This window comes from Raineyella sp. (genome assembly GCF_034933565.1).
In the GTDB taxonomy this organism is placed as follows: domain Bacteria; phylum Actinomycetota; class Actinomycetes; order Propionibacteriales; family Propionibacteriaceae; genus Raineyella.
The window spans coordinates 1-57,671 of the sequence record NZ_JAYFNG010000024.1 but is presented as its reverse complement, the minus strand read 5'-3'; the positions used below and the strand labels follow the sequence as shown (position 1 = coordinate 57,671).

The 57,671-nt window shown below is 72.5% G+C and carries 43 protein-coding genes, 1 tRNA gene and 1 pseudogene (1 of these 45 running past the window's edge); 25 read left to right on the top strand and 20 right to left on the bottom strand.

What is annotated here, in order from left to right; translation table 11 throughout:
* Positions 1-627, top strand: partial view of a ribosome hibernation-promoting factor, HPF/YfiA family gene (hpf, locus tag VB059_RS08090; protein WP_323421508.1) — the 3' portion only. 12 nt of this gene lie to the left of the window's left edge; the window shows 627 of its 639 coding nt (coding positions 13-639); its start codon lies off the left edge, out of view; it ends in the stop codon at positions 625-627.
* Between the two features lie 145 nt (positions 628-772).
* On the opposite strand, the gene gndA is transcribed toward hpf, so the two are convergent.
* The gene (gene gndA, locus VB059_RS08085) at positions 773-2,203 is read right to left on the bottom strand and encodes an NADP-dependent phosphogluconate dehydrogenase (protein ID WP_323421507.1); all 1,431 of its coding nucleotides are present in this window, start codon (positions 2,201-2,203) and stop codon (positions 773-775) included.
* Positions 2,204-2,492: 289 nt separating this feature from the next.
* Between gndA and VB059_RS08080 the strand changes: the two genes are divergently transcribed.
* Entirely contained in the window at positions 2,493-2,891 is a 399-nt protein-coding gene (locus VB059_RS08080; protein WP_323421506.1) for a pyridoxamine 5'-phosphate oxidase family protein, read from the top strand.
* 123 nt (positions 2,892-3,014) lie between these two features.
* Positions 3,015-5,825 carry a preprotein translocase subunit SecA gene (gene secA, locus VB059_RS08075; RefSeq protein ID WP_416339525.1) on the top strand — a complete coding sequence of 937 codons (2,811 nt, stop codon included), beginning with the start codon at positions 3,015-3,017 and terminating at the stop codon, positions 5,823-5,825.
* On the opposite strand, the gene VB059_RS08070 is transcribed toward secA, so the two are convergent.
* A complete protein-coding gene (locus VB059_RS08070) occupies positions 5,786-6,316 on the bottom strand; it encodes an Rv3235 family protein (RefSeq protein WP_323421504.1) in 531 nt (176 codons plus the stop codon). The genes secA and VB059_RS08070 overlap by 40 nt on opposite strands.
* Positions 6,317-6,465: 149 nt before the next feature.
* Between VB059_RS08070 and VB059_RS08065 the strand changes: the two genes are divergently transcribed.
* Positions 6,466-6,957: a DUF6912 family protein gene (locus VB059_RS08065; RefSeq protein WP_323421503.1), complete on the top strand. Its 492-nt coding sequence runs from the start codon at positions 6,466-6,468 to the stop codon at positions 6,955-6,957.
* Positions 6,958-6,966: 9 nt separating this feature from the next.
* Here VB059_RS08065 and VB059_RS08060 read toward each other — a convergent pair whose 3' ends face one another.
* Positions 6,967-7,434 carry a DUF2505 domain-containing protein gene (locus VB059_RS08060; protein ID WP_323421502.1) on the bottom strand — a complete coding sequence of 156 codons (468 nt, stop codon included), beginning with the start codon at positions 7,432-7,434 and terminating at the stop codon, positions 6,967-6,969.
* Positions 7,435-7,460: 26 nt separating this feature from the next.
* Here VB059_RS08060 and VB059_RS08055 point away from each other — a divergent pair, with 26 nt between their 5' ends.
* The gene (locus tag VB059_RS08055) at positions 7,461-8,315 is read left to right on the top strand and encodes a PHP domain-containing protein (protein WP_323421501.1); all 855 of its coding nucleotides are present in this window, start codon (positions 7,461-7,463) and stop codon (positions 8,313-8,315) included.
* Between the two features lie 43 nt (positions 8,316-8,358).
* On the opposite strand, the gene VB059_RS08050 is transcribed toward VB059_RS08055, so the two are convergent.
* From VB059_RS08050 to VB059_RS08040, 3 genes are all read right to left on the bottom strand, one after another.
* The gene (locus VB059_RS08050; RefSeq protein WP_323421500.1) at positions 8,359-9,177 is read right to left on the bottom strand and encodes an alpha/beta hydrolase; all 819 of its coding nucleotides are present in this window, start codon (positions 9,175-9,177) and stop codon (positions 8,359-8,361) included.
* Positions 9,178-9,184: 7 nt separating this feature from the next.
* A complete protein-coding gene (locus tag VB059_RS08045) occupies positions 9,185-10,687 on the bottom strand; it encodes a DEAD/DEAH box helicase (RefSeq protein ID WP_416339524.1) in 1,503 nt (500 codons plus the stop codon).
* 166 nt (positions 10,688-10,853) lie between these two features.
* Positions 10,854-11,078 carry a DUF3107 domain-containing protein gene (locus tag VB059_RS08040; protein ID WP_323421499.1) on the bottom strand — a complete coding sequence of 75 codons (225 nt, stop codon included), beginning with the start codon at positions 11,076-11,078 and terminating at the stop codon, positions 10,854-10,856.
* A 250-nt stretch (positions 11,079-11,328) separates the two neighbouring features.
* On the opposite strand from VB059_RS08040, the gene VB059_RS08035 reads away from it, so the two are divergent.
* The 3 genes from VB059_RS08035 to nudC are packed head-to-tail and all read left to right on the top strand — an operon-like array spanning position 11,329 to position 18,458.
* The gene (locus VB059_RS08035; protein WP_323421498.1) at positions 11,329-14,433 is read left to right on the top strand and encodes an ATP-dependent DNA helicase; all 3,105 of its coding nucleotides are present in this window, start codon (positions 11,329-11,331) and stop codon (positions 14,431-14,433) included.
* Positions 14,430-17,561: an ATP-dependent DNA helicase gene (locus VB059_RS08030; protein WP_323421497.1), complete on the top strand. Its 3,132-nt coding sequence runs from the start codon at positions 14,430-14,432 to the stop codon at positions 17,559-17,561. The genes VB059_RS08035 and VB059_RS08030 overlap by 4 nt, the downstream gene beginning before the upstream one ends.
* A 12-nt stretch (positions 17,562-17,573) precedes the next feature.
* Positions 17,574-18,458, top strand: coding sequence for an NAD(+) diphosphatase (gene nudC / locus VB059_RS08025; protein WP_323421520.1), 885 nt, complete (start codon positions 17,574-17,576; stop codon positions 18,456-18,458).
* A 7-nt stretch (positions 18,459-18,465) separates the two neighbouring features.
* Here the strand turns inward: nudC and recD are convergent, their stop codons facing one another.
* From recD to VB059_RS08010, 3 genes are read right to left on the bottom strand one after another with little or no spacing between them, the layout of a single operon-like run.
* Positions 18,466-20,436: an exodeoxyribonuclease V subunit alpha gene (gene recD, locus VB059_RS08020; RefSeq protein WP_323421496.1), complete on the bottom strand. Its 1,971-nt coding sequence runs from the start codon at positions 20,434-20,436 to the stop codon at positions 18,466-18,468.
* On the bottom strand, positions 20,433-23,795 hold the full coding sequence (locus VB059_RS08015) for a UvrD-helicase domain-containing protein (RefSeq protein ID WP_323421495.1): 3,363 nt from the start codon (positions 23,793-23,795) through the stop codon (positions 20,433-20,435). Before VB059_RS08015 ends, recD begins: the two co-directional genes overlap by 4 nt.
* Positions 23,792-27,076, bottom strand: coding sequence for an exodeoxyribonuclease V subunit gamma (locus tag VB059_RS08010; RefSeq protein ID WP_323421519.1), 3,285 nt, complete (start codon positions 27,074-27,076; stop codon positions 23,792-23,794). The genes VB059_RS08015 and VB059_RS08010 overlap by 4 nt, the downstream gene beginning before the upstream one ends.
* Before the next feature lie 101 nt (positions 27,077-27,177).
* On the opposite strand from VB059_RS08010, the gene VB059_RS08005 reads away from it, so the two are divergent.
* Positions 27,178-29,307, top strand: coding sequence for an ATP-dependent DNA helicase UvrD2 (locus VB059_RS08005; RefSeq protein WP_323421494.1), 2,130 nt, complete (start codon positions 27,178-27,180; stop codon positions 29,305-29,307).
* Here the strand turns inward: VB059_RS08005 and VB059_RS08000 are convergent.
* Positions 29,220-30,248 (bottom strand): TOMM precursor leader peptide-binding protein, encoded by a 1,029-nt coding sequence (locus tag VB059_RS08000; RefSeq protein ID WP_323421493.1) that lies wholly within the window; start codon positions 30,246-30,248, stop codon positions 29,220-29,222. The two genes, VB059_RS08005 and VB059_RS08000, sit on opposite strands and share 88 nt — an antisense overlap.
* A 677-nt stretch (positions 30,249-30,925) precedes the next feature.
* Positions 30,926-32,419: a zinc-dependent metalloprotease gene (locus VB059_RS07995; RefSeq protein ID WP_323421492.1), complete on the bottom strand. Its 1,494-nt coding sequence runs from the start codon at positions 32,417-32,419 to the stop codon at positions 30,926-30,928.
* 161 nt (positions 32,420-32,580) lie between these two features.
* On the opposite strand from VB059_RS07995, the gene VB059_RS07990 reads away from it, so the two are divergent.
* The 4 genes from VB059_RS07990 (at position 32,581) to VB059_RS07975 (ending at position 37,854) form a co-directional block, all read left to right on the top strand.
* A complete protein-coding gene (locus VB059_RS07990; RefSeq protein WP_323421491.1) occupies positions 32,581-33,006 on the top strand; it encodes a molybdenum cofactor biosynthesis protein MoaE in 426 nt (141 codons plus the stop codon).
* Positions 33,003-34,127 carry a PDZ domain-containing protein gene (locus tag VB059_RS07985; protein ID WP_323421490.1) on the top strand — a complete coding sequence of 375 codons (1,125 nt, stop codon included), beginning with the start codon at positions 33,003-33,005 and terminating at the stop codon, positions 34,125-34,127. The genes VB059_RS07990 and VB059_RS07985 overlap by 4 nt, the downstream gene beginning before the upstream one ends.
* Before the next feature lie 84 nt (positions 34,128-34,211).
* Complete coding sequence (locus VB059_RS07980; RefSeq protein ID WP_323421489.1) at positions 34,212-34,859, top strand: PPA1309 family protein; 648 nt, start codon at positions 34,212-34,214, stop codon at positions 34,857-34,859.
* A 118-nt stretch (positions 34,860-34,977) separates the two neighbouring features.
* Positions 34,978-37,854 carry a UPF0182 family protein gene (locus tag VB059_RS07975; RefSeq protein ID WP_323421488.1) on the top strand — a complete coding sequence of 959 codons (2,877 nt, stop codon included), beginning with the start codon at positions 34,978-34,980 and terminating at the stop codon, positions 37,852-37,854.
* Between the two features lie 40 nt (positions 37,855-37,894).
* Here the strand turns inward: VB059_RS07975 and VB059_RS07970 are convergent, their stop codons facing one another.
* From VB059_RS07970 to VB059_RS07960, 3 genes are all read right to left on the bottom strand, one after another.
* Positions 37,895-39,274 carry a pitrilysin family protein gene (locus VB059_RS07970; RefSeq protein WP_323421487.1) on the bottom strand — a complete coding sequence of 460 codons (1,380 nt, stop codon included), beginning with the start codon at positions 39,272-39,274 and terminating at the stop codon, positions 37,895-37,897.
* A complete protein-coding gene (locus VB059_RS07965; protein WP_323421486.1) occupies positions 39,271-40,566 on the bottom strand; it encodes a pitrilysin family protein in 1,296 nt (431 codons plus the stop codon). Before VB059_RS07965 ends, VB059_RS07970 begins: the two co-directional genes overlap by 4 nt.
* Before the next feature lie 112 nt (positions 40,567-40,678).
* A tRNA-Met gene (locus tag VB059_RS07960) sits at positions 40,679-40,755 on the bottom strand.
* 143 nt (positions 40,756-40,898) lie between these two features.
* On the opposite strand from VB059_RS07960, the gene VB059_RS07955 reads away from it, so the two are divergent.
* The 7 genes and pseudogenes from VB059_RS07955 to serA all read left to right on the top strand — a co-directional run bounded on the left by VB059_RS07955 (position 40,899) and on the right by serA (position 48,501).
* Positions 40,899-41,906: a P1 family peptidase gene (locus VB059_RS07955; protein ID WP_323421485.1), complete on the top strand. Its 1,008-nt coding sequence runs from the start codon at positions 40,899-40,901 to the stop codon at positions 41,904-41,906.
* Positions 41,907-42,081: 175 nt separating this feature from the next.
* Positions 42,082-43,593 carry an ABC transporter substrate-binding protein gene (locus VB059_RS07950; protein WP_323421484.1) on the top strand — a complete coding sequence of 504 codons (1,512 nt, stop codon included), beginning with the start codon at positions 42,082-42,084 and terminating at the stop codon, positions 43,591-43,593.
* A gap of 39 nt (positions 43,594-43,632) precedes the next feature.
* Positions 43,633-44,580 (top strand): ABC transporter permease, encoded by a 948-nt coding sequence (locus tag VB059_RS07945; RefSeq protein ID WP_323421483.1) that lies wholly within the window; start codon positions 43,633-43,635, stop codon positions 44,578-44,580.
* Positions 44,577-45,416: an ABC transporter permease gene (locus tag VB059_RS07940; protein ID WP_323421482.1), complete on the top strand. Its 840-nt coding sequence runs from the start codon at positions 44,577-44,579 to the stop codon at positions 45,414-45,416. The genes VB059_RS07945 and VB059_RS07940 overlap by 4 nt, the downstream gene beginning before the upstream one ends.
* A pseudogene (locus VB059_RS07935) lies at positions 45,413-46,228 on the top strand (ABC transporter ATP-binding protein); the annotation flags it as partial. The gene VB059_RS07940 and the pseudogene VB059_RS07935, both read left to right, overlap by 4 nt.
* 119 nt (positions 46,229-46,347) lie before the next feature.
* A complete protein-coding gene (locus VB059_RS07930) occupies positions 46,348-47,142 on the top strand; it encodes an ATP-binding cassette domain-containing protein (protein WP_323421481.1) in 795 nt (264 codons plus the stop codon).
* Positions 47,143-47,304: 162 nt separating this feature from the next.
* Complete coding sequence (serA, locus tag VB059_RS07925) at positions 47,305-48,501, top strand: phosphoglycerate dehydrogenase (protein WP_323421480.1); 1,197 nt, start codon at positions 47,305-47,307, stop codon at positions 48,499-48,501.
* 29 nt (positions 48,502-48,530) lie between these two features.
* On the opposite strand, the gene VB059_RS07920 is transcribed toward serA, so the two are convergent.
* The 4 genes from VB059_RS07920 to VB059_RS07905 form a co-directional block, all read right to left on the bottom strand.
* Positions 48,531-49,331: an inositol monophosphatase family protein gene (locus VB059_RS07920; RefSeq protein WP_323421479.1), complete on the bottom strand. Its 801-nt coding sequence runs from the start codon at positions 49,329-49,331 to the stop codon at positions 48,531-48,533.
* A 167-nt stretch (positions 49,332-49,498) separates the two neighbouring features.
* A complete protein-coding gene (gene rsgA, locus VB059_RS07915; protein WP_323421478.1) occupies positions 49,499-50,560 on the bottom strand; it encodes a ribosome small subunit-dependent GTPase A in 1,062 nt (353 codons plus the stop codon).
* Entirely contained in the window at positions 50,557-51,948 is a 1,392-nt protein-coding gene (gene aroA / locus VB059_RS07910; RefSeq protein ID WP_323421477.1) for a 3-phosphoshikimate 1-carboxyvinyltransferase, read from the bottom strand. The genes rsgA and aroA overlap by 4 nt, the downstream gene beginning before the upstream one ends.
* A 4-nt stretch (positions 51,949-51,952) precedes the next feature.
* Positions 51,953-52,510, bottom strand: a complete 558-nt coding sequence (locus VB059_RS07905) for a DoxX family protein (protein ID WP_323421476.1) — start codon at positions 52,508-52,510, stop codon at positions 51,953-51,955.
* 62 nt (positions 52,511-52,572) lie between these two features.
* Between VB059_RS07905 and VB059_RS07900 the strand changes: the two genes are divergently transcribed.
* The 3 genes from VB059_RS07900 to VB059_RS07890 all read left to right on the top strand — a co-directional run bounded on the left by VB059_RS07900 (position 52,573) and on the right by VB059_RS07890 (position 54,680).
* Entirely contained in the window at positions 52,573-53,277 is a 705-nt protein-coding gene (locus tag VB059_RS07900) for an SOS response-associated peptidase (RefSeq protein ID WP_323421475.1), read from the top strand.
* A 246-nt stretch (positions 53,278-53,523) separates the two neighbouring features.
* On the top strand, positions 53,524-54,240 hold the full coding sequence (locus VB059_RS07895; RefSeq protein ID WP_323421474.1) for a sigma-70 family RNA polymerase sigma factor: 717 nt from the start codon (positions 53,524-53,526) through the stop codon (positions 54,238-54,240).
* On the top strand, positions 54,237-54,680 hold the full coding sequence (locus VB059_RS07890) for an anti-sigma factor family protein (protein WP_323421473.1): 444 nt from the start codon (positions 54,237-54,239) through the stop codon (positions 54,678-54,680). The genes VB059_RS07895 and VB059_RS07890 overlap by 4 nt, the downstream gene beginning before the upstream one ends.
* A gap of 207 nt (positions 54,681-54,887) precedes the next feature.
* Here VB059_RS07890 and VB059_RS14545 read toward each other — a convergent pair whose 3' ends face one another.
* A complete protein-coding gene (locus VB059_RS14545; protein WP_369797015.1) occupies positions 54,888-54,962 on the bottom strand; it encodes a 50S ribosomal protein bL37 in 75 nt (24 codons plus the stop codon).
* Positions 54,963-55,094: 132 nt separating this feature from the next.
* Here VB059_RS14545 and VB059_RS07885 point away from each other — a divergent pair, with 132 nt between their 5' ends.
* A complete protein-coding gene (locus VB059_RS07885) occupies positions 55,095-56,558 on the top strand; it encodes a sensor histidine kinase (protein WP_323421472.1) in 1,464 nt (487 codons plus the stop codon).
* 37 nt (positions 56,559-56,595) lie between these two features.
* Here the strand turns inward: VB059_RS07885 and VB059_RS07880 are convergent, their stop codons facing one another.
* Complete coding sequence (locus tag VB059_RS07880) at positions 56,596-56,847, bottom strand: WhiB family transcriptional regulator (RefSeq protein ID WP_153572968.1); 252 nt, start codon at positions 56,845-56,847, stop codon at positions 56,596-56,598.
* 233 nt (positions 56,848-57,080) lie between these two features.
* On the opposite strand from VB059_RS07880, the gene VB059_RS07875 reads away from it, so the two are divergent.
* Positions 57,081-57,497, top strand: coding sequence for a hypothetical protein (locus VB059_RS07875; RefSeq protein ID WP_323421471.1), 417 nt, complete (start codon positions 57,081-57,083; stop codon positions 57,495-57,497).
* Positions 57,498-57,671: the final 174 nt, after the last annotated feature.

The window sequence follows — 57,671 nt, the reverse complement described above, 5'->3', positions numbered from 1 at the left end:
GTCACTGGCCGGCACACCAAGGTGCCCGAGGACTACAGGCTGCACGTGCTGGACAAGATCGGGAAGATCGAGCGCCTCAGGGATCGCGTGATCCGTGTGGACGTGCAGCTCTCGTCCTACGGGACCGAGAAGCAGCCCAACCAGACCTACCGCACTGAGATCACCCTGCTCTCGAAAGGCCCGGTCGTCCGCGCGGAGGCCGCGGACCCGGACAAGTTCGCCTCTTTCGAGCTGGCGATGGACCGGCTGCGGGCCCAGCTGCGGCGGGCGTCCGACCGACGCAAGGTGCACCACGGCCGGCGTCGTCCGACCGCCCTCTACGAGGCGGCCGCGGATCTGCCCGAGCTGGCGCTGGCGCCGTCGGAGGAATCCTCGGAGGGGGAGACCCGTACGGTCGCCGGGATCGAGGTGACCGGGGAGGGACCGCTCGTCGTGCGCGAGAAGTCGCACCCGAAGACACCGATGACCCTGGCCCAGGCGCTGGATCAGATGGAGCTGGTCGGGCACGACTTCTTCCTCTTCCAGGACGCCGACGCGGGCGTGCCGAGCGTGGTGTACCGCCGCAAGGGCTACAGCTACGGCGTGCTGCGGCTCGACGGTGAGGTGACCGAGGAGAAGGTCGGCTGACCCGGCCCGACGATGACCCCTGCCAACACACGAGGGGCCGGTCCATCGGACCGGCCCCTCGTGGTGTCCTGACTCGTGGTGTCCTGACTCGTGGTGTCCCGGACTGTTCCCGGTCATCGCAGGGCGGTGACCGGGAACGGTCGGGTCAGCTCAGCTTCGTCTCCGAGCGGTCGCCCGACCACTCGGTGTGGAAGGTACCCTCCTCGTCGACACGCCGGTAGGTGTGGGCGCCGAAGAAGTCCCGCTGCCCCTGGATCAGGAAGGCGGGCAGCCGCGGCGACCGGGCGCTGTCGTAGTAGGCGAGCGCGGCCGAGAAGACCGGAGTCGCCACGCCGGAGGCGATCGCACGCCCGAGCGTACGGCGCCAGCCGTCCTGCGCGGCGGCCATGTCCGCGATCAGCGAGGGGGCCTCGAGCAGGTTGGTGAGGTTGCCGGCCGCGTACTCGTTGGAGATCCGGTCGAGCAGCTTGGCGCGGATGATGCAGCCGGCCCGCCAGATCCTGGCGACGGCGGCCACGTCGATGTCCCAGCCGTACTCCTGGGCGCCGATCCGGATCAGGTCCAGGCCCTGGGAGTAGGCGACCACCTTGGAGGCCCACAGTGCTTGGCGGACGTCCTCGACGAAGGCGTCCCGGTCCTCGACGGCGATGGTGCGGTCCGGGCCCTGGAGCAGTGGTTGCAGGGCGGCGCGCAGCTCGGGGGAGGACGAGATCGAGCGGGCGAAGACGGACTCGGCGATGGCGTTCACGTCCACGCCGAGCTCGAGGGAGACCTGGGCGGTCCAGGAGCCGGTGCCCTTCTGGCCGGCCGCGTCGACGATCTCGTCGACCAGCGGCTTGCCGGTCTTCGCGTCGACCTGGTCGAGCACCCGGGAGGTGATCTCGATCAGGTACGAGTCGAGCTCGCCCTTGTTCCATTCGCGGAAGATGTCGGAGATCTCCGGCACTGTCAGGCCTGCCGCGCGCAGCAGGCTGAAGGCCTCGCCGATGCCCTGCATGTCGGAGTACTCGATGCCGTTGTGCACCATCTTGACGAAGTGGCCGGCGCCGTCGGTGCCGATGTAGGTGCAGCACGGTTCACCGTGGAACTTGGCCGAGATGTCCTCCAGTAGCGGGCCGAGGAACTCGTAGGAGTGGGCGGAGCCGCCGGGCATGATCGAGGGACCGTGCAGTGCCCCCTCCTCGCCGCCGGAAACGCCGACGCCGACGAAGTGGACGCCCTTGTCGCGGAGCGCGATCTCGCGACGCTGGGTGTCCTTGTAGAACGCGTTGCCGCCGTCGATCAGGATGTCGCCGTCCTCCAGCAGCGGGGCGAAGGTGTCGATGGTCGCATCGGTGGCGGCACCGGCCTTGACCATCATCATGATCCGGCGGGGCTTCTCGAGGCCGGCGACGAGCTCTTCCGGGGTCCGCGCGGCGAGGAAGCCGGCCTCCGGATGCTCGGCCATGACCTTCTCGGTCTTCTCGTAGGTACGGTTGAAGATCGCCACCCGGTGGCCGTGGTTGGCGAAGTTCCGGGCCAGGTTCGACCCCATCACCGCCATGCCGACGACGCCGATGCTTGCACGTTCAGTCATGTACTGCCTTTCGTTGCGTTGCGACCAGTCGCGATCCGACACGCCCTCAGTCTGGCACTGACCCGAAAGTCTGGCACCGATCGAGCGTCCGGCACCAGATCGAGCGTCCGGCACCGTCCGGCACCGGATCGAAATCCCGGCACCGATCGGAACCCCCTCCCGCGGTGACGGGGACGACCGCGGGTGGGTACGCTCAGGGAACGAGCCGGACCCGACGGCGTGAGCCACCCGGGCCGGCCCGGCCGCCACACCCGACGGACCTGAAGCCCCACCAGACGAAGGAGTACCGATGGAGCCCGAGCGCATGGAGGAACTGACCCCCGAGGCCTGCTGGGCGGTCCTCACCGAGCAGTCCGTCGGTCGACTGGCGTACGTGCTCGACGGAGAGGTCAACATCGTTCCGATCAGCCACGCCGTCCGCGACCAGCAGATCGTCTTCGAGACCGGCCAGGGGTCGAAGCTGCTGGCCATCGACGAGCAGGGCACCGTCGCCTACGAGGTCGACGCGATCACCGACCAGGAGAGCGTGAGCGTCGTCGTCCGCGGCTTCGCGACCGCGCTGGAGGGCGATGAGGCCGAGGCCGCCGCCAGCGGGATCCACCCATGGATCGAGGGTGACCAGCCCGAGGTGATGGCGATCGTGCCGTCCGCCGTGACCGGACGCCGGTACCGGCACTCCCGCGGGTGACGAGGGGTCGGCGGATTCCCGTCGACCCCCTACGATGGGGAAGGTCCGCCGACCCGGCGGACGCCCCAGCCGTTCCCGTGAGAAAGCACTGATTCCGTGGCAGTCCTGGACAAGATCCTGCACATGGGCGAAGGTCGCATCCTTCGCCGGCTCAAGACCGTCTCGGAGAAGGTCAACCTGATCGAGCCGGACTTCGTCGCGATGGACGATGCCGAGCTGCGGGGCCAGACCAATGACTTCCGACAGCGCCTCGACAACGGTGAGTCGCTCGACTCCATCATGCCCGAGGCGTTCGCGACCGTCCGCGAGGCCGCCAAGCGGGTGATGGACAAGCGTCACTACGACGTGCAGATCCAGGGCGGCGCGGCGCTGCACTGGGGCAGCATCGCCGAGATGAAGACCGGTGAGGGCAAGACGCTGGTCTCGACCCTGCCGGTGTACCTCAACGCGCTGACCGGCAAGGGTGTCCATGTCGTCACCGTGAACGACTACCTCGCCCGGCGCGATGCCGAGTGGATGGGCCGGGTGCACCACTGGCTCGGTCTGTCGGTCGGCACCATTCTGGCGAACATGGATCCGGAGGAGCGCCGCCGCGCCTACCGCTGCGACATCACCTACGGGACCAACAACGAGTTCGGCTTCGACTACCTGCGCGACAACATGGCCCTCTCCCTGGACGCCTGCGTCCAGCGGGGCCACCATTTCGCGATCGTCGACGAGGTCGACTCGATCCTGGTCGACGAGGCGCGGACGCCGCTGATCATCTCCGGTCCGGCCGAGGAGAACCGGCAGTGGTACCCGGTGTTCGCGGCGCTGGCGGCCCGGAAGCTGACCGTCGACCGCGACTACGAGGTCGACGAGAAGAAGCGCACCGTGGCGATCCTCGAGCCCGGTATCGACCGGGTGGAGGACGAGCTCGGCATCGACAACCTCTACGAGTCGGCCAACACGCCGCTGATCTCGTACCTGAACAACGCCATCCGGGCCAAGGAACTGTTCAAGAAGGACAAGGACTACGTCGTGCTGAACGGCGAGGTCCTGATCGTCGACGAGCACACCGGCCGTACGCTCCCGGGCCGGCGTTACAACGAGGGCCTGCACCAGGCGATCGAGGCCAAGGAGCGGGTCGAGGTCCGCGACGAGTACCAGACCCTGGCGACGATCACGCTGCAGAACTATTTCCGGATGTACGACAAGCTGGCGGGGATGACCGGCACGGCCAAGACCGAGGAGTCGGAGTTCCAGAAGATCTACGGCCTGTCGGTGCTGCCGATCGCGACGAACCGGCCGCTGATCCGCAAGGACCAGAAGGACCTGATCTACCGCACCGAGCTGGCGAAGTTCGGGGCGATCGTCACCGACGTGACGGAGCGTCATGAGAAGGGCCAGCCGGTGCTGATCGGCACCGCCTCGGTGGCCAAGTCCGAGGTGCTCTCGGCGCTGCTCAAGCAGGTCGGCGTGCCGCACGAGGTGCTGAACGCGAAGAACCACGAGCGTGAGGCGGCCATCGTTGCGGAGGCGGGCCGCAAGGGCGCCGTCACAGTCGCGACCAACATGGCCGGTCGTGGCACCGACATCATCCTCGGTGGCAACTCCGAGTTCCTGGCCGACAAGGCGCTCCAGGACCGTGGTGTCGACCCGCTGGAGAACTCCGCCGAGTATGAGGCCGACTACCCCGAGGTACTGAAGAAGTACGAGGAGCAGTCGAAGGTGGAGCACGAGGAGGTCGTCGCCCTCGGGGGCCTCTACGTGCTGGGCTCCGAACGGCACGAGTCGCGGCGGATCGACAACCAGCTGCGTGGTCGTTCGGGCCGGCAGGGTGATCCGGGGGAGTCCCGCTTCTATCTGTCCCTCGAGGACGACCTGATGCGGCTGTTCAAGTCCGACATCGTCGACTGGGTGATGCAGGCACTGAAGATCCCCGACGATCAGCCGATCGAGAACAAGCGCGTCTCGAAGTCGATCCGGCAGGCCCAGGAGCAGGTCGAGTCGCAGAACTTCGAGATGCGCAAGAACGTGCTGCGCTACGACGACGTGATGAACCGCCAGCGGCACGCGATCTACGGCGATCGCCGCAAGGTGCTGGAGGGCGCCGACGTCTCCGAGCGGCTGCGCGCCGCCACCGACGAGGTCGTCGAGGGCTACGTCCGCGAGGCCACCGCGACCGGGTTCGCCGAGGACTGGGATCTGGACGCGCTGTGGACGCAGATGCGTACGCTCTACCCGGTCGGTCTCGAACTGGCGGACTACCGCGGGGTCAACCTCACCTCCGCCGAACTGGTGGAGGACTTCCAGGCCGACGCCCGCGAGGCGTACGACGCCCGGGAGGCCCAGCTCGGCGCCGAGACCATGCGTGAGCTCGAGCGTCGGGTGCTGCTGACCGTGCTGGACCGCAAGTGGCGCGAGCACCTCTACGAGATGGACTACCTGCGCGAGGGCATCGGCCTGCGCGCGATGGCGCAGCGCGATCCGTTGGTCGAGTACCAGCGGGAGGGCGCCGAGATGTTCACCGCGATGATGGACGCCTTCATGGAGGAGGTGGTCGGCTACCTGTTCAACCTGGAGGTGCAGGTGCCCGACCAGCCCAAGGTGGGCATCGTCCGCGATGACCGGGGCAATCCGATCGTCGTCGGCGCCGCCGCCGGGCGGCCCATGGCGCGCCCGGCGGTTTCCGCCGGCTCGTCCTCGACCGGCGCGCCGCGCACCACCGGTCTCGACGAGCGTCACGAGGCACCGCTGGCCTACTCCGCGCCCGACGAGGACGGCCGCGCGGCGCAGAGCAATGAGGTGCGGGCCACCGTCCGCGGGCGCAATGCCTCGGTCGAGGATCCGTACGCCGGGGTGGGGCGCAACGAGCCCTGTCCCTGCGGCTCGGGCAAGAAGTTCAAGTACTGTCACGGCCGCAAGGGCGGGGCGGTCGACGCCACCGCCTGAGACGCCACCGCCTGACCGGTCCGCCGGGGCGGGCCGGGGATCCACCCCAGGTGGCAGCAGTGCCAGCGTTCGGCGTACGGCTCGACCCGGGCTGTCAGCACCCGGAGCGGGGCCCAGTCACCGTGCCGGGGAAGGCACGGGACGACGATCTCCGCGGCCCGCTCGCCGACGACCTGGACGTACGGTGACGTCATGCGGACCGGATGGCGGCGCACCGCGCGGGCGAGCATGACCAGATCGGTGAGCACTTCTTCGGTGGTCCAGCGGGCCAGCTGGTGCGGCGCCCGCCGGCCGACGAGAACGTCGACCAGGGCGGCGGTGCAGGCCTCGCCGGCACCGGCCAGCATCCGGGCCTGCCGGGTGCCCGGCGCGGGCCCCGGCACCGGGGCGGGCAGGGCATCGAACAGTTCCGCCTGGCGCGACGGGCGCTCCGGCGGGCCGGACAGGTCGAGGCGGGGCGGTCGGGTCTCGGGCAGCAGTAGGGTGAGCACGTGTCCACCGTGCCGTCTGCGTTCCGGGCCCGGAAGGGGCGGACAACACATCTGTGGACAGATCGCGACCCGGACAACACCCCGGCCCATCCGGACAACACGTCGGGTCATCCGGACAACACCCACCGCGCGGGCAGTAGCCTGAGGACATGGCGAGCGTACGCACCACCCGGACCGTCTACCTGCCGTCCGACCCCCGGACAGCGGCGCAGTTCCGCAGCTCCGGACGGCTCGACCGCGGCGAGGGGATCAGCGCCGACGACGCGTACGCCCGGCGCCGCGACCTCGACCCGGCGGTGCCCGACGACGAGGAGGAGGCCGACTACTGGGCGCTGACCGACGCCGGTCTGGCCGGCCTGGCTGCTGCCGAAGGGCCACGATTCGTGATCGCGGTCCGGGCCCGGCCCGAGCAGATCGTCGCGGCGGGACCGGACGGGAGCGGCCGGGTGAGCGTCGCGGACGTCGCTTGGTCCCAGGTCAGTGCCCTGTTCATCGACGAGGCCGAGGCCCTGCCGGCCGTGGCGGCCGCGCGGGCCGCACTGGCCGATCCGGACGCCTTCGCCGAGCGGACCGCAGCTCTGGTGACCGCGCACGACCTGCTCTGGTACGCCCCCGAGGAGCTCGACGCCCTGCTGGGCTGAGCCGGCCGATCAGGCCAGGTAGCTGCGGGCGACCGTCTCCTGCACCTCGACACCGGCGGTCAGCGCCGGGGCGGCCGCCTGCTCGAGCTTGCGGCCGACCAGCGGCAGCTTGACGACGAGGTCGCCGGACACGACGATCTGGCTGCCGGTGGTGGTGGGGGAGAGGACGGCGGCACCGGTCATCCGGCCGGGGGTACCCGGCACGTCGACGACCAGGTCGGCAGTCCGGGTGCCGTCGGCCGCGGGCTCGCCCCAGACGTACGTCTCGACGACGGTGATCGTCTCGCCGACGAGCTTCCTCGCGAGATCCGGCGAGGGCATGCTGCGCGACATCCGGGTGCGGTTGCCGTCGGCCTCCACCTCGAACGCCACCGCCCCGCCGGTACGGCAGACCTCTTCGAGGAAGGCCCGATCCGTCTGCATCGCGAAGACGCGGGCGGGGTCAGCGGGGAACTGCGCGGTGGCGGAGATCTGCATGGGACCCATCGTGCCACCCCCCTACGATGGGTGCCATGAGCGTCCCGAGCCGCATCGACCTGCATACCCACTCATCCGTGTCGGACGGGACCGACTCCCCGGCCGGCCTGGTGCGGTCCGCCGCAGCGGCCGGACTGACGGTGGTGGCGCTGACCGACCACGACACCTGGGACGGGCTGGCCGAGGCGGCGCGGACCGCGGCCGGTCTCGGACTGGGATTCGTGCCGGGCGTGGAGATGTCGTGCGAGCACCTGGGGCACTCGGTCCACCTGCTCGGGTACGGCGGGGACCGGTCCGATCCCGACTGGGTCGCCGAACTGGCCAGGATCCGGGCGGGACGTGCCGACCGTATCCCGGCGATGCTGCGCCGACTGGCCGAGCTGGGCATGCCGCTGACCGAGGCGGAGGTCGCCGCCCAGGCGCACGACACCCCCTCGATCGGCCGGCCGCACGTCGCCGACGCCCTGGTGGCACGGGGCTACGTGGCGGACCGGGACGAGGCGTTCGCCGGGTATCTGGCCGAGGGCGGGCCCGCTTACGTCGACCGCTACGCCCCTGATGTGTTCGCCGCGGTCCGGCTGGTCCGGGCGGCCGGGGCGGTGCCGGTCATCGCGCATCCCTGGGGCCGCGACTCACGACGGGTGCTGCCGCTGGACGTGCTGGGGGAGTTGCTCGCGGCCGGGGCGGTGGGTTGGGAGGTGGACCACGTCGAGCACCGGCCCGAGGACCGTCGCGACCTACGGGCGTACGCCGTGGCCCACGGGGCGCTGGTCACCGGCTCCAGCGACTACCACGGCACGGGGAAGACCCACAATCCGCTCGGCTGCGAGACCACCGCGCCGGACCAGTACGCCCGGTTGCGGGAGCTGATGGGCGACTGAGCCGGGTCGCCCGGACATAGGCGACTGAGCCGGGCCGCCCGGGTCAGTCGAGCTCGAGGAAATTCTGCACCAGGGCGTGGGCGGTGGCCTCCGGCCGGTCCTCGGCCGGATGGTCCGAACAGCCCTTGAGCACCACCGGGTCGGCGCCCAGCTTCCGCGCCATCGCCACCTGTGCAGCGACCGGCCAGGTGTCGGCGTGCTCGCCGTAGACGACGTGGAAGTCGATGCCGGTCGCGCACAACTGTGCGGAACGGTCCGGGGTGTGTTCAGCGGCGTGGACCATCGCGGTGACGGCACGGGGGTCGGTCCGCGACAGCCGCTCCTCGATGAACGCTGCCGGGTGCTCCTCCACCAGGCCGAGCAGCGTGAGGAATCCCCGATGGATCTCCACCAGTGGGCGCCCCTCGGCGAGAGCGTCCTCCACGAAGCCCAGCGGGCGGGTCCGACCCAGACCGCCGGGACCGGAGCTGACCAGGGTGACCGAGTCCCAGAAGTCCGGCTCGGCCAAGGCGGCTTCCTCGGCCACCAGCCCGCCGAACCCCTGGCCGACCAGGTGGACCGGGATGTCCGACCCGATCTCGGCGACCAGGGCGGTTACGTCCTCGGCGAACACCTCCAGCGAGTAGGGGCCGGGCGAGGTGGACTCGAAGCATCCCCTCAGGTCCGGTGCGCAGCAGGTGAACCCCTCCGCAGCCAGCGCCGGCAGGACGGTGTCGAAGTCCTCCTTCGACCCGAAGATGCCGTGCAGGAGGACGACCACCCCCCGTTCGTCGTCCGGGCTGCAGGTGTGCAGCGCCAGCGAGGTGCCGTCGTCGAGGTCGACGACGGCCGTCTCGATCGGCAGGTCGGGGCGCTCGGTCATCCGGTGCTCACTCGGTGGGAGCGGGAGCCGTCCCGGCCCCCTCGCCCTCGCGATGGATCCGGCGGCGACGCCGACGACGCCGCGGCGTGGCATCCCCGGTCGTGGTGTCGGGCGCCTCGGTAGCCGGCTCGACGCCGCGCCCGGTGTCGTCGGGGTGTCCCTCGCCGCGGGGGTGCCGTGCGGCGGCCGACCGGCTCGGGGACCGGTGCCCGGCACGGTGCCCGCCGGAGGTGGGGCCGCCCTTGGCCGAGGACTTGCCGCCCTTGTGGCCGGCCGTACCGCTGGTGGGCCGCGGCGGGCCGACCTGACCGGTGGCCTCCGGGTCGATCTCGAGCTCGCTGAACAGGTGGTCCGAGGTGGAATAGGTCTCCTGCGGATCGGGCAGGTCGAGGGCGAGGGTCTTGTTGATCACCTTCCACCGGGTGACGTCGGCCCAGTCGACCAGAGTGACCGCGATGCCCTCAGCGCCGGCCCGGCCGGTGCGGCCGATCCGGTGCACGTACGTGCTGGAGTCCTCGGGGCACTCGTAGTTGATCACGTGGGTGACGCCGGTGACGTCGATCCCGCGGGCCGCCACGTCGGTGGCCACCAGGACGTCGATGCGTCCCTCACGGAACCGGTGCAGCGCCTGTTCCCGGGCCGCCTGTGTCCGGTCACCGTGGATCGCTGCGGCGGAGAAGCCGCGCTCGCACAGGTTGTCGGCCACCCGCTGGGCCTCGCGCTTCGTCCGGCAGAAGATCATCACCCGGTCGCGATCCTTCGCCTGCAGGATCCGGGACACGAGCTCGGGCTTGTCGAGTGGGTGCGCCTGATAGATGAACTGGCGGGTGGCGGGGACGGTCTGCACGTCCTCCTGGTGCTCGGCCCGGATGTTCACCGGCGACTGCAGGTGCGTACGGGCGAGGGCGACGATCGGGGCGGGCATCGTGGCGGAGAACATCAGCGTCTGGCGATTCTTCGCCGTCTTCGACATCAGCCGTTCGACGTCGGGCAGGAAGCCGAGGTCGAGCATCTCGTCGGCCTCGTCCAGGACGGCGATGCGCACCCGGGACAGATCGAGTGCCCGACGGTTGGCGAGGTCGAGGAGCCGTCCGGGCGTGCCGACCACGACATCGATGCCCTCAGCAAGGGCTTCGAGCTGCGGTTCGTACGGCGTGCCGCCGTAGACCGTGAGGATCCGTGCGGTGGTCCGGGCCGCGGCGGTGACCAGATCCTTGCCCACCTGGTTCGCCAGCTCCCGCGTGGGGGCGATGACCAGGGCCTGGGGGCTGGTGCCGTGGCCGTCCTCGGGGTCGGCCGGGAGATCGATGCGCTGGAGCAGCGGGAGCCCGAACGCGAGCGTCTTGCCCGTCCCGGTGCGGGCCTGCCCGATCAGGTCACTGCCCTGCAGGGCGATCGGGATGGCCATTTCCTGGATCGGGAAGGGGTGCACGATGCCGTGTTCCGCGAGGGCTTCCCCGAAAGCGGCGTCGATCCCGAGATCGGTGAATGTTGTGGTGTTGTCTGACAGGGCTCTGGCCTTTGCAGTCGCGGGCGCTGCGCACGACGGTGCGGCGCCCTGCTTGGACGCGCTCTTCGGCTCGGCACGCCCGGGAGGTACGGTGGCGCCCCGGTGCGGGGCTCGTCACGCGCCTATTCTAGCCCAGCACCCGGGCGTGCCCCGAAACGCGCGATCCTCAGAGACTGCCGAAGCCGACCGGACGCGCATTCGGCTGGCCGATCTCGACGTACGCGACCGCCTCGGCCGGGATCAGCACCTGGCGTCCGTGCGCATCGGTCAGGGACAGCACCGACCCGTCGGACAGCGCCTTCTCGAAGGTCTCCTTGAACGCCTCGGCCGTCTGGTCGAGGTCGACGACGACCTCCCGGGCAAGATGCTTCACGCCGATCTTGATCTCCACCGCTGTGCCTCTCTGTTCGAATGTGGCTGCCTCCACCGTGCCACAGCCGGGGATCGGGGACGAAAGCCGTTCGCTGACGGCGGAGACCGGACGGTCCACGGCCCGCTCCGGGCCGGCCTGTCGGGGAATGTCAGTGCCTTCTGGTGGGATGGTGAACGTGGACGCGATGACAGGAGAGGACGTGACCGCGGTGACACCGGCGGAGGTGACTGCAAGGACACGGGGGGACGGGACCGCAGCGACGAGGACCGTGGGGACCGCAGCGGGCATCTGCCCGGAGGGTGTCCACCGGCTGGATGCCGGCCCGGTCCTCGACCCTGCCCAGCGGGTGGTGGCCGACCACGGGCAGGGGCCCCTGCTCGTACTCGGGGCCGCCGGCACCGGCAAGACCACCGCTCTGGTCGAGGCCGCCGTCACGCATGTGCGTGACCACGGTGTCGCCCCCGAACGGGTCCTCCTGCTCACTTTCTCCCGCGGTGCCGCCAGGACCCTCGCCGAGCGGGTGGCCGAGCGGCTCGGGGCGACCGGGGCCAGCGTGCCGGTGCTCAGCATCCACGGCCTGTGCCACGCCCTGTGGACCGAGACCACCCGCCAGGATCCGTGGCGGGTGCTGACCGCCCCGGAGCAGGAACTGCGCCTGCGAGAGGTCCTGGAGGGCTCCGCCGAGCCCTGGCCCGAGGACGTCCGCGAGGCGATCGGCACCCGGGCGTTCACGCGGGAGCTGCGCGACCTGGTGGCGCGGGCCCGCCAGCTCGGTCTCGATCCCGCCGACGTCGCCCGGCTCGGCCGCGCCGAGGGTCGGCCGGTGTGGGTGCGTGCCGCCCATCTCGTCGAGGAGTACCTCGACGTCCTCGACGCCGAGCGGGTGCTCGACTACGACGAACTCGTGCACCGGGTGCGCATCCTGCTGGCCGACCCGGCGACCGGCGCGACACTGCGGTCCCGCTGGGACCGGGTCCTGGTCGATGACCTGCAGGACGCGGTGCCTGCCCATGCGGCACTGCTGCGTGACCTGGTCCCCCCCTCGTCGGGTGCCGGACTGGTGGTGACGGCCGACCCGGACCGGGCGGTCTTCTCCTTCCGCGGCGCCGACGGGGACGCCGTGGTCCGGTTCCCCGGGCAGCACGCTGATCTTCTCGGTCGGCTCGCACCGGTGCACGTGCTGGGCAACGACCACCGGCACGGCGGGCGGCTCGCCGCAGTGGTGCACCGTCCGATGGTGACCCGGCCCCGGCCGGCCGGTCTGCCGGACTGGCGGCGGCCCACCCCGGTCCGGTCGGCGCAGGGCGCGGCGCGCCTGGTGGTGTGCACCGATGCCCGCGACGAGGCGTCGGTGGTCGCTCGTGCTCTGTTCACCGGCCACGAGGAAGGGCACATCCCCTGGCACCGGCTGGCCGTCGTGGTGCGCTCCCGCGGCCCCGAGGAGTCCCTGCTGCGACGACGCCTGGTCCGGGCCGGGATCCCGGTGGCGGTCGCCGACGACACGCCGCTGATCGACGAACCTGCTGTCCGGGTGCTGCTCGAGGTCGTCCAGACCGCACTCGCCGCAGAGGAGCCGGACCCCGCGGCGGTGGAGCGCCTCGCGCTCGGTCCGCTCGGCGCCGTCGACCCGATGGATCTGCGTCGCCACCGGCGCCTCCTCGCCGCAGCCGGCGAACCGGGCACGGAGGCGGGGCTGGCCAGGGTCCGACGTCGGCTGGAGAAAGTGGCGGCGGCGATCAGGACGACCCGGGACGCGATCGACGCGGCCGGCAGTGCCGAGGAGGTGCTGTGGGCCGCCTGGTCCGCCACCGACTGGCCGCAACGGCTCCGGGAGACCGCGCTCGGCGGGGGCGCCGACGCCACCCGGGCGGATCGCGACCTGGACGCCGTGTTGGCCCTGTTCGACTTCGCCGCCCGGGCCGGGGCGCGACGGGGTCGGGCGGGCGCCCTGGAGCTGCTGGAGGAGGTGCGCCACCAGGAGATCGCCGTCGACACACGGATGACCCGTCGTCTGGTGCCGGACGCTGTCGAGGTCCTCACCCCGCACCGCTGCGGCGGGCGGGAGTGGGACCTGGTCATCGTCGCGGGGGTCCAGGAGGGCGTCTGGCCCGCCGCGCGCCCCAGCCGGTCCCTGATCGGGACGGACCGGCTCGGTCCCGACGGCGCAATCCTGCCGGTGACCCCGGGGGAGGTCCTCGCCGAGGAGCGCCGGCTGTTCCACCTGGCCTGTTCCCGGGCCCGCGACACCCTCCTGGTCACCGCGGTCGCCGACGAGGCCGGGGAGGCCGGGGAGGCCGGGCGACCGTCGCGCTTCGTCGCTGAGCTCGGGCTCGAGCCGACGGTGCCCGATCCTGCCACCGGGCCGGTGCCCACCACTGCCGCCCTGGTGGGCGAGCTGCGCCGGGTGGGCGCCGACCCCGCCGCGGGGTCCCTCGTCCGTGATGAGGCCGCGATCGCGCTGGCCCGACTGTCCGACCAGGTGCCCGCAGCCGCTCCCCGCACCTGGTGGGGTGCGCGGGAGCAGACCCGACGCGCCGAACCACTGGTGGCCCCGGACGCGCCGGTGGCGCTGTCCCCGAGCGGTGTCGATGCGCTGCGGCGCTGCCCGCGGCGCTGGTTCCTCGAACGGCGCGCCGGTGCGACCGCTCCGGCCACCGAAGCCGCTTCGATCGGATCGCTGGTCCATGATCTCGCCCGCCGGGCGAGCCAGGGCGAGATCCCCCCCGGGCAGCTGCGGGGTGCGTTCGACGAGGCGTGGAGCGCCATCGCCACCGGACCGCGGTGGCGCCAGGAAGCCCGCCGCGAGCGGGCCTGGAGCATGCTGGAGGCCTGGCGTGCGTGGGACACCGAGCGGCCCGCCGGTGCACTGGTCGGCGTCGAGGTGCCGTTCCACTGCGAGCTGGCGGTCGATCTGCCAGACGGTCGGACGGACCGGGTGGAACTGCACGGGATCGTCGACCGGCTGGAGTCGATCGACGGCCGGCTGGTCGTCGTGGACTACAAGACGGGCCGCCGGGCCACCGCCCGTGAGGTCGAGACCCTCGGTCAGCTCGGGGTGTACCAGCTGGCGGTGCGGGCCGGCGCGTTCGACGAGGTGACCGGCGGGGCCCTGCACCGTCCGGGAGCCGCCCTCGCCGTCTACCTGGACGCCGGCGAGGGCACCCCACGGGCCGTGACCCTCGGGCAACCCTCGCTCGACGACGTCCCCGCCCCAGCCGGGCTGGACGTCGGGGCCGCTCCCGACTGGGCCTCCGCCGCGGTCGCCGAGGCCGTACGGATCATCCGCGACGAGAACTTCGAGGCGCGCCGGGGGAGCCATTGCCGCGGCTGCCCCTTCGACGGTGACTGCCCGCAGAAGGGAGGACACGCATGACACCGCTCGACGGTCCCGCCCTCTGCGACCTGGTGGGGATCCGGTTCTCCCCCGAGCAGCTCGCCGCGATCACCGCCCCACTCGAGCCGGGTGTGATCATCGCCGGTGCCGGCACCGGCAAGACGACCGTGATGGCGGCCCGGGTGGTCTGGCTGGTGGCCTCCGGGATGGTACGGCCCGATCAGGTCCTCGGTCTCACTTTCACCCGGAAGGCCGCGCGTGAGCTGGGCGCCCGGATCGGGACCTCGCTGGAATCGGCCGGGCTGCTCGACGCCGACGGGGAGAACGGTGGCCCCACCGTGGCGACGTACGACTCCTTCGCCGGCATGCTCTGCGCCGAGCACGCCCCGCGCCTGGGTGTGGAGGGCGACCTGCGCCTGGTGGACGACGCGGAACTGTTCGCGCTGGCCGACCGGGTCGTCGGGGCGGGGCGGACGCCGGCGCCGGAACTCGCCGGCGTGTCGGTGGCCACCGTCGTCGAGCGGGTGGTCGCTCTGAGTGGCGAAATGCTCGCGAACGGCGTGTCGGTGGCGGATCTGCTCGACCAGTGTGCAGCATTCGAGGCCGAGCTCGACGAGGCACCGCTCCACGGTGGCAAGCCCTACAAGGACGTCGTGGACGCCCGGGGGGTGGTCCGGGCCCGGCGTGAGCTGGCCGGCTTCGTCCGTGACCTGTGGGAGGCGAAGGGCCGCGAGGGGGTGGTCGAATTCGCCGACCGGACCGCGCTCGCCGCCCGGCTCGCCACCGAGGTCCCCGGTGTCGGCCGGCAACTGCGCGAGGAGTACCGGGTCGTGCTGCTGGACGAGTACCAGGACACCAGCGCGGCCCAGACCACGATGCTCGCGGGCCTGTTCTCCGGGTCGGAGCCGGCCTCCGGGCGGGGGTTCCCGGTGACCGCTGTCGGCGATCCCCTGCAGGCGATCTACGAGTGGCGCGGGGCAGCCGTCGGCACGATCGCCGGGTTCCCGGTCACCTTCCCGGCAGCTGACGGCAGCCCGGCCCGGCACTTCACCCTCCGGACGAACCGTCGCTCGGGCACCCGGATCCTGGAGGTCGCCAACGAGGTCTCGGCGCCGCTGCGCGCCACCGGCGGGCCGGCCTGCCCGGCCGCGCTGGTCGGCCCGGAGGGGAGCCGCGCCGGCACGGTCACCGTGCAGCTGGCCGAGACCTGGGACGACGAGGCGGCCGCAGTGGTGCGTACGCTCCTCGCCGAGCACACCCAGGGCACGGACTGGGGCGACATCGCGATCCTCGGGCGTCGCCGGGCGGACCTCGCCGTGCTGCACCGCACCCTGGAGGAGGCCGGGATCCCGTCGGTCCTCGTCGGGCTGGGTGGGCTGTTGGCCCTGCCCGAGTGCGCCCAGGTGATCGCCGTCCTGCGGCTCCTCCACGATGTGACCGACAACCTGGCGGTGATGACGCTGCTCGCCGGGCCGCGGTGGCGCCTCGGCCACCGTGACCTTGCCGCGCTCCGGGACCGGGCAAAGCGCCTGGCCGGCGAAGGTCAGGAGCCCTGTCTGCTGGATGCCGTCGACGACCCGGGCCCCGATGGGCTGTCCGCCGAGGCCCGGGAACGACTCACCGTCCTCTCCGCGGAGCTGTCCCGGCTCCGCTCGCACGCCGGGGAGCCGGTGGGAGAGCTGGTGGCGCGGGTGGTCCGGATCAGCGGTATCGTTCCGGAACTGCTGGCGGAACGAGGACCCGACGGCTCCCGCCAGCTCGACGCCCTGGTCGAGGCCGTGGAGGAGTACGGCTCGCGGCGCGCCTCGGCGGGTCTGGCGGGCCTGCTGGCCTGGTTCGAGGCCGAGGCGCGGGTCGGCCGCGGCATGGAGCAGGCTCCGGCGCCCACCCGCGACGCCGTCACCCTGCTGACGGTACACGCGTCCAAGGGCCTGGAATGGGACGTCGTGCTGCTCCCGGCGGTCGTCGAGGGTGTCTTCCCCAGCACCCCGAAGCCGGCGGACTGGACCCGCACCGCACACGTGCTCCCGTTCGAGTTGCGCGGGGACGCCGACGGGCTGCCGGCACTGGCCGGGGCGAGTCGGGCGGGGCTGCTGGAGATGCGCGGTGCGCTCAAGGAGCTCGCCCGTGGCGCGGAGCGGCGGCTGGGCTACGTCGCCGTGTCCCGCGCTCGCCACCGCCTCCACGTGTCGGGCCACCGGTGGCACCCTGACACGGTCAGGGAGCGGGCCGAATCGCCCTTCCTCCGGGCCGCCCGTACGGTCCTCGGAGAACCGTCCGAGGAGGCAGCAGAGGGCGCCAACCCGTATCTCGATGTGGACCGGACGGCCGCTGCGGTGCCGGACGTCGCCTCCGACCGGGAGCCCACCCGTGACCTTGCCACGGCGGTGGAACACTGGCGGGCGACGCTCGCCGCCGGTGGTGCCCCCGAGCCGCCGACCGACGCGGACGTCGCGGCCCTGGCCACCCGCTGGCGCCGGGACGGTGATCGGTTGCTCGCCCGGCTGCGGGCCCGCAACGCTCCCGTGGACGTCGACCTGCCGGGTCGGCTCTCGGTCACGGAGATTGTCCGCGGGATGACCGATCCGGAGGACCTGCGCGATCAGGTGCGTCGGCCGATGCCGGTGCAGCCCTCGCGCCGGGCGACGCTCGGCACCCGGTTCCACGCGTGGGTGGAGGACCGGTTCCGCCACCAGGGCACGCTGGACGTGGAGTTCGAGGGGGAGCAGGGGATCGCCGTCGGGCGGTCGCAGCGCTCCACGGCCGATGACGAGATGCTGGCCGAGTTCGACGCGCTGTGCCGCGCGTTCGAGTCCGGGCGGTTCGCCGATCGCCAGCCGTACGCCCTCGAGCTGCCGTTCGCGCTCACCTTGGGCGGACGGCTGGTCCGGGGCCGGATCGACGCCGTCTACCGGCAACCGTCGGGCGGCGCCACGGACCTCCTCGTCGTGGACTGGAAGACCCATCGCGGCGGGACGGCCGACCCGCTGCAATTGGCGCTCTACCGGCTCGCCGCGGCACGGACGTACGGCCTCGAGCTGGACCGCGTCGCCGCCGGCTTCTACTACGTGCGCCGGGACCGGTTCGACCTTGTCGAGCAGCTGCCCGGTGTCGAGGAGCTGGTGGCCGATGTGTCCCGGCTCACCGCGGTGCTGGGCCGCGACTAGGCTGACGGCGTGATGGACTGGTCGGCCGCGAGTGGCCTGGATCGCAGCGAGGAACACCGCGAGGACGCCGCGTGGGTGCGGCGGCAGTGGGAGTCGCCGGCGGCGCTGCTGCTGCCGGTCGGGCCGGGCGGCCGGCTGCCGGTCGGGCCGGGCCCGGCGCTGCGCTACCTTCCGACCACCGGGGACCGTGATCCGGCGACCACCCACCTGCTCGGCACGGCCGACGACCGGCCGGTCTTCTGTCGGGTCGTCGACGAGGTCGAGGGCGAGACGGCGAGCGTCCGGGAGATCGGACACCGACTGACCGGGACCCAGGCCGATGTTGCGTTCAGTGCCACCTCGCTGGCCAACTGGCACCGGATCGAGCCGCGGTGCAGCGCCTGTGGAGCGCTCACCCAGCCGCGGCGGGCCGGCCTGATGCGGCACTGTCCCGAATGCGGGCGCGACACCTGGCCGCGGACCGACCCGGCCGTCATCGTCGCCGTGACGAACGCCGACGACGAGATCCTGCTCGCCCACCAGCCCGTCTGGGCCGCCGGACGGGTGTCCGTCCTGGCCGGCTTCGTGGAGACGGGTGAGTCCCTCGAGCAGGCGATCCACCGCGAGATCCTTGAGGAATCGGGCGTGACCCTGGGGGAGGTGCGCTACGTGGCGAGCCAGCCCTGGCCCTACCCGCGGTCGCTGATGCTCGGCTTCCGGGCGAGGGCCACGTCGACCCGGATCATCGTCGACACGGCGGAGCTGGCCTGGGGCCGCTGGTTCAGCCGGGCCGCGGTGCGGGCCGGATCGGTGGACGGCAGCCTGGTGCTGCCCCCCGCCTCGTCCATCGCCCGCCGGCTGATCGAGGACTGGCTCGGCGAGGACGCCACCCGGTCGGAGGGGCCCGACCGGCACTGACGGGTCCTCAGGCCCGCTCGCCGGCCAGCCCCGAGGCACGGTTGGCCCGCCGGGACACCGCCTCCCGCAAGGCCGCGCGGCTGCCGTAGAGGTGCACCGCGCCCGAGGCCCGGGTGATCGCGGTGTAGAGCAGCTCGCGGGTGAGCAGCGCCGATCCCTGGTCGGGCAGGATCACCGACACCTCCTGGAACTGGCTGCCCTGCGCCTTGTGGATCGTGCTCGCATACATCGGGACCAGCCCGGTCAGCTGCACCGGGGCCAGGAACCGTACGCTGCGCTCGTGCAGGTCCGCCAGAGCCAACCGCCGGCCGGTGGGGGTGCGGACCACCGCCCCGACGTCCCCGTTGAACACCTGCAGCGCCTTGTCCCGGCGGGTCACCAGGAGCGGCTCACCGACGGCCAGGGCATCCTCCCCGGTGCGGCCCAGCCAGTCGCGGGCGATCCGGTTCCAGGTCGCCACGCCGGCCGGCCCACGGCGGTGCGCGCACAGCAGCCGGTGCCGGTCCAGCACCGCGAGGGTGCCCGCTGCGTCCCCCTCCTCGGCCAGCCGTTCCAGCTGCTCCCCCCAGCCCACCATCCGGTCGTGCAGGGTCGCGAAAGCCGGGTCGCCCGGGCCGCGGGAGACCGGGGTGAAGGTGACATTGTCGCCGGACGCCAGGTCATCGACCAGGGCGTCGACCAGGTCCGCCCGCCCGTCGCGGATGGCCTGGGCCAGCTCTGCGATCCGGCCCTGGAACCGCCAGGTGTGGCTGAGCCGGACCAGACCGGGCCGCTCCACCGCAGGACGGTCGACCGGATCGACGAGGTCGCGCAGCAGCTTGCGGGTCGTCGTCGTGGCCCGTCCGGCCGGGTCCTCGGCCCGCACCAGAGCCCCGATGTCGGAGAACACCGCGCCCGCCTCCACCGAGGCGAGCTGGTCGGGGTCGCCGACGAGCAGCAGCCGGGCGTCCGGCCGGGTGGCCTCCAGCAGCCGGGCCATCAGCGACAACGAGACCATCGACATCTCGTCCACCACGATCAGGTCGTACGGCAACGGCCGCAGACGGTCGTGCGCGAACCGCGTCGTGCTGTCGCGCCGCCAGCCCAGCAGCCCGTGGACCGTGGTGGCGTGCAGCCGCCCGAGCCGGTGCACCACCTGCGGATCGACCTCCCCCATCGCGGCCAGGGCGTCCTTGACCGCCTCGCCCATCCGGGCGGCCGCCTTGCCGGTCGGGGCGGCCAGGCCGATGTGCAGGTCCGGCTCCAGCGTCGCCAGGACGACCAGGATCCGGGCGATCGTCGCGGTCTTGCCGGTGCCGGGGCCACCCTGCAGGACGCACAGCCGGGTGGCCACCGTCGTCGCGGCAGCGGCCAGCTGGTGGTCCGGTTCATCCGCCGCGAGCCCTGTCGGGCCCTCGACCCGAGGGAACACCGCTCGCAGCACCGAGGCGATCCGGTCCCGGTCGGGGCCGATCATCGGGGTGCTGCGCCGGACATCGACGTCGGCCCGGACCAGCTGCTCGTCGCGCCAGTAGCGGTCGAGATAGAGCAGGGTGCCGACCAGCCGCAGCGGCCGGCCGGGCGGCCCGTCGGAGCCGACACTGACCAGGGCACTGTCGCGCAGACACGCCAACCAGCCGTCCAGGTCGGGCCAGTCGAGCGCCGACACGTCGACGGCGCTCTCGTCGCTCTCGAAGATCGCCTCCCGTACTGTCGCCAGGTCGATGCACACCGACCCGGCCCGGACCGCGCGGACCACCAGTGCGATCGCGAGCGGGATCCGCGGATCGGTCGCCCCGCCGAGGAATGCCAGCTGCTGGGCGGCCTGGACGTCGGCGAAACCGAACACCCCCGCGGCATCGAAGTCGGCCACCAGGCCGGATCCGATGACGCTGGTCGTGCCGGCCCTGGTGACGACGCCGGTCGTGCCGGACGCGGCGGCCCCGGTCGCGCCGGAGCCAGTGACGCTCGTCGTGCCGGCCCCGATGACGCTGGTCATGGCGTCGACCTCCCCTCGGTGATCAGATCGGCGATCTCGACGACCAACCCGGCCGGCGGGCGCCAGGCGAACACGCCGTAGGACACCCCTTCGACCCTCGGCGTGTCCGGGCCGGCCATGCCACGCAGGAACAGGTAGCGGATCCCGCCCAGATGCTCCTCGGGCCGATAGCCGGGCAGACGCCAGCCGAGGAACCGGTGCAGGGCGACCGAATAGAGCAGCGCCTGCAGCGGGTAGTGCGCCGCCATCATCGCCTCCGCCAGGGCCGGCGGCGCGTACGAACCGAGCAGCAGCGGGCCGTCGGAGGGCGGCCCGCCCAACCAGTTCGTCTTGTAGTCCACCACGACGAACCGGTCGGTGTCGCCGCCGACCCGCAGCACCGCGTCGATGCTGCCGGTGAGGAAGCCGCGCAGCACCTGGTCGCCCAGCCCGGGCATCCGCAACCGGGCGGCGTAGGAGGCCAACGGGTCCTCGGGGCTCAGGTGGCGCTCCAGGGCGTCGGCGATGTCGCCGAGCAGTGCAGCCACGCCGGGGTCGTCACCGCCCCCGAGCGGCAGCTCGAAGTCCAGCTCGCTGAGCCGGTCCCGCACGGCGACGTCGGCGAGCGTACGGTCGCCGAGGTCCCCGCCCAGCGGTGTGCGGGTCGCCGCGTCGAGGGCAGCGGCGAGGACGCCGTGATCGAGCTCCTGGACCGGGGAAGCCACCGCGACCCGGTCGACCAGCCCGTCGAACGATGGCCCGGCCGGGTCCCAGGCCTCGAGCACGGCATGGACCAGGGTGCCGAACCGGGCCCCGGTGGGCAGCGGACCCCACGGAGAGGGCCGCCCGGCGCCGGCCGGGACAGGCCCGGCACCGGCGCCGTCGGGCCGAGGGGCTTCGGTGGGGGACGGGCCGACCGCCGGCTCATCGTCGGCGTGGGTGGCGTCCATCGGTGAATCGTGCGGGTGTTCGTGCTGCGCGGCGGTCAGCCCGGTGTAGGAGGTGCGGCGCCACGCGGTGTCCACCGGACGGTCGAACCTGCGCAGGTACGGCGCCGGCGCCGGCGTCGGCTCGGGCACGGGCGGCGGCTCGAGCCGGCCCGGCTCGTCGTCCACGTACGTCATCCGCACCCCGGGAAGGGCCGGTAGGTCCTGATCGGGGACCGCGGGGACGACCCGGGGGAGCGTGCCGTCGGCCGCGCGCTCCCCGCACAGCGCCCGGTGCAGGGGAGCACCGGGGGCGTTGCGCTCGTGGGGGGCCCACCAGGCGATGATCTGCGAGGCGGCCCGGGTCATCGCGACGTAGAGCACGCGCAGCTGCTCGCCCGCCGACTCCTCGAGCGCCCGTCGGTGCCGGGCCCTCGAGGACGGGTCGCGGCGCCCACCGACATCCACCAACCGGTCGCCGGCCGGGTCATGGACGGTGAACGCCTCGGGCACCACCTCGTCCTTCGCCACGGGTCGTACATCGGTCATGTCAGGCAGCAGCACGATCGGGAACTCCAGCCCCTTCGCGGAGTGCACGGTGAACACCTGGACCGCTTCGGCTTCGGTCTCCAGGCGCAGCGCCTGCTCGTCATCACCGTTGCGATGGGCCGCCGCCATCGCGTCCGCCAGCCAGGCCAGCAGCCGGCGGGGTGCCAGCCGCTCCGCGGACTCGGCCTCGTGCAGCAGCTGGCCCACGTGACGCAGGTCGGTGATCTCCCGGGCCGAGCCGGTGCGGCCGATCGATCCGGCGGCCAGGTCGGTCTCGTCGAGGGCGGCGTCGAGCACGGCAGTCACGCCCTGCTCCCGCCACCGGCGGCCCCAGGCCCGGGCCCGGATGAACAGCGCCGCCCGGTCGTCCTCGTCGGCCCGGACCAGATCCTCCAGCCCCCAGCCGACGAACGGGCCCAGGGCGAGCCGGTGCACCGCGGCCGGCTGTGGGTCGAGCAGGGTGCTGAGCAGGTCGCGCCAGGCGGTGGCCGCCGGGGAGCGCAGCACGGTGTCGGCACCGTTGAGCACGGCCGGGATGCCGGCGGCGGTCAGGGCCCGGGCGGTCAGTGCCGCAGCGACGTTGCTGCGGACCAGCACGGCGATGTCGGTCGGGCGCACCGGGCGGGCCCCGTCGGTCCCCTCCAGGGTGGTGCCGTCGGTCAGCAACCGTGAGACCTGCGCGACGACATCGCGCCGGATGCGTTCGCGCTGGCGGGTGATGCTGGTGTACGGGTGCACCACCCGACGCAGTTCCAGGCCGGGGCAGGGGGTCCCCACCGGGTCGTGCAGCCGGGTGCCGGGGTGCTGGGCCCGGACCGGGGCCACGGTGATGTCGGGGTCACCGAGTGCGGTGCGGCCGAGGATCGAGTCGACGGCGCGGACGACCGTCTCGTCCGATCGCCAGTTGGTGGTCAGGGTGAGGCGCCGGTCCGCCACCCGGGCCGCGGCGAGATAGGTCTGGACGTCCCCGCCGCGGAAGCCGTAGATGGCCTGCTTCGGGTCACCGATGAGGAACAGGTCGCTGTGGCCGTGGAACGCGGTGCGCAGGATCTCCCACTGCTGGGGATCGGTGTCCTGGAACTCGTCGACCATCACCACCCGGTAGGCGTCGCGCAGTCGGGCTGCGGTGGCCGACGCGGTGGACGGGTGACGCAGCGCGGCGGCGAGCCGGCCGATCAGGTCGTCGTACGTGTACAGGGCCCGCGCCCTGAGCCGGCGGTCCACTTCCTGGCGGGCCCGGCCGGCGAAGTCGACCCGGGCGGCGCTGATCTGGTCGTCGGCCGGATCAGGGACGAGGGGGGAGGCCGGCGTCGCGATTGCGGCCTCGACGAGCGTACGCGCCACCGCGGGCGGGAACGGCGGGTTCGCCAGGCCGCCGAAAAGGGCGAGGTGGAGGTCGGCGGCGACCTCGGCGGCGATCTCGTGGTGGTCCGGGAGCAGTACGGCCCCGCTCCGGTGCCCCGACAGCAGCCCCAGTCGGTCGAGCATCGTCCCGGCGAACTCGTGGATCGTGGCGATCGTCGCGGCGTCGAAGTCGGCCACCGCCTCGGCCAGCCGCTGTCGGGTGGTCTGCGGCGCCCCGGTCCGGAGAGCCGCCCGGAGCGCATCGTCCGCGGACGGGTCGTCCGTCGGCGGGGCGTCCGACCCGAGCACCCGCTGGGCCTCGACCAGCCGGGAGCGGACCCGGGCCCGCAGTTCCCGGGCCGCCTTGCGGGTGTAGGTGATCAGCAGGATCGAGCGCAGCGGGGTGCCGCGGGCCACGGACAGCACGACGAGTGAGGCGATGGTGTGGGTCTTCCCGGTGCCGGCACTGGCCTCGAGCAGGGTGGTGCCCGAGGGTAGCGGTGCCGCCAGGTCGAGGGCATCGCGGTCCGTCACCGGTCGGGTCTGCGACGGTGTGCTCATCGGCGTTGCTCCGCCTCCTCCAGGGGTGACCACAGGCCGCGGGCCAGGTCGGAGATCCAGTCCTTCTCGTCACCGATCGCGGGCAGCTGTGCCGGGCGGGGGGCGCGGACCAGCGCGCGCAGGTCGTGGCCCCACAGCAGTTCCCAGTTGGCGTCCCGGTCCCGGTCCCAGGCCTGCTGCAGCATCCGATGGCCCCACAGCTCGGCACCGCTCGTCCCGGGACGGATGCAGTCGTGCAACGCCGCCGCGGTCCGGGCCGGCAGTGGCAGCGGGGTGGTGAGGCCCACCGTCGCGATCCGCACCCAGCGGTCGAGCAGGAACCGGGCCGTCGCCGGGTCGGGGGCGGACAGGACGACCAGGTCGTTGCGCCCCACCAGGTGGGCCCGGGGATGGTCGAGCGTACCGGCGGCGGCCAGCACCAGCAGGTTGAACCAGGCGGTCAGCCGGTGTCGGGGGCCGAGCCGGCCGTAGCTCACCGTGAGCACCGAGGCGCCGCGGGTGGTGATGTCGGCGCTCAGGGTCGTGCCGTCGCCGAGGGGCACTCGGACATGCCGCGTCAGCGGTGCCTCGGCGCGGGGGCCGGCGGACTCCCGCAGCGCCCGGTCGACGGTGTTGCGGATCCGGTCCAGGATCCCGCGGCCGGCCGCGCCGGGGGGCAGGGTCCCGCGCAGTTGCTCGGCCCGCAGGGCGTCGTCGAGCTCGTCTCCGCGCAGCGTGGCGGTCAGGACGCGGCTGCCGGCGGCCCATTCCCCGAGCCCGTCCAGTTCGAGCGGCATCGCGTCGGCGGCCGCGTCCTCGTCGCTCCACATGGTGAACCCGGCCCGGCGGCGCAGGAAGGCCCTGGCCGGATGGGTCAGCACCTCGACCACGTCGGTGAGCGGCACGACACCGTCGTCCCACTCCCAGGTGGGGACCGACAGCCGGTGGGCGAGCGGCTCCTCGCCCGTCCCGGCGGTACCCGTGCCGAGCGCGCCTGTCCCGGCCGTACCTGCCCCGGTGGCGCGCGGACCTGCCGTGACCGCGGCGGCCCCTGCTGCCGCGGTGGGATCGAAGCCCGACAGGGCCGAGGCGCGGAAGGCCGCGGCCGCCGGGTCCCCGAACGCCGACGGATCGTACGGCTGGAGCGGGTGACGGGCGATCAGCGCGGAGTCGGGGTCGGTCGCCGCCGGAAGCATCGACCGCAGCGTGTCGAGCAGGTCGCTGACGACGGCCGCCGGGGGACGCTGCTCACCGGTGCGCGGGTCGGCGCCGGTCCAGGTGAGCACCAGATGCTGGCGGGCGGCCCGGACCAGGTCGAGGAACACCTGCCGGTCGTGGTGGCGTGGGCCGATGGCATCCGGTTCCGGAGCCAGGTCGAGCAGACTGTCGCCGTCGGCACGCTCCGGCCGGGGCAGATTACCGTCGTCGAGACCGGCCACGCAGACCACCCGGTAGGGGACGTGGCGCGCCGGGGCGAGCGAGCTGACGGTGATCGCGCCGGCGCGGAACGCGGACCGTGGGACCCGGCCGCGGACGGCGTCGTCGAGCAGCTCGAGCAGGTCCTCCAGGGCCAGCGCCGGGGCATCGGCGGGCGCGGTCGCGCCGATGTCGGCGAGGATCCGCCAGGCGTGGTCGAGCTGCCAGGCCCGGTCGGGGGCCGGGGTCATCAGCTGGTCGATCGCGTCGCGGCAGATCGTGGCCCATTCGGCGGCGGAGTGCGGCTCACCGGCGATCCGGGCGAGTCGGATCAGCCGGGCCATCAGCTCCGCCACCGCCCCGACCACCTCGATGTCGGAGGAGCCGACGTCGTCGAGGGGGAGGCCGCTGCGGACCGCGTACGACCCGTCCTCGGTCATCGCGATCCCGACCAGCATCCGGTTCAGGCCGCTGAGCCAGGTGTTGGCCCCCACCGAGGACAGTCCGAACCGGTCGCGGTGGGCGGCATTCATCCCCCACCGCACGCCGGCAGCGGTGATCAGGTCGTGGGCCCGGGCCAGGTCGTCCTCCTCGAGGCCGAAGTGCCGGGCCACCGGATCCGCCCCCAGGAACGCCTCGAACTCCGTTGCGCCGGCCCGTCCACGGCCCATCGTCAGTGCCTCCACCAGCCTGCTCAGCACCTCGTTGTGTTCCCGACGCTCGGGGTCGGCGAAGCGCACCGGCAGGGTCCGGGCCGGATGACCGCCCGGTCGGTCGGGGTCGGTCGGGGCGAAGGCGGCCTCGAGCAGGGGCATCAGGCCGGGATCGGCACAGGCGATCAGAACGTCACGGGGTTCCAGGGTCGGGTCGTCGGCCAACAGGCCGCACACCACGTCGCGCAGGACCTCGGCCTGGCGGTCCGGGCCGTGGCAGGCGTGCAGGGAGATGCTCGTGTCGTCGCGGGCCAGCGGCGCCGGATCGCCCATCAGCCCGTGGGCCAGGTCGAGTCGGAGCCGGTCGAGCAGCGAGTCGCCGCTCGCCCCGGGGTGCCCGTGGGGGGTCACCTCGGCGCCCGCCTCGGCGAGGGCGGTCAGGGTCGCCGCGGACTCGCGGTCGAGGGCGGCCGCGAGGGGATGGGCGTCCCCTTCGGGCGAGGTCCCGGGCAGCCACAACTGCACCCGGTGCGGCCCGGCGAGCGCGGACAGCAGCCGCACCTCCGACGGCGTCAGGTCACCGGGGGCCCACAGGTCGATCCTGGCCGGCACCCCGGGCAGCGGGCCGTGACGCAGTGCCTCCTCGGTCAGTGGGATCCGGGCCACCGGGTCGGGCACCGTGCCGGTCTCCGGACGGGTGTGCAGCGCCCGCCACAACGGCGGCTGCCAGGAGAGGTCCTCCGGCACGCCGGTGTCGTGACCGGCCGACCAGTCCGCCAGCAGCGACGGGCGGCGACGGGCATAGTCCAGCAGGATCTCGGCCACATGCCGGGCCAGCCAGACGGTGCCGCCCGGTGAGCGCTGGGCCTCCTGCCACGCACCCAGGGTGGTCCCGCGCCAGCGTTCGGTGTCGGTGAGCAGAGCGGCCACCTGCCAGCCGAGCCGGTGCGGCCGCCAGGGGTCGTCGTCCGGGTCGATGCCCGCAGCCCGGGCGGTCACCTCCCACGTCCAGTCGGCGAAGGAGGGCATCGTGACGCCGGCGCAAATCCCGAGCGTACCGGTGAGGCGGTGCGCCAGCCAACGCTGCGTGCCCGGCCCCTCACAGGTCACGAGGTACTCGTCGAACACGTCGGCCGGGTGCTCGGCCAGGCCCTCGGCCAGGGCGTCGGCCAGCACTTCGGCGTCCGCCGCCAGGTGGACGGTGGGGTGGCCGGTCGGCAGGGAGTGCGTCATGATGGCCACCACCCTAGAGGAGGTCGCTGACACCGCTCGTCCGGTCGATCGGGGACCTGCGCCGGAGCCTGTTGTCGGCGCCGGGACCTACAGTGTGGGGCATGCCCACACCACCCCCGGACCTGCCGTCGCCCGAAGCCCTGCTCGATCGCCTGGATCCCGAGCAGCGCGACGTGGCGACCAGCCTGTCCGGTCCGGTTGCGGTGATCGCGGGGGCGGGGACCGGCAAGACGCGTGCCATCACCCACCGGATCGCCTACGGCTGCGCGGTCGGCGCGTACGCCCCCACCCAGGTCCTGGCGGTGACGTTCACCACCCGCGCGGCGGGGGAGATGCGGGGCCGGCTCCAGGAGCTGGGGGCCCGCGGGGTGCAGGCCCGGACGTTCCACTCCGCGGCGTTGCGCCAGGCCCAGTACTTCTGGCCCAGGGCGTACGGGCGTGCCCTGCCACGGCTGGCCGACAACCGCTACGGCCTGGTGGTCGAGGCGGCCCGCCGGCTGCGACTCGAGACCGACCAGGGCATGGTCCGCGATCTGCTCGGCGAGATCGGCTGGGCCAAGGTCTCCAACGCCGACGCGGACAGCTACCCGGCGGTGGCCCGTCGCACCGGGCGGGAGGTGTCGGGGCTGGAGCCGGAGACGATCGCGCGGGTGTTCGCCGGCTACGAACGGCTCAAGGCGGACCACGGTGTGATCGACTTCGAGGACATCCTGCTGTGCTGCGCGGCGATGCTGGCGGAGCGCCAGGACGTGGCCGAGGAGGTCCGCCGGACCTATCGCCACCTGGTCGTCGACGAGTACCAGGACGTCTCGCCGCTCCAGGAGGCACTGCTCACACTGTGGCGCGGCGAGTCCGACGAGATCTGCGTGGTGGGCGACCCGGCACAGACCATCCACTCCTTCGCCGGGGCCCGCGCCGACTACCTGACCGGCTTCACCCGGCGTCATGCCGGCGCGACAGTGGTCCGGCTGGTCCGTGACTACCGCTCGACCCCTCAGGTCGTCGACGTGGCCAACCGGGTGATCGGGCACGGCGGGCGCCAGGCCCTGGTGGCGCAACGGCCCGCCGGGCCGGCTCCGGTCTGGGCCGAGGCCACCGACGAGGCGGAGGAGGCTGCCGGGATCGCGGTGTGGCTGGCCGAGCTGGCGTCCCAGGGGGTGGACTACCGCGAGATGGCGGTGTTGTTCCGGATCAACGCCCAGTCGCCGCAGCTCGAGCAGGCCCTCGACGCCGCAGGCATCCCGTACCTGGTGCGCGGTGCCGAGCGGTTCTACGACCGGGCCGAGGTCAAGCAGGGGATCGGCCTGTTGCGGGCGCAGGCCCGGACCGGGCAGGCCGACGGGGTGGGGCCGCTCGACCAGGCCAAGGCGCTGCTGGAGCCGATCGGCTGGCGCGCGACCGCCCCGACGGGCGCCGGGTCGCGGCGGGAGAAATGGGAGTCCCTGGCCGCGCTGGTCGACCTGGTCGGCGACGTCCTCGCCGAGCAGCCGGGTGCCACCCTGGCGGACGTGGCGGCGGTCCTCGAGGCCCGGGCGGCCGCCGACCACGCCCCGATCGCGCACGGTGTCACGCTGTCGACGTTCCATGCCGCGAAGGGCCTGGAGTGGGACGCGGTCGCGCTGAGCGGCGTGCAGGAGGGGTCGGTCCCGTTCGTCCTCGCCACCGGACGCGACCAGCTCGACGAGGAGCGCCGGCTGCTCTACGTCGGCATCACCCGGGCCCGCGAACACCTGCGGGTGTCCTGGTCCCGCGCCCGCTCCGGCACCAACGGCCGGCGCCGCCCGTCCCGCTTCCTCGACGGGGTGCTGCCGGACGGGGTTGCGACTCCGTCGGGTGGGGACCGGCGCAGGCCCGGCGGTGGCCGGCGGCGCAGCGCGCTGAGCGCCACCTGCCGGGTGTGCGGCCTGACGCTGGGCGATGCGGCCGAGCGCAAGCTCGGCCACCACCAGGACTGTCCGGTGGACTACGACGAGGCGACGGCGGATGCGCTGCGCCGATGGCGACGCCACGAGGCGAGGACCCGCAGCATCCCGGCGTACGTGGTGTTCACCGACGCGACGCTGCTGGCCCTGGCCGAGATGCGGCCCGCCGACGAACGGGCCCTGCGCGCCGTCGGCGGGATCGGAGCGGCCAAGGTGGAGCGCTACGGCGAGGCGGTGCTGAGGATCATCGCTGATCCCTCCGCCGTCGACGAGGAGGGTGCCCTCGCCACGTCGACCGACCCGGCCTGAGCCGGTCGCCCACCGGTCCCGGCGCCGGGCGGTGCCCAGGTGCAGCCACAGGCCGGGTGGGGACGCCAGGCGCGCCAGTGCTGCTGCCAGTCGCGGGTGCCCAGCTCGACCGTACGGTCGACCAGGTCGGGGGAGCGGCCACCCGCCCACGCCGCCAGTTGCGCGGTGAGCATCGCGATCGTCCAGTCGCGCAGTGGCGCCGGATGCGGGGCCCGGGCCCCGGTCAGCGCGGCCCGCTGCTCCACCCAGGTGGCGTCCCGGGCCGCGCGGGTGAGGTCGGCGCAGACCAGGCACGACGTACGCCCCGGCACGACGAAGGGACCCAGCACGACACCCGCCGGTCGGGGCCGCACCACGACATGAGGGTCGTCGGCGCGCATCAACGCCTCGACCAGGGCGGGGTCCGGCTCGAGGCATCCGGGCGCGACGACGGTCGGTGTGCCGGGCGGGAGCGGCCGCCGATCCAGAGTGTCGGCCACCCGGACCCGGTCCCGGGGCCGCGGCAGCGAGGTACCGAGCGATCCGGACGGGGCGATCACGTGGACGGCGCCGACCCCCGCCTCGAGCAGGCCGGACACCAGGGCAGGGACGAGGGACGGCGCGGCCACGACCCGCACCACCGGCGTGTCGCACAGCGGACCCGACTGCGGATCGTCCGCCGCCAGCAGGTCGGCTCCGCGCAGCGTCGCCACCAGGTTGTCCACAGCCTGCGGACTCACCTCCCACCGGTCGGCGAGTTCGCTGACGGAGTGGTCGCCGGTCAGTTCCGCCAGCATCCAGCGGGTGCCCGGTGGAGCGCCGGCGAGGCGGACACCGCGGTCGGCGTCACACCCGACCTGGACCGTCCCGTCCCGCAACTGCAGCACCGGCACCCCGTCCAGCAGACGGGGCCGGGACCGCGGTCCCCGGCCCGATCGGCACCCTTCCAGGTCCTTGTCCATGCCGCCACGATCCCGCGTACGGCCCTGCCGATCCAGTCCTGAAAGGGGACGGACAACACCGGCCGGACAACGGACAACACTCTTCGGGCACTGGACAACACCGGCCGGGTGGCGGACAACACTCATCACTCATCCCCGGGGCTGGCAGGACCGGGTGGGCACCGGGCCGGCAACACCGGGCCGGCAGCGTTCGGGCAGGCGGAAGGCCCTCACGCTATCGATCCTGTTCGCCTTCCCCTGCGAACGCACCGACCACGGAGGGCCTCCTGTGGACAATCTAGGCGGGCGGCCCGGCGTACGTCAAGCACCCCAGTGCCATCCCTGTGCCGAGCCACGGGTAGCAGGGCCGGGCGGCGGGACCGGAGGAGAGGAGCCAGGGGGTTGTCCACGGATGTGGACAACCCTGTGGATGGTTTGTGGTCAACGTGTGGACGGTCGCCGTCCACCGTACGGTCCGTCGCCCTTCATCCTGTGGACACCTGCTGTCCCGCGACACGGCAGGCGACCGGGCGATCGGTGATGACGGTCCGGGCCCCCTGTGACCGGGGCCCTCCGTCAGGTTTCAGGCGGTCAGGTTTCGGGCGATCAGGTTTCAGGCGGTCAGGCTTCAGGGTCAAGCTCCAGGGGGCGGACTTCAGGGCCAGGCTTCAGGGGCAAGCGTCAGGGGGACTTCAGGGTCAGGCTTCAGGACCCGACCCGGTGTCCCCGTCCTCGCCGCGCTCCTTGTCCGCCTCGTTCAGCAGCCGCTCCAGTTCGGCGTCCAGGTCGTACGCCTCGGGCTCCTCGTCCGGCCGGACCTCGTGCTGATCGACCTCGCCGGCCACGAAACCGAGCGGGTCGTCCAGCCCGGCGGCGGTGGGCAGGTTGTCCGGGTGGCTCCACAGGGCATCGCGGCCCGCCACGTCCCGGGCCTCGCGCAGCGCGGCCCACAGGTTGGCGGCGTCGCGCATCCGCCGCGGGCGCAGCTCGAGACCGACCAGAGTGTTCAGGGCCTCCTCGGCGGGCCCACCGGTCGCCCGACGTCGACGCAGTGTCTCGGCCAGCGCCGGCGCGGTCGGCATCCACCGGCCGGTGGCCAGGGTGACCGTGTCGTCGACCCAACCCTCGATCAGCGCCAGCAGGGTCTCCAGCCGTTCGAGGACGGCCTGCTGCTCCGGCGTGCGCACCGGCTCGAACAGACTGCCCTGCAACTTCTCGAAGGCCTCCTGCATCGCCTCCAGATTCATCGCCGAGGGATCGAGGTCGCGGTACATCTCCTCCATCGCGGACATGTCGATCCGGATCCCGGCGGCGTACTGCTCGAAGAGCGACAGCAGCTGGGGGCGCAGCCACGGCGCGGCGGCGAACAGCCGCTGCCGGGCGGCCTCGCGCAGCGCCAGGTACACCTGGATGTCGGTCGGGGACTGGTCGAGCCCCTCGGAGAATGCGGCGACGTTGGTGGGCAGCAGCACGACGGCACCGTCGTCGCCCAGCGGCAGCCCGATGTCGGTCAGACCGAGCACCTCGGAGGCCAACCGGCCGAGAGCCTCGCCGACCTTCTGGCCGTACATCATGGCGCCGCTGGTGCGCAGCATGGGCTGCAGCAGCCCGGCCATCTGGGCCAGCTCGGCCGGCTGCTCCGCCATGTCCCCGGAGTGCAGCAGAGCGTCCGCGAGGGCGTCGGCGAAGCTCGTCGCGACCGGGGCGATGATCCGCTCCCAGACCGGCAGCGTGGAGCCGATCCACTCGGTGCGGCTCCAGACCTTCGGGGCCTGCTCGGTGGCCGGGAACGAGGTGGAGCGGTCCAGCCAGCCGTCGGCGATCCGGGCCGCTTCGGTGAGACTCTCCCGCTGTTCCCGCGTCGGGGTGGGGTCGGACCCCCGCTCGGCACAGACGCGCCGCGCGATCGTGCTGACCTGGCGCCAGTCGACCTGTCCGGGCTGCGCCGGAGCGCCGGCCCCGGCGGCGGCCGGGTTCATGAAGCCGGAGTATCCGGCGGTGGGGCCGGGGGCCCCGGCGGCGAACATCTGCCCGAACGCCTGCTGGAGCTGTTGCATGAGCGCCGCGAGGTCGGGGGTGCCCCCGGCACCGGTCGCTCCGGACAGGCCCAGCTGGCGCAGCAACTCCTCGAAGGCGTTCTGCTCCCGCTTGCCCTCGTCCGGGTCGTCGTCGCGGCGAGGATCGTCGGCCATGATGTCACTCCTGCTCGTGGGGCATCCTGATGCTCGTGGGCATCCTGACTGCGTCCATTGAACCGCATCCACCAAGGTGCCCCCCGGGGCGGCACGCTGCGGCTGGGTGTCGGCGCGCCGCGGTTGGGCATCGGTCCGCCGCGGTTGGGTAAAGTCGAGGCATGCTGCGGACCAGTGCACGGGTGACGGACGGATCACTGCGGGTCGACGACATGCTCGCCGCGGTCGCAGACCCCGCCGTCGGCGGCGTCGGGATGTTCGTCGGGCTGGTCCGCGACCACGACCCGGCAGGTCCCGGATCCGCTGTGCGGTGGCTCGAGTACTCCGCCCACCCGACTGCCGAGGACACTCTGGCCGCGCTGGTCGCCGAGGTCGCCGGGGCGTACGACGTGCTGATCGCGCGGGCCGAGCACAGGATCGGCCGGCTCGCGGTCGGTGACGTCGCTGTGACAGTCGCCGTCGGTGCCGCACACCGGGCGCCCGCCCTGGACGCCTGCCGGGTGCTGATCGACCGGATCAAGTCGGAGGTGCCGATCTGGAAGCGCCAGTCCTTCGCCGACGGTGTGACCGGTTGGGTCGGTCTGTGACCCCTCGGCGGGACGCGGCCCGGACCGGCCGCTCCCCGTGGCGTCGGGCCACCGCCTGGCTGCGCCGGGTGTTCGGCCCGATGCCGACGACGACCGCAGTAGCGGCCGCCGCCTTCGTCGTGCTGGCGATGATCCTCGCGCTGGTGCCCGTCCCGTACGTCACCTGGAGCCCCGGCCGGACCGTCGACGTGCTGGGGGCCGCGGCCTCCGGGCCGGGCCAGGCGGTGCAGATCAGCGGGCTCACCACCTACCCGACCGATGGCCAGTTCCGATTGACCACCGTCGGGGTGACCCGGGCCGACTCCCGGCTGACCCTGCCCGCCGCGCTGGCCGCCTACTGGCTGCCGTGGCGCGAGGTGCTGCCGCGCGCGGCGGTGTACGCCCCCGGCACCACCCAGCAGGAGAGCACCGCCGAGGGCACCCGGATGATGGACAACGCCCAGCAGTCGGCGATCGTGGCCGGCCTGCGCAGCGCTGGGGTCCCGGTCACCGAGGTGACCAAGGTCGTCGGGGTGAGCATCGGCTCACCCGCCGACGGGCGGCTGGAACCCGGCGACACCCTCGTGGCGATCGACGGGACGGCCGTCTCCACCCCGACCGACGCCACCGCGCGGATCCGCGCCCGCCGGGTCGGTGAGACCGTGCAGGTCGGCGTGCTGCGCGCTGGTGTCCGCCGGGATGTCACCGTGCCCACGGTCGCCGCACCCGACGACCCCTCCCAGCCCCGGATCGGTGCCACCGTGGGCGTCGGCTACGACCACCCCGGCACGGTCGGCTTCGGCATCGACCCGGCCATCAGCGGCCCCAGCGCCGGGCTGGTCCTCGCCCTGGCGGTCGACGATCGGCTGACGCCGGGTGACCTCACCGGCGGCCGGGTGATCGCCGCCACCGGCACCATCGATCCCGACGGCACTGTCGGGTCGATCGGCGGACTGCCGTCCAAGGTCGCCGGTGCCAAGGCGGCCGGGGCGGCGCTGTTCCTGATCCCGCGCGGCAACTGCGACGAAGCGGTCGGCCTGCACACCGCCCTGCCGCTGGTGCCCGTCGACAACCTCCAGCAGGCGATCGATGTCCTGTCCCGGCCGCAGACCCCGGTCGCCGGCCTGCCGCACTGCTCCTGATATCCCAAGGCTCCTGACACCCTCAGGCTCCGGACACTCCCAGGGTCCGGACACCACCACTCCCGACCCGCCCAGGAGGGCCCGATGACCACCCCCGATCCTGTCGATCCCGCCGCGCAGACGCCCGACAGCCTGGCCGCGCCCGCCGAGGCCGCTGCGTCCGACCCCGCGTTCGATGCCGATGCCGCGTCCGCCGAAGCCGCGCGTGATGCCGACGACGATGCCGCGTCCGACGCGCTGGTCGCCGCCCTGATGGAGATCGAGCGGCACGTCTCCGCCCTCGGCTGGGACCAGCCGGCCCGGCTGTTCGCCCTGGTGCGGACGGCCGACCTCGTCGCCGTCGAACCGCACCTGGCCGACGCGCTGGACGCCGAGCACCGGCCGCCGGACGCGATCAGCTCCATCGAACAGGACACCTGGCACGCCGGCGAGGACGTCGTGGAGGCCCTGCAGGGGATCGCCTGGCCCGACACCGTCGAGGGATGCGCGCTGGCCATCGAGCGGGCCTTCCTGCCGGCCGATGCCGAAGCGGCGGTGCCCGACGACCGGGACGAGGCGGCCCGCTACGTCGCGGAGCACCCCCGCCGCCAGGACATCCGAGTGGTCGCCGGAGTGCTGCGGTCGGGGCAACGGCAGAGCCTGGCCCGGCTGGCGTCGGATCCGGACGACCTGCTCGGCGGGCCCGACCTGGCCCCCGGGCTGTCCGAACTGCTCAGCCGTACGCTGCGCTGACAGCCGCCGGCGGCCGACGATCTTGCCCGCCGCCTAGGATGGGAGGGCGCCGGACCTTCCGAAGCCCGCCGCGTCGTATTCCGCCCAGTCCCACGTTCCGCGAACAAGGAAGTGTCACGTGAGCACCGCCTCCCCGGCCCGACCCCGTCACAAGCCGCATCCCCTGCTGATCACGCTGGTCGCCGTGGCAGTGCTGATGGTGCTGCTGGCGGTGACGTCCAATGTCTGGACCGACTTCCTGTGGTACCGCAACCTCGGGTACTCGAGCGTCTTCTCCACCCGGCTGCTGACCTCGGTCGTCCTGTTCGTGCTCGGTGCGGCGATCATGGCGGGGCTGGTGATCGGCAACGGCCTGATCGCCCTGCGGCTGCGACCACGCACCCGTCCGACCGCCCAGAGCAGCCTGCTGGAGACCTACCGGCACGTGCTGTTCAGCGGCCGCTTCCGTACGGTGCTGATCGTCTTCGGCAGCGTCCTGGGGCTCTTCGCCGGCTTCGGCATCTCCGGCAACGTCGACACCGTGCTGGCCTGGCTGCACCGGACCCCGTTCGGCAGTCCCGAGGCCGGCTTCGGTCTCGACCCGAGCTTCTACGTCTTCGACCTGCCGTTCTGGCGGATGACGCTGAACTTCCTGATCACCTGCCTGGTCCTGAGCGGTCTGGTCGCCCTGGTGATCCATTACCTGTCCGGGGCCTTGCGGCTGGAACGCGGTGCCCGGTCCTCGGCCGGCGCCCAGATCCACCTGTCGATCCTGATCGGCGCGGTCCTGCTGGTGTACGCGGCGCTGCGCGTCTTCGACCGCTACGGCCTGCAGGTCACCTCCGGTCAGCTGCTCACCGGCATCGGCTACACCGACGCGCACGTACGGTCCGCCGCCCAGCTCATCCTCGCGGTGATCACCGTGTTGTGTGCGCTGCTGTTCTTCGCCAACGCCGCCCTGCGCCGGTGGCGCATCCCGGTGGCCGCCGTCATCCTGCTGGTGCTGTCCGGGCTCATCCTCGGCCTGATCTATCCCGCGGTCGTGCAGGCCTTCTCGGTCAACCCGGACGAACCGGACAAGGAGAAGCCGTACATCGAGGCGCACATCGCCGCCACCCGTCAGGCCTACGGCCTGTCCGACGTGCAGATCCAGGACTACACCGCGGTGACCAAGACCTCGGCCGGGCAGCTGCGGGCCGACGCGGAGGCCCTGCCCGGCATCCGGTTGATCGACCCCAAGGTGGTCGCTCCGGCGTACGAGCAGTTCCAGCAGGTGCGTGGCTTCTACCAGTTCCCCAAGACCCTCGACGTCGACCGTTACACCCTCGACGGCCAGGAGAGCGACGTCGTCGTCGCCGCTCGCGAGATCGACCTCAACGGGCTCGACTCGAAGAGCTGGAACAACATCCACACCGTGTACACGCACGGCTACGGCATGGTCGCGGCGTACGGCAACCGGCGCCAGGCCGAGGGCCAGCCGGACTGGATCGAGAAGGACATCCCGCCGACCGGCAAGCTCGACGAGCGACAGTCGCGGGTCTACTTCGGTCAGCTGCACACCGACTACTCGATCGTCGGAGCGCCGGCCGGTGCCCCCCCGGTGGAGCTGGACACGCCCGGCGGGGGCGACCAGAGCGGCGGCTCGAAGATGTTCACGTACGACGGCAAGGGCGGCGTGTCGATCGGCAGCACGATCACCCGGGCGCTCTACGCCATCCGGTTCGCCGACCCGAACATCCTGCTCTCGGACCGGGTGAACGCCGACTCGCGGATCATCTACAACCGCACCCCGACCGAGCGGGTGCAGGCGGCCGCCCCGTGGCTCACCGTGGACTCCAACATCTACCCGGCCGTCGTCAACGGTCGGCTGGTCTGGATCGTCGACGGCTACACCACGTCCAACACCTACCCGAACGCACAGCGGGTCAACCTCGACTCGGCGACCTCCTCGCAGCGGGCCACCGACACCGGCCTGGGGGCCGGCGGTCGGTCGATCAACTACATGCGCAACTCGGTCAAGGCCGTGGTGGACGCGTACGACGGGACCGTCGACCTCTATGCCTGGGACCAGTCGGACCCGATCCTGCAGACCTGGGAGAAGACCTTCCCGGGCCTGGTGAAGAGCCGGGACGCGATCTCCCCGGAGCTGCTCAACCACCTGCGCTACCCGGAGGACCTCTTCCAGGTGCAGCGCGAGGTGCTGGCCCGCTACCACATGACCGACCCGCACCAGTGGTACCAGCGCACCGACCTGTGGCAGATCCCGGACGATCCGGTCCAGGGCCAGGGCAACAAGGAGCAGCCCTACTATCTGTCGGTCAAGTGGCCCGGTGACGCCAATCCGATCTTCAGCCTGACGTCGGTCTACGTCCCGAACGCCCGTTCCAACCTCGCCTCGTACATGGCGGTGAACGCCGACGCGGCCAGCCCGGACTACGGCAGGATCCGCATCCTGCGGATGTCCGACCAGACCCAGATCGACGGTCCCGGCCAGACGTTCAATGCGATGACGACGAACGAACAGGTCGCCACCCGGCTGCGTCCCTACCTCAACCAGGGCGCCGCCAATGCGGCGTACGGCAACCTGCTCACCCTGCCGGTCGGCGGTGGCCTGCTGTACGTCCAGCCGGTCTACACCGAGCGGCAGGGGGCGACCGGGGCCTACCCGGCGCTGACCTTCGTGATGTCGAGGTTCGGCCAGTCGGTCGGCATCGGCACGACCCTCCAGGAGTCGCTCGACCAGGTCTTCGCCGGCAACGCGGGGGCCACCACCGGTGAGACCGGTGCGCCCGCGCAGGCCACCTCCACCGGCTCGGCCGCGACCTCCTCGTCCTCGACCGCCACGTCCTCGCCGATCGCCCAGGCCGCCCTGCAGAAGGCGGTCGCCGATGCGCAGCAGGCGTTCAGCGACGCGGACAAGGCCCTGAAGGCCGGCGACCTGGGGACCTACCAGAAGCGGCAGCAGGACGCCCAGGCGGCGGTGGAGCGGGCGCGCCAGGCGATGATGGGCGGCTAGTCCGCCGGCCCAGGATGCCCGCCCGGCGCCGGGCGGGCACTCACCCGACCACGTCCTCCGGGCGGACGACGCGGTCGGGGACGATGCCGGCCTCGGCGAGCGGTCCCGCCAGGGCGTCGGCGTCCCCGGCCAGCACCAGGCTCATGGTGCCGGGGTCGACCACCTCACCGTACGCGGCGGTCGCCGAGGCCGGGGTGACGGCGCGCATCCGTTCCAGGTGGTCGTTGACGTAGCCGAGCGACAGGCCGTTGAGCACATTCGAGGCGGTCTGGTCGACGACCCCGCGGGCGGTGGCGAGGCGCAACGGCAGCAGGCCCGACGCGTACGCGACGGCATCCGTCACCTCGTCCGCGGTCAGCGGTGCGGTCTGCAGCGACATCAGGTCGCGGGCCTGCACCACCGCTGCCGGTGCCACCTCGGTGCGGAAGCTCGACGTCACCGAGTACGTACCGCCGGCGCGGAACGGCAGCAGACCCATCGAGATGCCGTACGTGTAGCCCCGCTCCTCCCGCAGCACCCGGTTCAGCCGGCTCCAGAACGCCCCGCCGACGGCGTGGGTGGCCACCCTCAGGTCGGCCCAGCGTGGGTCCTTGCGGTCCGGGGCCGGACCGCCGAACGCGACATCGGTCTGCACCGCGCCGGGGCGGTCGGCGAGGACCACCGAGCGGGCCGCCGCGCCCGGCGCCGGGTGCGCCGCGGGCGGCAGGCCGATGCCGGTCCACCCGCCGAAGGCCGCCTCGACCAGCGCGACGGGATCGGTGCCGGTGAAGTCTCCACCGAGCACCAGCGTGGCCCGGGCCGGGTCGACATGCCGGGCGTGGAAGGTACGGACGTCGTCCGGGCTGATCCGGGTCAGGGTCTGCCGGGTACCGCCCGCGGGCCGCTGGGCGCGGCTGTGCTCGTCGAACACCACCGCCCGCAACAGCAGCGAGGTGAAGGACGCGGGCCGGGAGAGCACCTGGTCGAGCTCGGCGAGCCGCAGCGCAATGTGTCGCTCGATGTCCGCCGACGCCAGGGCCGGGCGGGTCACCGCCTCGGCGAAGAGGGCCAGCGCGCCGTCGAGATGGGTGATCGGCACGTCGAGGAAGAGCCTGATCCCGGCCTGGGCGACGGACAGGGACAGCACGGCCCCCTGGCGCGCCAGCTCCTCGGCGAAGGCCGTGCCCGGATGCGGGCCGGTGCCTTCGTCCAGGCAGCGGGCACCGATCGTGGCGACGCCCTCCAGCCGACGCGGCTCGGTGGCGAGCGGAAGGTCGATCACCAGTGCCCCGGACACGACGTGCTGTCCGGGCAGCTGGTGCACCACGACACGCATCCCGTTGTCGAGCACCCGCTCGGCGGGCAGCGGGGCGCGCCAGACCGGCGGTGCGGCGGGGGCCGGGCGCGGGCGCGGCGGGCGGCGGAGGAAGTCGTAGCTCATGCCGGCTCCCGGCGCAGGAGGGAGTGGTAGGCGAGTGTGGCCCGGTGCTCCGGGGCGAGGTGCTCGGCGGCAGCGGTGGCCACCTCCTCGTCGGACAGTTCCAGCACCTGCTGCAGTCGTCGGTTCACCAGCGTCGGGTCGTCGCACAGCGTCGCGTACCCGGAGAGCAGGTCGGCCCGGTCGGTCGCCGAGGCGAGGTTCTGCAGCGTCAGGAGCTCATGTTGGGCCCGGGCCCGGGCGAGTTCCTCGGGGGTGGGGCCCTCGGCCAGGTAGTCGGCCACCACGGCGCAGACCGCTTCCTCGAGCTGTTCGGCGGTGGCGTCGCGGGCGCGGGCGACGACGAAACCGAGCGAGGTGCCGTCGATCAGGCCGACGGTCCCGCCTCCGGCGGATTCGGCCAGGTCGCTGTCGTGGACCAGGGCCCGGTACAGCCGCGACGTCTGGCCGTCTCCCAGCACGCCCATCGCCAGCCTGATGGCGTCGTACGTCCGGGTGTCGAGCGCCGGGAGCCGCCAGCACAGGTGGACGGCGTCCGCCGGCACGGGTTGTTCGAGGTCGCGCCGGGGCAGCCCGGTGATCGGCGGCAGCGGCTCGGCGACGCACCGTTCGCCGAGCACCCGGGGGGCGATCGGGGAGAAGTAGTGATCGGCCCGCTGCCAGGCCTCGTCGGGGGAGATGTCCCCGACGATCGACAGCACGGCGTTGCCGGGCATGTAGTGCGCCTGGAAGAAGATCCGGACATCGTCCAGGGTGGCGGCGTCGAGGTCCTCCATCGAGCCGATGGTGGGGTGGGAGTAGGGGTGCAGGGCCGGGAAGGACAGCTCGAGCAGGTGCCGGAACGAGTCCCCGTACGGCACGTTGTCGTAGCGCTGGCGCTTCTCCTCCTTGACCACGTCGCGCTGGTTGTCCAGGTTCGCGCGGTCCAGTGCGGACAGCAGGGTGCCCATCCGGTCGGCCTCCAGCCACAGTGCGAGGTCGAGGACGCCCGCCGGGCCGCTCTCGTAGTAGTTCGTCCGGTCGAAGGAGGTGGTGGCGTTGGCGGTGGCGCCGACCGCCTCCAGGATCGCGATGTGCTGGGCCGGCGGGACGTGGCCCGAGCCCTGGAACATCAGGTGCTCGAACAGGTGCGCGAAGCCTGTCCGGTGGGGCAACTCGTGGCGGGACCCGACGTTGTACCAGAGATTGACCGCGATGGTCGGGGTCGCGTGGTCCGGACTGACCACGACCCGCAGCCCGTTGTCAAGTCGTCGCTCGTGGACGGGATAGTCGAGGTGGACGGACGGGCGGACCATGCCAGCCATCACACCACACCGCCGACCTTGCGTCCCGGTCACCGGCGGGGAGTCGTGGTGCCGGATGAAAAATGAACCGGGTGCGGATCCCGAAAGGGATCCGCACCCGGATTGGTGGCGGGGGCAGGATTTGAACCTGCGACCTCTGGGTTATGAGCCCAGCGAGCTACCGAACTGCTCCACCCCGCGTCGGCAACGAGACAGAACTCTAGCTCGTGATCCCCGCCGGGGCAAATCGGCATCCTTCCGCCTCCCGGGCGAGGGGCGGCGCCGTCATCCCGCCGGACCCGGCGCCTTCCCCCCGGCCAGGTCCGGCGCATTACCGTGGCTCCATGATCGAAGGCTTCTCCGTCGGCCACCACGACGCCCGGGGGGACGGCTGGCTCACCGGGACGACCGTCGTGCTGGCCCGCGACGGCGCGGTGGCCGGGGTCGATGTCCGGGGCGGTGGCCCCGGGACACGGGAGACCGACCTGCTGGGACCCACCACGATGGTGCACGGCATCCACGCCGTCGTCCTGACCGGGGGCAGTGCCTTCGGCCTGGCCGCGGCCGACGGGGTGATGCGCGGCCTGGCGCAGCGGGGGATCGGTTTCCCGGTGTCCACGCCCGACGCCGACCCGCCGTCCACGGTGGTGCCGATCGTCCCCGCCGCGGTGATCTTCGACCTCGGCCGGGGCGGGGTGACCGACCACCGGCCCGACGTCGGGTTCGGGATGCGGGCGCTGGACGCCGCGTTCCGGGCCGACACCGGCCCGGCCGGGACACCCCCGGTGGGGTCGGTGGGGGCCGGGACCGGGGCGATCTGCGGTGGCCTGCGGGGCGGCTTCGGCTACGCGGAGCGTACGGCCGGCCCCTACCGGGTGGGCGTCGCGCTCGTGCTCAATGCCTCGGGCCCGGCGGTCGATGTCCGCACCGGAAGGCCCTGGGCCGACACCCGCGGCGAACTGCCGGCCCCCACCGCCGACCAGCGGGCGGCGATCGCCGAGGCACTCAGCCGCCGCCCGGTGCTGCCGCTCAACACGACGATCGCCACGGTGCTCACCGACGCGCCGTTGGACCGGGCGATGGCCACGAAGACGGCCCAGGTGGCCCACGACGGCCTGGCCCGGGCGATCCGGCCGGTGCACCGGATGATGGACGGCGACACCATCTTCTGCCTGGCCTCCGGGCGGGCGGAGGCCAGGCCCGACCCGCACGGATCGTTCGACGAGCTGCTGACCGCGGCGGCCGATCTCGTCGAACAGGCCTGTCTGGTGGCACTGCTCGCCGCGACCGGAGCCGGGTCCTGGCCGGCCTACACCGATCTCGTGCCGGCGGCCCGCCGCGCCGGACGGTGACACCCGGTCCGACCGGACGATGCTCCCCGGTCCGACCGGATGGTGCCAGTCGCTCCGACCCGGTCGGTCCGCCCCGACAGTGACACCCGGTCCGGCCGTGTCCCACCGGTGTCGGTGACGCGTGGGAGGATGTCTGCGGAACATCGGAGGTCCGCGACCGGAGGGATGGGTAGGCATGCGTCGTCGACTGGGGATCGTGGTGGCTGTGGTCACCGGACTGGCCCTGGTGCTGGCCGGGTGTTCGGGGCCGAGCCGCCCGGCCGGCGGTCACCTGCCGGTGAACACCCTGGTGATCGGCGCCACCGCCGAACCGCCCACCCTGGACCCGACGATGAACAACGCCGCGGCCATCCCGCAGGTGCTGCTCTACAACGTCTACGAGACCTTGGTGAAGGTCGACGGCACCGGTCAGCTGCAGGGGCTGCTGGCCAAGGAATGGACGGTCAGCCCGGACCGGCGGACCTACACCTTCCACCTCGAGCCCGGGGCGAGCTTCGCGTCCGGCCGCCCGCTCACCGCCGCCGACGTGAAGTGGAGCATCGAGCGGATCAACAGTGCCGCGACGAGCTCGGTGCTGAAGAGCCAGATGTCGGTGGTCGACAGCGTCAGCGCGCCCGACGACCACACCGCGGTCGTCACCCTGAAGCGGCCGTCGAACAGCTGGCTGTGGAACATGAGCTCCACCGCCGGCATCATCTTCGACGCACGGTCCGGGGCCGACTTCGCCACCACGCCGGCAGGGTCGGGGCCGTACACCCTGACGTCGTGGGCCAAGGGATCCGAGATCGACCTGGTCCGCAACGACAAGTACTGGGGCACCCGCGCCCGCCCGGACGCGGTCACCTTCCGCTACTTCACCGACGCCAACGCGATGAACGCCGCGATGCTGTCCGGTGACCTCAACGTGATCTCCAACGTGCAGGCGCCGCAGGCCCTGGACCGCTTCTCCGACACCTCCCGCTACACGGTGATGCAGGGCACCACCAACGGCGAGGTGGTGCTCGGCCTGAACAATCGCACCACGGCGCTGAAGGACAAGCGGGTGCGGCAGGCCATCACGTACGCCATCGACCGCAAGGCCCTGCTCGACTCGGTGTGGAACGGCAAGGGGACCCTGATCGGGTCGATGGTGCCGCCGACCGACCCGTGGTACCAGGACCTGTCCGGGGCCTACCCGTACGACCCGGCGAGGGCCAAGGAACTGCTGAAGGAGGCGGGCTACGACAAGGGCCTCACCCTGCGGCTGCGGCTGCCCACGCTGGCGTACGCCAAGGGGGCCGGCCAGTTCGTGCAGAGCCAGCTGGCGGCGGTCGGGATCACCGTGGTGATCGACGAGCTGGAGTTCCCGGCCCGGTGGATCGACGTGGTGATGCGCCAGAGCGACTACGACATGACGATCGTGGCCCACGTCGAGCCGCGGGACATGGTGAACTTCGCCGACCCGGAGTACTACTGGCACTACGACTCCGAGCAGTTCCGCACGCTGATGGCCGCCGCCGACGCCGGCACCGCCCAGGAGTACGTCGACGACCAGCGCGCCGCGGCGAAGCTGCTGTCCGACGACGCGGCCGCCGACTGGCTGTTCCTGCTGCCCAATCTGGTCGTGACCACCCCGAACGTCACCGGCCTCAACGCCAACGCCACATCGTTGAGCTTCGACGTGACCAGGGCCTCGGTAGGGAGCTGATCGGTGCCGTCCGGCGGAGCACGCTCCCTCCCACGGCGGATGGTGCGCCGGCTGGTCATCTTCCTGGTCAGCGTGCTGGTCGCCTCGTTCCTGGTGTTCTGGGTGGCCTCGGCCCTGCCCGGCAATGTCGCCCAGGTCGTCCTGGGGGTCCAGGCCACCCCGGAGGCGGTGGCCCGGCTCGAGCAGGAGTTCGGCCTCGACCGGCCGTGGCCACTGCGGTACCTGAGCTGGCTCGGCGGGGTGCTGCACGGTGACCTGGGCCGGTCCTACCTCACCGGCGAACCGGTGCTCGGACAGGTGCTGCCGCGGCTGGGCGTGACCGCCTGGCTGGTCGGGCTGGCGATGCTGCTGGCGATCCTGATCGCCGTGCCGACCGGGATGTGGGCCGCGGTCCGCCGCCGCCACGCCGACGGCTTCGCGGTGTCGACCCTCTCCCAGATCGGGCTCTCGGTGCCCGGCTTCTGGCTCGGCATCCTCGCCACGCTGGTCTTCGCCGTACGCCTCGGCTGGCTGCCGGCGAACGGGTACGTCCCCCCGTCGGCGGGCCTCGGCCCCTGGGCGGCCCACCTGGTCCTGCCGGTCGCGGCCCTGGCCGTGGTCCAGGCCTCGGTGCTCGCCCGGTACGTACGCTCCGCGACCATCGAGGTGCTCAAGGAGGACTACTACCGCACCGCCCGCGCCGGCGGGTGGCGTACGGTCCCGGCGTTGCTGCGGCACGGGCTGCGGAACATGTCACTGTCGGTGGTGACCGTGATCGGGCTCCAGTTGGCGACCCTGCTCGCCGGGGCGATCATCATCGAGTCGGTGTTCGCCCTGCCCGGGCTCGGCCGGCTGCTGCTCGACGCGGTCGCCCAGCGTGACCTGATGGTGGTGCAGGGCATCGTGGCGCTGCTGGTGGTCGCGGTGCTGGCGATCAACACCCTGGTCGACCTGTCGTACGCGCTGCTGGACCCGCGGCTACGGGCCGAGGGGAGGGCCCGCCGGTGAAGCGCGCCTCCTTGGTGGTGGGCGCCGCGCTCGTCACGCTGACCCTGCTCACCGCCGTCGTCTCCCTCGTCGTCACCCCGTACGACCCGGTGGCCGTGGTCCCGGCCGCCCGGCTGCTGCCGCCCGGCCGGGCGCACTGGCTGGGCACCGACGGCTACGGCATCGACATCGCCTCGCGGATCATGGTCGGCGCCCGGATCGCCGTGGCGGTCGGCGTGGTCGCGGTCGCCATTGCGGCCGTGATCGGCGTCCCGCTCGGCATCCTGGCCGGCGCCGTCCGTGCCGAGGCGGCGGACCGGCGGACCGGCTGGGTCTCCGACCTGGTGATGCGGGCCAACGACATCCTCTATGCGTTCCCCGCCATGCTGCTGGCGATCCTGCTGGCCGCGGTGTTCGGCGGTTCGACGGGCACCGCGATGGTGGCGATCGGCGTGGCGAACATCCCGCCGTTCGTCCGGGTCGCCCGGGCGGCGACCCTCCAGGTGATGGTGTCGGACTTCGTGATGGCGGCCCGGGGCGCGGGGACCGCGCCGGTCGGCATCGCCGCCCGGCACGTGCTGCCCAACATCGCGCCGGTGGTGGCGGTGCAGGCGTCGATGGCCTTCGGGATGTCGATCCTGTCGGAGGCGGCGCTGAGCTACCTCGGGCTCTCCACCCCGCTGCCGACCCCGACCTGGGGGCGGATGCTCAACGAGGCGCAGGCCTACCTCTACACCGCTCCGATGCTGGCCGTCTGGCCCGGGCTCGCGATCGGCCTGGCCGTGCTGGGCTTCAACCTGTTCGGCGACGGCCTGCGCGACCTGCTGGACCCGCGGCTGCGGGAGGCGGTGCGATGACCGAGCCGTTGGTGAGGGTCGACGACCTGCGGATCGGGTTCGGCCGGCGCCGTCCCGACGTGGTGCGCGGGCTGTCGTTCAGCATCGCCCACGGCCAGCGGGTGGGACTGATCGGGGAGTCCGGTTCGGGCAAGTCGGTCACCGGCCTGGCGCTGCTCGGCCTGCTGCCGCAGACCGCCCGGGTGAGCGGCAGCATTCGCCTGGCCGTGCCGACGGCCGGTGCGCCGGACCGCGTCGTCGAGGTCACCACCGCCTCGGACCGTCGACTGTCCGGGCTGCGCGGCGACACCTACAGCGTGGTCTTCCAGGAGCCGATGACGGCGCTGGACCCGACGATGCGGGTCGGCCGCCAGCTCGGCGAGCTCGTCGTCCTGCACGGCCACCGGGGTGGTGACACCCGAGCCCGGGTGCTGGAGATGCTGCGCGCCGTCGCGCTGCCCGACGTGGAGCGCATCGCCGACAGCTATCCGCACCAGCTGTCCGGCGGACAGCGCCAGCGGGTGCTGATCGCGATGGCCCTGGTCAACGACCCGGTACTGACGATCTGTGATGAGCCGACCACCGCCCTCGACGTCACCGCGCAGGCCGCGGTGCTGGGTGTGCTCGACCGGCACTTCGCCGAGCACGGCGCCGCGACGCTGTTCATCACCCACGACCTGGCCGTGCTGGCGCAGGTCGTCGACCAGGTGATGGTGATGGTCGAGGGCCACGTCGTGGAAGCCGGACCACTGCTCGAGGTGCTGGCCGATCCCTGGCACCCCTACACCCGGGGGCTGGTGGCCACCGGCCGGCTCGACCGGGTGGCGCCCGGCGCCCGGCTTCCGACGGTGGCCGACCACTTCGACCGTACGGCTCCGATCACCGGTCTCGCGGCCGTACCGGATGACTGGGCGCACCGGGCCAGTGTCGTGGGCCGACCGGGAGGGATGACATGACCGACCCCGAGGAGCCGATCTACCGGGTGAGCGACGTCGTACGTCACTACGGGAACGCCCGCCGCGCCGCCGTCGACCACGTGAGCCTGGACGTACGAGCGGGCGAGCGGCTCGGCATCGTGGGGGAGTCCGGGTCGGGCAAGTCGACCCTGATCCGGATGATGGCCGCTCTCGAGAGGCCCACCAGCGGCAGCATCACCTTCCGCGGCACCGAGCTCGCCGGGTGCCCCGAGCGACGGTTGGGCTTTCTGCGGGCCTCGGTCCAGATGGTCTTCCAGGACCCGCGGACCTCGCTCGACCCGCGGATGACTGTCGGGGCCAGCATCACCGAGCCGTTGCGCTCCCGGCGGGTCCGGACCCGCCGGTCGGTGCCCGCGGATCGGCGCTCCCGGCTGATCGAGGTGATGCGGCAGGTCGGTCTCGACCCCGCTGACGCCGGTCGGTTCCCGCACGAGTTCAGCGGCGGCCAGCGCCAACGGATCGCCCTGGCCCGGGCGCTCGCGCCCCGCCCCGAGGTGCTGATCGCCGACGAACCGGTGTCCGCGCTGGACGTCTCGGTGCGGGCCCAGGTGCTCAACCTGATCGCGGAACTGGTCGCCTCCGAGGGCCTCACCCTGGTGTTCGTCAGCCACGATCTTGCGGTCGTCCGGCACCTCTGCCAGCGGGTGGCAGTGATGCAGGAGGGCCATCTGGTCGAGGTCGGCCCGGCCGAACAGCTCTGGGCCGCCCCCCGCCATCCCTACACCCGCGAGCTGCTGGCGGCTGTCCCGCGCCTCCCCGACCAGGACTGAGCCGGACCAGGATCGAGCCGGACCAGGATCGATCCGGACCAGGATCGGACCGGACCAGGATCGAGCCGGACAGGTGACGTCTCCCCTTGCCGGAAAAGGTATGCTTTTCTGATATGACATGGGGGTCGTGTTCGGGGGGTCGCCCTCCTAGACTCCTTGTCCGTGAAGGCACTTCTTCTGGAGAACATCCATCAGTCAGCGGTCCAGGCCCTCGAGGCCTTCGGCATGGACGTCGAGCACGTCAAGGGAGCACTGGACGAGGAGGAACTCATCGCCGCCCTGGACGGCGTCGACCTGCTCGGCATCCGGTCCAAGACCCAGGTGACCCGGCGCGTGCTCGAGGCCCGACCCGACCTGATGGCGGTCGGCGCCTTCTGCATCGGCACCAACCAGATCGATCTGCAGGCCGCCACCGATACGGCTACTGCCGTGTTCAACGCCCCGTACTCGAACACCCGCTCGGTGGTCGAGCTGGCGCTGGCCGAGATCATCGGCATGGCCCGCCACCTCACCGACCGCAGCAGCGAGCTGCACCGCGGCGAGTGGAACAAGTCGGCCAAGGGCTCGCACGAGATCCGCGGGCGCAAGCTCGGCATCGTCGGCTACGGCAACATCGGCTCGCAGCTGTCGGTGATCGCCGAGGCGATGGGGATGCAGGTGTACTTCTACGACATCGCCGACCGGCTGGCCCTCGGCAACGCGCACAAGTGCTCGTCGCTGCAGCAGCTGCTCGAGACTGCGGAGGTGATCAGCCTCCACGTCGACGGCCGGGAGGAGAACACCAACCTGTTCGGTGCCGAGGAGTTCGCGATGATGCGCGAGCGGGCCCTCTTCCTGAACCTGTGCCGCGGCTTCGTGGTCGATCTCGATGCGCTGCGCGACAACCTGTTGTCGGGCCACATCGCCGGCGCCGCGGTCGACGTCTACCCCGAGGAGCCGAAGAAGAACGGCGAGCCCTTCATCTCGGTGCTGCAGGGCATCCCGAACGTCATCCTCACCCCGCACATCGGCGGGTCCACCCAGGAGGCGCAGGAGGACATCGGTCACTTCGTCTCGGGCAAGCTGATCGACTACGTACGCTCCGGCTCGACCAACATGTCGGTCAACATGCCCGAACTACACGTGGACAGCCACGTGGGCCATGCCCGGCTGCTGCACCTGCACCACAACGTTCCCGGCGTGCTGGCCAAGGTCAACGGTGTGCTCGGCACCCACGAGGTCAACATCGAGCGCCAGCAGCTGTCCACCCGCGGTGACCTGGGCTACGTGGTGACCGACACCCTGGCCCCGCTGGACCGGGACCTGATCGACGCCCTGCTGGAGATGCCGGAGACGATCCGCCTGGCCACGATCGGCTGAGGCACCGCAGCGGCTCGGCCGGTGTGCCCTCAGCCGAGCCGGGACAGGACGGCCTCGTGGAGCAGCCCGTTGGAGGCGACGGCGCTGCGGCCCACGGGGCCGTCGTGTCCGTCGAGGTTGGTGAACCGGCCGCCGGCCTCGGCGACGATGAGGCTGCAGGCCGCCATGTCGTGCAGCTCGAGGTCGGGCTCGGCGGCGATGTCGACCGCCCCCTCCGCGACGAGCATGTAGGACCAGAAGTCGCCGAACCCGCGGACCCGCCAGATGTCGCGGGTCAGCCGGACGAAGTCGTCGCCGAGGCCGAGGTCGAACCAGCCGGACAGCGAGGAGAAGGACAGCGAGGCGTCGTGCAGCTCCGCGACGGCGGAGACGTGGCAGGCCTCGGTGTGACGGCCCAGCACCCGGGTCCAGGCGCCCTCTCCGCAGGAGGCCCACCACCGCCGGCCGAGGGCCGGGGCACTGACCACAGCGGTGATCACCTCGGGGCCCTCCATCAGCGCGATCAGCGTGGCCCACACCGGCACGCCGCGGACGTAGTTCTTGGTGCCGTCGATCGGGTCGATGATCCAGCGCCGGCTCGACCGCCCGGTGTCCGCGCGCTCCTCACCGTGCACCGCGTCGTCGGGCCGTAGCCCCGACAGCAGATCGCGCAGGGCGTCCTCCACGGCGAGATCCGCGTCGCTCACCGGAGTCAGGTCGGGCTTGGTGGAGACCTTCAGGTCGAGGGCCAGGAAGCGCGCCAGTGAGATCGTGTCCGCGGCGTCGGCCAGCAGCAGTGCCACCCCCAGGTCGTCATTGACGGGGAAAGCCGGGGAGGACGTCTCACTCATGGGCCCAGCGTATCGAGCGCCCGTCCCACCGAGGGAGGGCGTCCGCCGGGCCGAGGACGGCGGGTGTCCCGCCGGGGACGGTGTGCGTCCTGCCGGGGACAGTGTGCGTCCTACCGGGGACAGTGTGCGTCCTACCGGGGAACGGGGCCGTCCCGCGGGCGGCCGGGTCAGCCGCGCTCGTGCCGGTGGGCCAGCATCCGCCGGTAGGAGGCCACCCGGACCTCCGACACGGCGCCGCGCTCCACCGCCGCGTCCAGACCGCAGTCGCGGGCCCCGGTCTCGTGGGTGCAGCCCCGCGGGCAGTCCACGGTGTGCTCGGCCAGGTCCGGGAAGGCCTCGATGATCGCCTCGGGCCGGACATGGGACAGCCCGAAGGAGCGGACCCCGGGGGTGTCGATCACCCAGCCCGAACCGTCGGGCAGTTCCAGCGCCACGGCCGAGGTGGAGGTGTGCCGGCCCCGGCCGGTGACGGCGTTCACGTGGCCGGTCTGCCGGTCCGCCTCGGGGATCAGCCGGTTGACCAGGGTGGACTTGCCGACCCCGGAGTGGCCGATCAGGACACTGGTGTGCTCGGCCAATTCGGCTTGCAACGGCGCCAGCGAGGCATCCGGGTCGACCACCACGACCCGGACCCCCAGCGGCTCGTACGCCGCTCGGAGCTCGTCGGGGGAGGCCAGGTCGGCCTTGGTCAGGCAGAGCAGCGGGGAGATGCCCGCGTCGTACCCGGCGACCAGGATGCGGTCGATCATCCCGGTGCGCGGCGGCGGATCGGCCAGCGCGGTGACGATCACCAGCTGGTCGGCGTTCGCGACGATGGGGCGTTCGTACGGGTCGTCGTCGTCGGCCGTCCGGCGCAGCATGCTGGTCCGGTCCACCACCTCGACGATCCGGGCCAGGGTGCCCTCGTCGCCGGAGACATCGCCGTCCAGGTGGACCCGGTCACCGACGATCACGCCCTTGCGCCCCAGCACCCGCGCCTTGGTGGCGAGGATCCGGACCTCGGGGGAGGCCACCCCGACCGGCCCGGACGGTACACCGGCCCGGGCGGAGCGCCCCCGGTCGGCGCCGTCCTCCAGGATGCAGGCGTAGCGGCCCCGGTCGATGCCGATCACCCGGCCGATCGGTTTCACCGAGTAGTCGGGCCGGTCCTTGGTCCGCGGCCGGCTGCGCCGACCGGGCCGGTCGAAGCCGGCGTGCTCATCGGCCCGGATCCCGTAGCGGGGTGTCACCGACCGGTCCCCGTCGCCAGCGACCACCAGGCCGCCGGGAAGCTCGGCATCGTCTTCGAGGTGCAACCGATGTCGTCGATCATCACACCCGACACGACCAGACCGAGCAGGGCCCCGGCCTGGGCCAGGCGGTGGTCGGCGTACGCCCCCCAGGGGCCGCCGTGCAGCACTGCCGGCCGCAGCACCAGGCCGTCCTCGGTCTGCTCCACATCGGCGCCCAGGGCGCGCAGGTTCGCCTCCAGGGCGGCGAGCCGGTCGGTCTCGTGACCGCGGATGTGACCGACGCCGCGGATCCGGCTGGGCCCGTTGGTGAGGACGCCGAGCGCGGCCACCACCGGGGTGAGCTCGCTGGCATCGGCCAGGTCGACGTCGAACCCGGCCAGGTCCCAGTGCCCCGGCCCGGTCACCGACAGCGTCCCGGTCCGGGTCCCCGGCGTCGGGTCCAGGGTGACCTGTGCGCCGAGCTGCTCGAGCAGCGGGAGCAACAGGGCGCCGGGCTGATTGGTCTCCAGCGGCCAGTACGGGATGCGGATCGTCCCGTCGGTGATCATCGCCGCGGCCAGGAACGGCGCGGCTGTCGACAGGTCCGGCTCGATCGCGATGTCGCGGGCCCGGACGGGCCCGGGGCGGACGATCCAGCGGGTCGGCTCGGGCTGCTCCACCGTCACCCCGTGGTCGGCCAAGGTGTCGATGGTCATCCGGATGTGCGGCAGCGAGGGGAGCGCCGGGCCGACGTGGCGCAGGTCCAGGCCGTCGCGGAACCGTGCGGCGCTCAGCAGCAGGCCGGAGACGAACTGGCTGGAGGCACTGGAGTCGATGATGGCCGGGCCACCGGGCAGGTCGGGGCGGCCGGTGACCGTCAGCGGGATCGCGACCGCATCGTCGGGGATCCGCGCACCGAGGTCGATCAGCGCGTCCAGCAGCGGCCGGATCGGCCGGGCGGACATCGCCGGGTCGCCGTGGACGAACGTCCGTCCCTCGGCCATCGCCACCAGCGGGAGGACGAACCGGGCGACCGTGCCGGCGAGCCCGCAGTCGATATCCCCGGTGCTGATGAACCGGGCCGGCGGCACCACGCGCCAGACCGCCGAGGTGAGTGGGCGTGAGTCCCGCGCACCGGGGTCACCGAAGGCCTCGTCCTGGCTCGGGTGGCCGAGGAAGCTGGTGTGGATCCGGACTCCGAGGACGCGCAGGGCGTCGCGCATCAGCTGGGTGTCACGCGCATCCAGGCCACCGGTGATCGTCGAGGGCCCGTCGGAGAGCGCGGCGATGACCAGCGCCCGGGCGGTCGCGGACTTCGACCCGGGAATGACGATCTCGCGGTTCAGCGGGTGGCGCAGCTTCGGAGCCGCCCAGAATCCGTCGGTGGTCAGGGCATGGGCATCCATCGACTCAGGCAGCAAGATCGGACGTCAGCTCGGTCGCGACCTGACCGGCGCCACGGCGGGCGGCCCGGGCGGTCCGGCGGGCGGCCGTGCGTGCGCGGCGTCCCTCGACGGCGGCCCGGCGGCCGGCCTTCCGGGAGCGGTAGCCGATGCCAGGGCGGCCCTCGGTGTCCTGGGCGGCCAGCAGCACGCTGCCGGTGAGCGCCACCTTCGTCAGCACGTCCGGATCGGACAGTGCCGTACGGCGCAGCGCGCCGGTGGCGAGCAGGTCCTGCACGTTGCAGGCGGCCAGCAGCAGGGCACTGCCGCGCCGGCCGATCCCGGTGGACAGACCGAGACCGCCGAGGATCTCGGCGACGCCACGGATCCGGGACCAGGCGGCCACGCCCTCGGGCAGCCGTGCCGCGATCGGGTCGGGTGCGACCCGACGCACCAGCGGGCTGACCCGGTCGCGCAGCATCTCGCCCTGGACGACGGTGGAACTGGGGTCGGCGACGGCCTTGACGCCCTGGGAGATGAAGATGCTCGCCAGCATCGTCCGGGCCACTGCGCGCGAAAGAGCCATAGGGCCATTCTTACCGCCCCACGGGCTGGAGGCCAACAGCGGCCCGCCGTTAACGTGGGCACATGTGCGGCAGGTACGCGTCCGGTGCCCGGGTGGACGAACTGGTGACGGAGTTCGAGATCGCCGAGGTGGTCAGCGGCGTGCCCGGGCCGTCCTGGAACGTCGCCCCGACCGACGTCGTCCGGGCGGTGGTCGAGCGCCACGACGTACGATCCCTGGTCCCGATGCGCTGGGGACTGGTCCCGTCGTGGGCCAAGGATCCCACCGGCGGCGCCCGGCTGATCAACGCGCGGGGGGAGTCCGCGGCGCAGAAGCCGTCCTTCCGGTCCGCCTATCTGCGCCGGCGCTGCCTGCTGCCGGCCGACGGCTACTACGAGTGGCAGAAGGTTGGGGACGGCAAACAGCCGTGGTTCATCCACCGCGCCGACGGCCGGCCGCTGGCGATGGCCGGGCTGTGGGAGGTGTGGTTCGACGACCGCCTGGCGAAGGACGACCCTGCCCGGATGCTCGTCACCTGCGCCGTGCTCACCACGGCGGCCACCGACGACCTCGGCCGGATCCACGACCGGATGCCGATCACCGTACGGCCCGCGGCGTGGGCGGCCTGGCTGGACCGCGACCTGCAGGATCGTGACGAGGTCGCCGGGCTGCTGACCGGCGACCCGGGCGAGGGCATCACCAGCCACCCGGTCTCACCCGCGGTCGGCAAGGTCTCGAACAACACTCCGGACCTCGTCCGGCCGATCGAACCGCCCGCGGGCTCCTGAACCCGCCGACCCCTGGACCCGCGGTCTCCTGGACCCGCGGTCTCCTGGACCCGCCGACTCCTGAACCCCCGTTCGTGAACACGCCGTCCCCGAACACCCCCGGGTCCCGCACCGCCCGGACACGCCACGGGGAATACCGGCGGCGCCGGGACCGTTGTGCACGACGTGGACACCGCTCTCCTCGACCGCCCGACGCCACCCTCCGGGTGGACCGCCGGCGCCCGGATGCGGCTAGGCTCGGAACCGATGACCGAGTCCCAGACCGACGACACCGCCGACCCGTACGGTGCGGACCCGACCGGGGACGCCCCGGTGGAGCCCGAGGACAGGTCTGCGCTCGTGGTCACGGCCGACGGGGACGACATCGTCGATCCGGCGACCGAGACCCCGCAGGAGCGGGCGGCCCGGTTCGAGCGCGAGGCCATGCCCTACCTGGACCAGCTGTACGGGGCCGCGCTGAGGATGACCCGCAACGCCGCCGACGCCGAGGACGTCGTCCAGGACGCGTACGCGAAGGCGTTCGCCTCGTTCCACCAGTTCCGGCCGGGCACCAACATCAAGGCCTGGCTCTACCGGATCCTGACCAACAGCTACATCAACACCTATCGGCGCCAGCAGCGCCGCCCACAGATCAGCGGCGGCGAGGACGTCGAGGACTGGCAGATCGCCCGTGCCGCCGACCATGACTCGACCGGGCTGAAGTCCGCCGAGACCGAGGCGCTGGAGCAGATCCCCGACGGCGATGTCAGCGACGCGCTGGCGCAGTTGAGCCCGGAGCGTCGGATGGCGGTCTACCTCGCCGATGTCGAGGGGTTCTCCTACAAGGAGATCGCCGAGATCATGGGCACCCCGATCGGCACCGTGATGAGCCGGATCAACCGCGGCCGCAAGCAACTGCGCGACCTGCTGGCGGACTACGCCCATGAGCGGGGTCTGGGACGTTCCCGGGAGGAGGAGTCATGACCGAGATGGACTGCCGGGGCAGTCGGGAACTGATCTGTGCCTACCTCGACGAGGAACTGGACGATGATCTCGCCGCTGCGGTGTACCGGCACCTGCGGGGCTGCCCGGACTGTGACGACCTCTACCGGGTCCAGCGCACCGTCAAGGACCTGCTGCACCGCAGCTGCGCCGACTCCCCGGCCGCGCCGGCCGGTCTGCGGGACCGGGTGTGGGCCGCGGTGCTGGCCCAGTGCGGTGGGGCGAGGGATGCCGCGGTGACGATCAACGCGACCCGGACGACCATCTCCACCACGATGCGGGACGCCGCCGGTGTGCTGGTCCGGCGCACCACGGTGACCGGGACACTGGTCCGCACCACGTACCGCACCCCGCCGCGGACCCCGGGCGAGGCGGGACAGCCCGACGACCCGGCTCCGGAGCAGCAACCGCCCCGGCCGTGACCGCTGACGGCCCCGGTCCGATGCCCACGGCGAACCGCCACGGCCATCTCACCCGCCACGCCAGCGCGTCCTGACCGCAGGCCGCTGCGTTCCCGGATGGCCGCGCCACCGCGTCCCGGACGGCGAGGACGAACCGTCACAGACGACGCCAGCCCCCGGATCGTGCAGGACGATCAGCGGGGGCTGGCGCGGTCTTCGGCCTGAGAATCAGGCGTTGGGGCGCTTGCCGTGGTTCGCACCCTTCTTGCGACGCGCGCGGCGCTTGCGGCCGGTCTTACCCATAGGGGCCTCCCGTGTGTTGTGTGATGGCATTGGTCGATACAGATCAACACGGCATTTTCGCACGGCCCACCCCCTTGTGGGCAAATCCGTCCCGGGCCCGGGCCGGTGACCCGTACGCGTAGGCTGTCCCCCATGCCGCAGATGTCCACGCTCCTGGCGACGCACACCGACCTCGGTCCCCGGGCCACGGAGTGGCTGCGATCACTGGTGAACGAGTGGCACCTGCTCGCGGATCTCTCGTTCTCCGACCTGATCCTGTGGGTCCCGGATCGTGACCCGAACCAGATGTGGGCGGTGGCCCAGATCCGGCCGACCACCGGCCCGACGGCCCTGCTGGACGACGTCGTGGGCGATGCGGTCCGCTATGACCCGGAGTCGCTGGCCCTGCAGGCGTACTGGTCGCGGGAGAGCTGCGAGACCAGCGACAACAAGCTGGCCACCGGTATCCCGGTCGACATGCACGCCATCCCGCTGGTCCACGAGGGCCGGGTGATCGCCGTCGTCGAGCAGCACACCAATCAGATGGGCGTCCGGGCCAACGGTGCCCTCGAGGACGCCTACATCGCCATCGCCGAGGTCCTGCGGGACATGATGTTGCGCGGAGAGTTTCCGCTGCCCGGTACCCGCTCGCACCCGACCCGGTCGCCACGGGTGGGGGACGGGCTGATGTGGATCGGGCCGGCGGGCGAGTACCGCTACGCCACCCCCAACGCTGTCTCCGCCTACCGGCGGGCCGGTCACCTGGGTGACATCGTCACCGCCACGCCGATCAGCTTCCGCGAGGAACTGGGTGGCCAGGAGGAACTGCAGCGGCTGCTCACCGCCCACGAGGCGACCGAGCGCGAGGTGACGGTCGAGAACGTCGCGCTGCGCTTCCGGTTCACCCCGCTGCACGACGCCCGGGGCGCCTCGGCCGGGGCCTGCGTCCTGCTCCGCGACATCACCCAGATCCATCGCCTCGACCAGCAGTTGATCACCAAGGACGCGACGATCCGGGAGATCCACCACCGGGTGAAGAACAATCTGCAGACCGTCTCCGCGCTGCTGCGGATGCAGGCCCGGCGGGTCAGCTCCCAGGAGGCCAAGGACGCGCTCGCCGAGGCGATGTCGCGGGTCTCGTCGATCGCCGCGGTGCACGAGGTGCTGGCCCACTCGTTCGACGAGGACGTCGCGTTCGACGACGTCGCCGATCGGATCCTGGCGATGGTGGGCGACGTGGCGAGCACCACCGGGGCTCCGGCGGTGGTGCGCCGCGAGGGCAGCTTCGGCAAGGTCTCCCCGGTCATCGCGACCAACCTGTCGCTGGTGGTGACCGAGCTGTGTCAGAACGCGGTGGAGCACGGGCTGGGCGGCCAGAGCGGCGAGGTGCGGGTGGTCCCCGCTCGGGTCGACGGCCAGCTCATCGTTCGCGTCCTGGACGCGGGGCAGGGGCTGCCGGAGGGCTTCGACCCGGCCCGGACCACCAGCCTGGGCCTGGGGATCGTGGAGACCCTCGTCGCGGACATGCACGGCACGTTCACCCTGGCCAACCGTCGTGAGGGCGGCGTCGAGGCGACCGTACGGGTGCCGGCACCCGAGTCCGAGCACAACGACTGACCGGCGCCGGAGCGGCACCGGTCAGGTGATACCGCGCTCAGGCGGTACGGACGCGGGATCGCGCCTTACGACGTTTGAAGGCCCGGCGCTCGTCCTCGCTCATCCCGCCCCAGACCCCGTGGTCCTGGCCGGCCTCGAGGGCCCAGGCGAGACACTCCTCGCGGACCGTGCAGCGCTGACAGACCTTCTTCGCTTCCTCGATCTGGAGGAGTGCGGGCCCGGTATTGCCGATGGGGAAGAACAGCTCAGGATCTTCGTCCAAGCAGGCAGCCTCGTGGCGCCAATCCATACCGATTTCCTACTCCCTGATCAAATGAACCGGATACCGCCCTAAGCTTCGCAATGAAACCCGGGGGACACAAGACCCTACGTCTCGGACGTGGGTACGGATCCGGCCCCCGGAGGTCCCGGGGAAAAGGCCGTGGGCCAGTCTAGGAGGTCTCTGTGTGTTCAACCACACCTTGTGACCACAATCACGATCCGTGTCGCCGTTCGGCCGGGTGCAGAGCCTAGGCTGGGCGGGTGACTTCACCCCTCTCCTCCCTGGCTGTGCGGTGGCGTGGCGCCCCCGGCACGCTGTGCGCCGCCGCCGTTCTGCTCGTGCTCCAGACCGTCGGTTTCGCCGGCTTCGGCCTGTTCGAGTTCGGTCAGTTGCAGGCCGGGCGGGTGATGACCGGCGTCATCACTGCCGTGTTGTTGGTGGCCTGGGGCCTGGTGCTGCTGCTGGGAGCGTACGCGCTGCTCGCCGGACGGGTCTTCGCGCGCGGCCCGGTGCTGGCGGCCGAGCTGATCCAGATCCCGACGGCGTGGAGCTTCCGCGGCGGCCAGACCACCTGGGTGGCACTCGCCCTGGGCATCTCGTCCTTGCTGGTGATCGTGCTCGTCCTGCTGCCCGCCTCGACCCGCCACCTGGTCGGTCCGCGTCCCGCACAACCCTGAGCCGGGGGCTTGCCCACCGGCCCCTGAAGGCAGTCCCGCCCGGCTCCCGAGCGCAGTCCGGCGCGACGGGCACCCGGAGCGTGGTCCGGCACGAAGGACAACGCGACACGAAGGACATCGACACCCAAGGCCAACGCGAGGGGGTCCGTTCCCACGGGGAACGGACCCCCTCGC

Excerpts from the sequence above, each read along its gene's own strand:
- gndA (WP_323421507.1), bottom strand. The coding sequence starts at position 2,203 with ATGACTGAACGTGCAAGCATCGGCGTCGTCGGCATGGCGGTGATGGGG.
- VB059_RS08080 (WP_323421506.1), top strand. The coding sequence starts at position 2,493 with ATGGAGCCCGAGCGCATGGAGGAACTGACCCCCGAGGCCTGCTGGGCG.
- secA (WP_416339525.1), top strand. The coding sequence starts at position 3,015 with ATGGGCGAAGGTCGCATCCTTCGCCGGCTCAAGACCGTCTCGGAGAAG.
- VB059_RS08065 (WP_323421503.1), top strand. The coding sequence starts at position 6,466 with ATGGCGAGCGTACGCACCACCCGGACCGTCTACCTGCCGTCCGACCCC.
- VB059_RS08060 (WP_323421502.1), bottom strand. The coding sequence starts at position 7,434 with ATGCAGATCTCCGCCACCGCGCAGTTCCCCGCTGACCCCGCCCGCGTC.
- VB059_RS08055 (WP_323421501.1), top strand. The coding sequence starts at position 7,461 with ATGGGTGCCATGAGCGTCCCGAGCCGCATCGACCTGCATACCCACTCA.
- VB059_RS08050 (WP_323421500.1), bottom strand. The coding sequence starts at position 9,177 with ATGACCGAGCGCCCCGACCTGCCGATCGAGACGGCCGTCGTCGACCTC.
- VB059_RS08030 (WP_323421497.1), top strand. The coding sequence starts at position 14,430 with ATGACACCGCTCGACGGTCCCGCCCTCTGCGACCTGGTGGGGATCCGG.
- nudC (WP_323421520.1), top strand. The coding sequence starts at position 17,574 with ATGGACTGGTCGGCCGCGAGTGGCCTGGATCGCAGCGAGGAACACCGC.
- recD (WP_323421496.1), bottom strand. The coding sequence starts at position 20,436 with ATGACCAGCGTCATCGGGGCCGGCACGACGAGCGTCACTGGCTCCGGC.
- VB059_RS08015 (WP_323421495.1), bottom strand. The coding sequence starts at position 23,795 with ATGAGCACACCGTCGCAGACCCGACCGGTGACGGACCGCGATGCCCTC.
- VB059_RS08010 (WP_323421519.1), bottom strand. The coding sequence starts at position 27,076 with ATGACGCACTCCCTGCCGACCGGCCACCCCACCGTCCACCTGGCGGCG.
- VB059_RS08005 (WP_323421494.1), top strand. The coding sequence starts at position 27,178 with ATGCCCACACCACCCCCGGACCTGCCGTCGCCCGAAGCCCTGCTCGAT.
- VB059_RS08000 (WP_323421493.1), bottom strand. The coding sequence starts at position 30,248 with ATGGACAAGGACCTGGAAGGGTGCCGATCGGGCCGGGGACCGCGGTCC.
- VB059_RS07995 (WP_323421492.1), bottom strand. The coding sequence starts at position 32,419 with ATGGCCGACGATCCTCGCCGCGACGACGACCCGGACGAGGGCAAGCGG.
- VB059_RS07990 (WP_323421491.1), top strand. The coding sequence starts at position 32,581 with ATGCTGCGGACCAGTGCACGGGTGACGGACGGATCACTGCGGGTCGAC.
- VB059_RS07980 (WP_323421489.1), top strand. The coding sequence starts at position 34,212 with ATGACCACCCCCGATCCTGTCGATCCCGCCGCGCAGACGCCCGACAGC.
- VB059_RS07970 (WP_323421487.1), bottom strand. The coding sequence starts at position 39,274 with ATGAGCTACGACTTCCTCCGCCGCCCGCCGCGCCCGCGCCCGGCCCCC.
- VB059_RS07965 (WP_323421486.1), bottom strand. The coding sequence starts at position 40,566 with ATGGTCCGCCCGTCCGTCCACCTCGACTATCCCGTCCACGAGCGACGA.
- VB059_RS07955 (WP_323421485.1), top strand. The coding sequence starts at position 40,899 with ATGATCGAAGGCTTCTCCGTCGGCCACCACGACGCCCGGGGGGACGGC.
- VB059_RS07950 (WP_323421484.1), top strand. The coding sequence starts at position 42,082 with ATGCGTCGTCGACTGGGGATCGTGGTGGCTGTGGTCACCGGACTGGCC.
- VB059_RS07945 (WP_323421483.1), top strand. The coding sequence starts at position 43,633 with ATGGTGCGCCGGCTGGTCATCTTCCTGGTCAGCGTGCTGGTCGCCTCG.
- VB059_RS07930 (WP_323421481.1), top strand. The coding sequence starts at position 46,348 with ATGACCGACCCCGAGGAGCCGATCTACCGGGTGAGCGACGTCGTACGT.
- VB059_RS07920 (WP_323421479.1), bottom strand. The coding sequence starts at position 49,331 with ATGAGTGAGACGTCCTCCCCGGCTTTCCCCGTCAATGACGACCTGGGG.
- aroA (WP_323421477.1), bottom strand. The coding sequence starts at position 51,948 with ATGGATGCCCATGCCCTGACCACCGACGGATTCTGGGCGGCTCCGAAG.
- VB059_RS07905 (WP_323421476.1), bottom strand. The coding sequence starts at position 52,510 with ATGGCTCTTTCGCGCGCAGTGGCCCGGACGATGCTGGCGAGCATCTTC.
- VB059_RS07900 (WP_323421475.1), top strand. The coding sequence starts at position 52,573 with ATGTGCGGCAGGTACGCGTCCGGTGCCCGGGTGGACGAACTGGTGACG.
- VB059_RS07895 (WP_323421474.1), top strand. The coding sequence starts at position 53,524 with ATGACCGAGTCCCAGACCGACGACACCGCCGACCCGTACGGTGCGGAC.
- VB059_RS07890 (WP_323421473.1), top strand. The coding sequence starts at position 54,237 with ATGACCGAGATGGACTGCCGGGGCAGTCGGGAACTGATCTGTGCCTAC.
- VB059_RS07885 (WP_323421472.1), top strand. The coding sequence starts at position 55,095 with ATGCCGCAGATGTCCACGCTCCTGGCGACGCACACCGACCTCGGTCCC.
- VB059_RS07880 (WP_153572968.1), bottom strand. The coding sequence starts at position 56,847 with ATGGATTGGCGCCACGAGGCTGCCTGCTTGGACGAAGATCCTGAGCTG.